General features: G+C 70.6%; 49 protein-coding genes (2 of these 49 cut by a window edge). 27 read left to right on the forward strand and 22 right to left on the reverse strand.

Annotated features, from left to right (window positions below; all coding sequences use genetic code 11):
* Positions 1-485, reverse strand: partial view of a Vms1/Ankzf1 family peptidyl-tRNA hydrolase gene (locus tag ACIBJB_RS25005; protein ID WP_398933330.1) — the beginning only. Its footprint begins 619 nt before the window's first position; only the first 485 of its 1,104 coding nucleotides appear in the window; it begins with the start codon at positions 483-485; its stop codon lies off the left edge, out of view.
* Between the two features lie 66 nt (positions 486-551).
* On the opposite strand from ACIBJB_RS25005, the gene ACIBJB_RS25010 reads away from it, so the two are divergent.
* Positions 552-833 carry a DUF6158 family protein gene (locus tag ACIBJB_RS25010; protein WP_398933331.1) on the forward strand — a complete coding sequence of 94 codons (282 nt, stop codon included), beginning with the start codon at positions 552-554 and terminating at the stop codon, positions 831-833.
* A gap of 101 nt (positions 834-934) precedes the next feature.
* Here ACIBJB_RS25010 and ACIBJB_RS25015 read toward each other — a convergent pair whose 3' ends face one another.
* The 6 genes from ACIBJB_RS25015 to ACIBJB_RS25040 all read right to left on the reverse strand — a co-directional run bounded on the left by ACIBJB_RS25015 (position 935) and on the right by ACIBJB_RS25040 (position 7,076).
* Entirely contained in the window at positions 935-3,034 is a 2,100-nt protein-coding gene (locus ACIBJB_RS25015; protein ID WP_398933332.1) for a catalase, read from the reverse strand.
* Entirely contained in the window at positions 3,034-3,573 is a 540-nt protein-coding gene (locus ACIBJB_RS25020; RefSeq protein ID WP_398933333.1) for a type 1 glutamine amidotransferase domain-containing protein, read from the reverse strand. The genes ACIBJB_RS25015 and ACIBJB_RS25020 overlap by 1 nt, the downstream gene beginning before the upstream one ends.
* Before the next feature lie 6 nt (positions 3,574-3,579).
* Positions 3,580-4,209 (reverse strand): diguanylate cyclase, encoded by a 630-nt coding sequence (locus ACIBJB_RS25025; protein WP_398933334.1) that lies wholly within the window; start codon positions 4,207-4,209, stop codon positions 3,580-3,582.
* Entirely contained in the window at positions 4,206-4,640 is a 435-nt protein-coding gene (locus ACIBJB_RS25030) for a CBS domain-containing protein (protein WP_398933335.1), read from the reverse strand. The genes ACIBJB_RS25025 and ACIBJB_RS25030 overlap by 4 nt, the downstream gene beginning before the upstream one ends.
* Complete coding sequence (locus ACIBJB_RS25035) at positions 4,637-5,023, reverse strand: DUF2795 domain-containing protein (RefSeq protein ID WP_398933337.1); 387 nt, start codon at positions 5,021-5,023, stop codon at positions 4,637-4,639. The genes ACIBJB_RS25030 and ACIBJB_RS25035 overlap by 4 nt, the downstream gene beginning before the upstream one ends.
* Before the next feature lie 256 nt (positions 5,024-5,279).
* A complete protein-coding gene (locus tag ACIBJB_RS25040) occupies positions 5,280-7,076 on the reverse strand; it encodes a thiamine pyrophosphate-requiring protein (protein WP_398933339.1) in 1,797 nt (598 codons plus the stop codon).
* Between the two features lie 237 nt (positions 7,077-7,313).
* On the opposite strand from ACIBJB_RS25040, the gene ACIBJB_RS25045 reads away from it, so the two are divergent.
* The 4 genes from ACIBJB_RS25045 (at position 7,314) to ACIBJB_RS25060 (ending at position 11,535) form a co-directional block, all read left to right on the forward strand.
* Entirely contained in the window at positions 7,314-8,111 is a 798-nt protein-coding gene (locus ACIBJB_RS25045; protein ID WP_398933340.1) for an RNA polymerase sigma factor SigF, read from the forward strand.
* Positions 8,112-8,344: 233 nt separating this feature from the next.
* Positions 8,345-9,082 carry a hypothetical protein gene (locus ACIBJB_RS25050; RefSeq protein ID WP_398933341.1) on the forward strand — a complete coding sequence of 246 codons (738 nt, stop codon included), beginning with the start codon at positions 8,345-8,347 and terminating at the stop codon, positions 9,080-9,082.
* 156 nt (positions 9,083-9,238) lie between these two features.
* The gene (locus ACIBJB_RS25055) at positions 9,239-10,483 is read left to right on the forward strand and encodes an aminotransferase class I/II-fold pyridoxal phosphate-dependent enzyme (protein ID WP_398933342.1); all 1,245 of its coding nucleotides are present in this window, start codon (positions 9,239-9,241) and stop codon (positions 10,481-10,483) included.
* Positions 10,480-11,535 (forward strand): MBL fold metallo-hydrolase, encoded by a 1,056-nt coding sequence (locus ACIBJB_RS25060; protein WP_398933343.1) that lies wholly within the window; start codon positions 10,480-10,482, stop codon positions 11,533-11,535. The genes ACIBJB_RS25055 and ACIBJB_RS25060 overlap by 4 nt, the downstream gene beginning before the upstream one ends.
* A gap of 18 nt (positions 11,536-11,553) precedes the next feature.
* Here the strand turns inward: ACIBJB_RS25060 and ACIBJB_RS25065 are convergent, their stop codons facing one another.
* Positions 11,554-12,168: a DedA family protein gene (locus tag ACIBJB_RS25065; RefSeq protein WP_398933344.1), complete on the reverse strand. Its 615-nt coding sequence runs from the start codon at positions 12,166-12,168 to the stop codon at positions 11,554-11,556.
* Positions 12,165-12,938, reverse strand: a complete 774-nt coding sequence (locus tag ACIBJB_RS25070) for an MBL fold metallo-hydrolase (protein ID WP_398933345.1) — start codon at positions 12,936-12,938, stop codon at positions 12,165-12,167. The genes ACIBJB_RS25065 and ACIBJB_RS25070 overlap by 4 nt, the downstream gene beginning before the upstream one ends.
* An 83-nt stretch (positions 12,939-13,021) precedes the next feature.
* Here ACIBJB_RS25070 and ACIBJB_RS25075 point away from each other — a divergent pair, with 83 nt between their 5' ends.
* From ACIBJB_RS25075 to dnaK, 8 genes are all read left to right on the forward strand, one after another.
* Positions 13,022-13,423 carry a hypothetical protein gene (locus tag ACIBJB_RS25075; protein ID WP_031045739.1) on the forward strand — a complete coding sequence of 134 codons (402 nt, stop codon included), beginning with the start codon at positions 13,022-13,024 and terminating at the stop codon, positions 13,421-13,423.
* A gap of 73 nt (positions 13,424-13,496) precedes the next feature.
* On the forward strand, positions 13,497-15,572 hold the full coding sequence (locus ACIBJB_RS25080) for a phage holin family protein (RefSeq protein WP_398933346.1): 2,076 nt from the start codon (positions 13,497-13,499) through the stop codon (positions 15,570-15,572).
* A gap of 178 nt (positions 15,573-15,750) precedes the next feature.
* Positions 15,751-16,812, forward strand: coding sequence for an ATP-binding protein (locus tag ACIBJB_RS25085; RefSeq protein ID WP_398933347.1), 1,062 nt, complete (start codon positions 15,751-15,753; stop codon positions 16,810-16,812).
* A gap of 59 nt (positions 16,813-16,871) precedes the next feature.
* Entirely contained in the window at positions 16,872-18,602 is a 1,731-nt protein-coding gene (locus ACIBJB_RS25090) for a hypothetical protein (RefSeq protein ID WP_398933421.1), read from the forward strand.
* 61 nt (positions 18,603-18,663) lie between these two features.
* Complete coding sequence (locus tag ACIBJB_RS25095; protein ID WP_398933348.1) at positions 18,664-19,092, forward strand: OsmC family peroxiredoxin; 429 nt, start codon at positions 18,664-18,666, stop codon at positions 19,090-19,092.
* A 93-nt stretch (positions 19,093-19,185) separates the two neighbouring features.
* Entirely contained in the window at positions 19,186-20,544 is a 1,359-nt protein-coding gene (locus tag ACIBJB_RS25100; protein WP_398933349.1) for a hypothetical protein, read from the forward strand.
* A 7-nt stretch (positions 20,545-20,551) separates the two neighbouring features.
* The gene (locus ACIBJB_RS25105) at positions 20,552-21,310 is read left to right on the forward strand and encodes a glycerophosphodiester phosphodiesterase family protein (RefSeq protein WP_398933350.1); all 759 of its coding nucleotides are present in this window, start codon (positions 20,552-20,554) and stop codon (positions 21,308-21,310) included.
* A gap of 109 nt (positions 21,311-21,419) precedes the next feature.
* Positions 21,420-23,276 (forward strand): molecular chaperone DnaK, encoded by a 1,857-nt coding sequence (gene dnaK / locus ACIBJB_RS25110; protein WP_398933351.1) that lies wholly within the window; start codon positions 21,420-21,422, stop codon positions 23,274-23,276.
* Positions 23,277-23,283: 7 nt separating this feature from the next.
* Here the strand turns inward: dnaK and narJ are convergent, their stop codons facing one another.
* The 4 genes from narJ to ACIBJB_RS25130 all read right to left on the reverse strand — a co-directional run bounded on the left by narJ (position 23,284) and on the right by ACIBJB_RS25130 (position 26,557).
* Positions 23,284-23,748: a nitrate reductase molybdenum cofactor assembly chaperone gene (gene narJ / locus ACIBJB_RS25115; protein ID WP_398933352.1), complete on the reverse strand. Its 465-nt coding sequence runs from the start codon at positions 23,746-23,748 to the stop codon at positions 23,284-23,286.
* Between the two features lie 138 nt (positions 23,749-23,886).
* Positions 23,887-24,681, reverse strand: coding sequence for an SAM-dependent methyltransferase (locus ACIBJB_RS25120; protein ID WP_398933353.1), 795 nt, complete (start codon positions 24,679-24,681; stop codon positions 23,887-23,889).
* 61 nt (positions 24,682-24,742) lie between these two features.
* Positions 24,743-25,606, reverse strand: a complete 864-nt coding sequence (locus ACIBJB_RS25125; RefSeq protein WP_398933354.1) for a helix-turn-helix domain-containing protein — start codon at positions 25,604-25,606, stop codon at positions 24,743-24,745.
* 126 nt (positions 25,607-25,732) lie between these two features.
* Positions 25,733-26,557: a helix-turn-helix domain-containing protein gene (locus tag ACIBJB_RS25130; RefSeq protein ID WP_398933355.1), complete on the reverse strand. Its 825-nt coding sequence runs from the start codon at positions 26,555-26,557 to the stop codon at positions 25,733-25,735.
* Positions 26,558-26,916: 359 nt separating this feature from the next.
* On the opposite strand from ACIBJB_RS25130, the gene ACIBJB_RS25135 reads away from it, so the two are divergent.
* Together ACIBJB_RS25135 and ACIBJB_RS25140 are read left to right on the forward strand one after the other, a co-directional pair.
* Positions 26,917-27,222 carry a 4a-hydroxytetrahydrobiopterin dehydratase gene (locus ACIBJB_RS25135; RefSeq protein WP_398933356.1) on the forward strand — a complete coding sequence of 102 codons (306 nt, stop codon included), beginning with the start codon at positions 26,917-26,919 and terminating at the stop codon, positions 27,220-27,222.
* 4 nt (positions 27,223-27,226) lie between these two features.
* Positions 27,227-27,970 carry a class I SAM-dependent methyltransferase gene (locus tag ACIBJB_RS25140; protein WP_398933357.1) on the forward strand — a complete coding sequence of 248 codons (744 nt, stop codon included), beginning with the start codon at positions 27,227-27,229 and terminating at the stop codon, positions 27,968-27,970.
* On the opposite strand, the gene ACIBJB_RS25145 is transcribed toward ACIBJB_RS25140, so the two are convergent.
* Together ACIBJB_RS25145 and ACIBJB_RS25150 are read right to left on the reverse strand one after the other, a co-directional pair.
* Positions 27,939-28,415 (reverse strand): hypothetical protein, encoded by a 477-nt coding sequence (locus ACIBJB_RS25145; protein ID WP_398933358.1) that lies wholly within the window; start codon positions 28,413-28,415, stop codon positions 27,939-27,941. The two genes, ACIBJB_RS25140 and ACIBJB_RS25145, sit on opposite strands and share 32 nt — an antisense overlap.
* Positions 28,412-28,891: a hypothetical protein gene (locus ACIBJB_RS25150; RefSeq protein WP_398933360.1), complete on the reverse strand. Its 480-nt coding sequence runs from the start codon at positions 28,889-28,891 to the stop codon at positions 28,412-28,414. Before ACIBJB_RS25150 ends, ACIBJB_RS25145 begins: the two co-directional genes overlap by 4 nt.
* Positions 28,892-28,931: 40 nt before the next feature.
* Between ACIBJB_RS25150 and ACIBJB_RS25155 the strand changes: the two genes are divergently transcribed.
* The 3 genes from ACIBJB_RS25155 (at position 28,932) to ACIBJB_RS25165 (ending at position 32,128) form a co-directional block, all read left to right on the forward strand.
* Complete coding sequence (locus ACIBJB_RS25155) at positions 28,932-29,882, forward strand: helix-turn-helix transcriptional regulator (protein WP_398933361.1); 951 nt, start codon at positions 28,932-28,934, stop codon at positions 29,880-29,882.
* Positions 29,883-29,925: 43 nt separating this feature from the next.
* Positions 29,926-31,821, forward strand: coding sequence for a rhamnogalacturonan lyase (locus ACIBJB_RS25160; protein ID WP_398933362.1), 1,896 nt, complete (start codon positions 29,926-29,928; stop codon positions 31,819-31,821).
* A gap of 79 nt (positions 31,822-31,900) precedes the next feature.
* Positions 31,901-32,128 carry a hypothetical protein gene (locus tag ACIBJB_RS25165; protein ID WP_398933363.1) on the forward strand — a complete coding sequence of 76 codons (228 nt, stop codon included), beginning with the start codon at positions 31,901-31,903 and terminating at the stop codon, positions 32,126-32,128.
* 94 nt (positions 32,129-32,222) lie between these two features.
* On the opposite strand, the gene ACIBJB_RS25170 is transcribed toward ACIBJB_RS25165, so the two are convergent.
* From ACIBJB_RS25170 to ACIBJB_RS25185, 4 genes are all read right to left on the reverse strand, one after another.
* Positions 32,223-32,462 carry a hypothetical protein gene (locus ACIBJB_RS25170; protein ID WP_398933364.1) on the reverse strand — a complete coding sequence of 80 codons (240 nt, stop codon included), beginning with the start codon at positions 32,460-32,462 and terminating at the stop codon, positions 32,223-32,225.
* 149 nt (positions 32,463-32,611) lie between these two features.
* Positions 32,612-33,109 carry a hypothetical protein gene (locus ACIBJB_RS25175; protein WP_398933365.1) on the reverse strand — a complete coding sequence of 166 codons (498 nt, stop codon included), beginning with the start codon at positions 33,107-33,109 and terminating at the stop codon, positions 32,612-32,614.
* Between the two features lie 287 nt (positions 33,110-33,396).
* Complete coding sequence (locus tag ACIBJB_RS25180; protein ID WP_398933366.1) at positions 33,397-36,063, reverse strand: cellulose binding domain-containing protein; 2,667 nt, start codon at positions 36,061-36,063, stop codon at positions 33,397-33,399.
* A gap of 271 nt (positions 36,064-36,334) precedes the next feature.
* The gene (locus ACIBJB_RS25185; RefSeq protein ID WP_398933367.1) at positions 36,335-39,250 is read right to left on the reverse strand and encodes a glycoside hydrolase family 48 protein; all 2,916 of its coding nucleotides are present in this window, start codon (positions 39,248-39,250) and stop codon (positions 36,335-36,337) included.
* 251 nt (positions 39,251-39,501) lie between these two features.
* Between ACIBJB_RS25185 and ACIBJB_RS25190 the strand changes: the two genes are divergently transcribed.
* Both ACIBJB_RS25190 and ACIBJB_RS25195 read left to right on the forward strand, forming a co-directional pair.
* Complete coding sequence (locus ACIBJB_RS25190) at positions 39,502-40,974, forward strand: cellulase family glycosylhydrolase (protein ID WP_398933368.1); 1,473 nt, start codon at positions 39,502-39,504, stop codon at positions 40,972-40,974.
* A gap of 48 nt (positions 40,975-41,022) precedes the next feature.
* The gene (locus ACIBJB_RS25195; protein WP_398933369.1) at positions 41,023-42,738 is read left to right on the forward strand and encodes a glycoside hydrolase family 6 protein; all 1,716 of its coding nucleotides are present in this window, start codon (positions 41,023-41,025) and stop codon (positions 42,736-42,738) included.
* 121 nt (positions 42,739-42,859) lie between these two features.
* Here the strand turns inward: ACIBJB_RS25195 and ACIBJB_RS25200 are convergent, their stop codons facing one another.
* The gene (locus ACIBJB_RS25200) at positions 42,860-43,660 is read right to left on the reverse strand and encodes a phytanoyl-CoA dioxygenase family protein (protein ID WP_398933370.1); all 801 of its coding nucleotides are present in this window, start codon (positions 43,658-43,660) and stop codon (positions 42,860-42,862) included.
* Positions 43,661-43,772: 112 nt separating this feature from the next.
* Between ACIBJB_RS25200 and ACIBJB_RS25205 the strand changes: the two genes are divergently transcribed.
* The gene (locus ACIBJB_RS25205; RefSeq protein ID WP_398933371.1) at positions 43,773-44,660 is read left to right on the forward strand and encodes a class I SAM-dependent methyltransferase; all 888 of its coding nucleotides are present in this window, start codon (positions 43,773-43,775) and stop codon (positions 44,658-44,660) included.
* Here the strand turns inward: ACIBJB_RS25205 and ACIBJB_RS25210 are convergent.
* Positions 44,549-46,156, reverse strand: a complete 1,608-nt coding sequence (locus ACIBJB_RS25210) for a glycosyltransferase family 39 protein (RefSeq protein ID WP_398933372.1) — start codon at positions 46,154-46,156, stop codon at positions 44,549-44,551. The genes ACIBJB_RS25205 and ACIBJB_RS25210 overlap by 112 nt on opposite strands.
* Positions 46,157-46,365: 209 nt before the next feature.
* Here ACIBJB_RS25210 and ACIBJB_RS25215 point away from each other — a divergent pair, with 209 nt between their 5' ends.
* Positions 46,366-49,815 carry a hypothetical protein gene (locus tag ACIBJB_RS25215; protein ID WP_398933373.1) on the forward strand — a complete coding sequence of 1,150 codons (3,450 nt, stop codon included), beginning with the start codon at positions 46,366-46,368 and terminating at the stop codon, positions 49,813-49,815.
* Positions 49,816-49,884: 69 nt separating this feature from the next.
* On the forward strand, positions 49,885-50,589 hold the full coding sequence (locus tag ACIBJB_RS25220) for an SDR family oxidoreductase (protein WP_398933374.1): 705 nt from the start codon (positions 49,885-49,887) through the stop codon (positions 50,587-50,589).
* 94 nt (positions 50,590-50,683) lie between these two features.
* Here the strand turns inward: ACIBJB_RS25220 and ACIBJB_RS25225 are convergent, their stop codons facing one another.
* A complete protein-coding gene (locus tag ACIBJB_RS25225) occupies positions 50,684-51,520 on the reverse strand; it encodes an aldo/keto reductase (protein ID WP_398933375.1) in 837 nt (278 codons plus the stop codon).
* 320 nt (positions 51,521-51,840) lie between these two features.
* Here ACIBJB_RS25225 and ACIBJB_RS25230 point away from each other — a divergent pair, with 320 nt between their 5' ends.
* The 4 genes in view from ACIBJB_RS25230 to ACIBJB_RS25245 are tightly spaced (at most 12 nt apart) and all read left to right on the forward strand, a layout consistent with a single transcriptional unit that may run on beyond the window.
* Complete coding sequence (locus tag ACIBJB_RS25230; protein ID WP_398933376.1) at positions 51,841-53,019, forward strand: glycoside hydrolase family 105 protein; 1,179 nt, start codon at positions 51,841-51,843, stop codon at positions 53,017-53,019.
* A 4-nt stretch (positions 53,020-53,023) separates the two neighbouring features.
* Complete coding sequence (locus tag ACIBJB_RS25235; RefSeq protein ID WP_398933377.1) at positions 53,024-53,815, forward strand: Tat pathway signal sequence domain protein; 792 nt, start codon at positions 53,024-53,026, stop codon at positions 53,813-53,815.
* A 12-nt stretch (positions 53,816-53,827) separates the two neighbouring features.
* Complete coding sequence (locus ACIBJB_RS25240) at positions 53,828-57,061, forward strand: glycosyl hydrolase family 28 protein (RefSeq protein WP_398933378.1); 3,234 nt, start codon at positions 53,828-53,830, stop codon at positions 57,059-57,061.
* A protein-coding gene (locus ACIBJB_RS25245; RefSeq protein ID WP_398933379.1) for an alpha-galactosidase crosses the window boundary here: on the forward strand, positions 57,058-57,671 show its 5' portion. It continues 1,645 nt past the right edge of the window; only the first 614 of its 2,259 coding nucleotides appear in the window; its start codon is at positions 57,058-57,060; its stop codon lies off the right edge, out of view. Before ACIBJB_RS25240 ends, ACIBJB_RS25245 begins: the two co-directional genes overlap by 4 nt.

Here is a 57,671-nt window from a genome sequence, read left to right on the forward strand (position 1 = left end):
TCCGACCAGTCCGAGCTGCTCGTCCGGTGCACCGGCCACTGCTTGCCGGTGACCGAACCGGCGCCCTGCCGGCCGAGCGGCCCGCGCAGCTCGAAGTCGGCGCCCTTGCGGTCGACGTACGCCACCACGCACACCGGGTCCTCGCCGGCCAGCTCCAGCAGCGGCGCGGTGTGCGGCAGCGGGGCCCAGCGGACCAGGCTGCCCTCGGGGGACCTGGTCAGGACCGGGTCCAGGACGACCTCGCCGGCCCGCGCGAAGAGGGCCCGGCCGTGCGGCTCGGACGAATGCCGCAGTTCCTCGATCGCCTCCCGCACGGCCACGCAGGTCTCCTCGTCGGCCCCCTGAGTGGACAGCTCGCGGGCGACCGCGACCGCCGCGAGATGCCGTTCGTGGAGTGTGTCCTCCGTGGGGCGGGGGGCGTCGACGTACACGGAGGCCCAGGGGCCCGGATGTTCGTAGAGTGGATGCAGAAAGGCGAGATCCATGGGTTCCCTCCCGGATGCCGCTCGGGGGCAGTGCGGTAATGCTTGCCGGGCGGGTACCCGAAGCCCATGAACGAACACGACGAGCGGGACACCACCATGACCGGAGTCGACCCCAGCCAGTTGGACGACCAGCAGCTCATGAAAGAGCTGGAGACGATCCATCGCACCCGGCACGAAACGCTGCTCCACGGTTCGAACGACGCGCTCAGTACCCACAACGAGCGCATGGCCCGGCTCGAGGGCGAGTACCTGCGCCGCAACCCGCGCCGGACGGTGGCCGCGGGCCGCACGCGGGAGGGGGCGCGGGAGCGCGGGGCGGGGGAGTCGGCCACACCGGCGCTGGACTGACCGACTGACCGGGGGACCACTGACCGGCGGACCTGCGCGGACAGCCGACGGTGACCTGCCGATCTCCTGATCAGCAGGCCACCGATGACGTGCCCGGACCCTCAGTGACGCGTCGGCAGCCGGTCCCGGTGCCGGTGTGCCGCGATCGCGGCCACGAACGCGTCCAGGAACTCCTCGCCCGCCGGACCCGGGGACGTCTCCGTCACCACGCCCCGGTCGGCCTCCACGCGGTGGAACTCGGTGGACAGCCGCAGTCCCTCCGGCTCCAGCGACGACAGGATCCCGACGCCCGAGCCGAGCGCGCCGATCGGCTTGCCGTGCCGGTAGGCGTCCCGCACGAAACGCATGACGTCCTGGTCGGCGGCCGTCGCCGGGGTGCCCACGGGGCCGCCGGGCAGCAGGACGGCGTCGTACAGCACGGACGCGACGGTCGGCAGCGCGCGGTCGACGGTGTACAGCTCGCCGTCGGCGCCCCGCAGCTCGCCGTCCGTCGGTGCCAGCGCCTCCACGACGGCGCCCTCTGCGGCCAGTCGTTCCCGCACCGAGGTCACCTGCTCGGCGTCGATCCCGTCGGTGACCAGGACCGCGATCTGCCGGGTGCGGATGGAGCCGTCACCGCGCAGCGACTCCAGGCTGAGAGCGGGGGAGGAGAGCTTGTACGCCGTCTCGCCCGCGGTGGGTTCCGGTACGCCGATACCGCGTGCCACCCGCGTCGCCAGCTCGCCGTCCACCTTCGCGAGGTGCTCGACCGTCCGGGCCCGCACGGTCCGGGCGCCGACCTTGCCCAGCTCGAACCGGAACGCCTCGACGATGTGCTGCTTCTCCCAGTCGGCCATGCTGTTCCAGAACAGCGCGGGCTGGCTGTAGTGGTCCTGGAAACTCGGGCTGCGCCGCCGGATCTTGTGTCCGTCCACGCGTTCCGCGTAGTGAGTGAAGGCGTGTCCGTCGACGCCGGCGTGGGCCGGGCAGCCGCCGCCGAGCGAGTTCGGGAAGTAGTTCGTGCCCCGGTGGATCGCGCTCTGGTGGTAGCCGTCGCGCTGGTTGGTGCGCACCGGCGCCACCGGCCGGTTCACCGGCAGCTGCGAGAAGTTCGGCCCGCCCAGCCGGATCAACTGGGTGTCCAGGTAGGAGAAGTTGCGGGCCTGGAGCAGCGGGTCGTTGGTGAAGTCGATACCGGGCACGACGTTGGCGGTGTGGAAGGCGACCTGCTCGGTCTCGGCGAAGAAGTTCTCCGGGTTGCGGTCGAGCACCATCCGGCCGATCGGCCGCACCGGCACCTGCTCCTCCGGGATCAGCTTCGTCGCGTCGAGCAGATCGAAGTCGAACGCGAACTCGTCCTCCTCCGGCACCAGTTGCACGCCGAGCTCCCACTCCGGGTACTCGCCGGCCTCGATGGCGTCCCACAGGTCGCGCCGGTTGAAGTCCGGGTCACGGCCCTGGCACTCCTGCGCCTCGTCCCACACCAGTGAGTGCGCGCCCAGCCTCGGCTTCCAGTGGAACTTCACGAAGGTGCCCTTGCCCTCCGCGTTCACGAACCGGAAGGTGTGCACACCGAAGCCCTGCATCATGCGGTAGCTGCGCGGGATCGCCCGGTCCGACATCAGCCACATGATCGCGTGCAGGGTCTCCGGCTGGAGCGACACGAAGTCCCACAGGGTGTCGTGCGCCGAGGCACCGGTGGGGATGTCGTTGTGCGGCTCCGGCTTCACCGCGTGCACGAAGTCCGGGAACTTGATGCCGTCCTGGATGAAGAAGACCGGGAAGTTGTTCCCGACGAGGTCGTAATTGCCTTCCGACGTATAGAACTTGGTGGCGAAGCCCCGCACGTCCCGCACGGTGTCCGCGGAACCCTTGGGTCCCTGCACGGTCGAGAACCGCACGAAGACGGGGGTGCGGACCGCCGGGTCCTGGAGGAAGGCGGCACGGGTGAACTCCGCGCAGGACTCGTACGGTTCGAAGTAGCCGTACGCGCCCGCGCCCCGCGCGTGCACCACCCGCTCCGGGATCCGCTCGTGGTCGAAGTGGGTGAGCTTCTCCCGGAAGTGGAAATCCTCCATGAGGGTCGGACCGCGCTCACCGGCGGCGAGCGAGTCGTCGGTGTGGTCGACCTCGACGCCCTGGTCGGTGGTGAGCGGCCCGGCGGTCGGGTCGTCGGCGTGGAAGCCCTCGCGCTGGCGCTGCTTCCGGTCGGCGGGGTCCATCAGGCGGCCTCCTGGAACACGTCGAGGAACGTCTCGCAGAACGCCTTGAGGTCGTCCGGCTTGCGGCTGGTGACCAGCTTGTTGTTCCCGTGGTCGCAGACCTTCACCTGCTCGTCCACCCAGGTGGCGCCCGCGTTGCGGATGTCCGTCCGGAGACTCGGCCAGGAGGTGAGCACCCGGCCCCGTACGACGTCCGCCTCGACGAGCGTCCACGGTGCGTGGCAGATCGCGGCCACCGGGCGCCCCTGGGTGAAGAAGTCCCGGACGAACGCCACGGCCTTCTCGTCCATCCGCAGGAAGTCCGGGTTGGCCACCCCACCGGGCAGCACCAGTGCGCCGAAGGAGTCCGCGGATGTCTCGCCCACGACCTCCTGCACGGGGAAGGTGTCCGCCTTGTCGAGGTGGTTGAACGCCTGGATCTTGCCGGGCTGGGTCGACACGAGCACGGGCTCGTGTCCCGCGTTCACCGCCGCCTGCCACGGATCGGTGAGCTCGATCTGCTCGACGCCCTCGGGTGCGGTCAGAAACGCGATACGCATGATGGTTCAACGTCCTTTCCTGGAAAGCTTTTTCCTTGCTCGGGAAGCGCGCGCACAGCGCAGCAGCTCCTCGCCGTACGGCAGCAGCACACACGCGCCGATCGCGGCGCCGATGCCGGCGAGATAACCGGGGGACAGCGGCCGCTGCCGTGGCACCAGCCGCCAGGCGTCCTGGTGGCCTCGTCCGCCGCGCGCCAGTGCCCTGACCTGGTCGGCATGCAGACACATGAGGGCGGCCAGCGCCGCGAACGGCAGCGACTCCAGGAAGCTGTGGATGTGCTGCTCGACCGGTTTGACCTCGCGGTCGCTGTCGACGGCCGTCTTCACGTCCCACAGGGCGGTCGCCTCGTGCACGGCCGCCCCGCCCAGCTGCACGCTCAGCAGCAGGGGATTGACCTGGTAGCGCAGAGTGAGCGCGATGGGGATGCCCACCTCGGCCATCATCAGCGAGTGGATCAGGGACTCCTTCGTCCCCGCGGTGTCCTCGATGCGGGTGCGCCGGTGCATCACCCAGTCGGCGAGTCCCGGCACGAACCAGCCGGGTAACAGCCCGTAGAGGAGATACCGGGTGGTCACGTCCCCGACGTCGACCGTGGCACCGGTGGCACTGATCTCCGCGGCCCGGCGCCGGTTCATACGGAGCCCCCGTCGTCCGGATCAGCACGGCTGATGTCGGCGAGCGCCGACCCCGGGTCCCGGCCCTCGGCGATGTCCCCGAGACTGACCATGCCGACGGGCAGGCCGTCCTCGACGACCGGCAGCCGCCGCACGGCGTGCGCGCGCATCAGGGCGACCGCCTGCGTCACCGGGTCGCCGGGGGCGACGGTCAGCGGATCCGGTGTGCACACCGACCGGGCACTCACCGTCAGCGGGTCGGTGCCGTCGGCGACGGCCCGGACGGTGATGTCCCGGTCGGTGAGCAGCCCCACCACATGCTGACCGTCGGCCACCACGACATCGCCGATGTCCTGCGCGCGCATCAGCCGTGCCGCCTCGACCAGCGAGGCGTCCGGGCGGACGGCCACCACACCGGGCGTCATCACGTCCCTCACGAGCTCCGCCGTCACGGGGTGCCCTCCGTCCGGGTGAGGGCCCGGGCGAGCTCCTGGACGTTGGTGTAGTTCTCCTTGCGTGGCAGTCCCTCCACAGCCTCCACTAGGGCGTCGGGGGCGTTCTTGCGGCGCAGCACCCGCCCCAGGTCCACGGAGGTGGCGGGGAACGAGCTGCGGCCCAGGAGCCGGGCCAGCTCCAGTCGGACGGTCTCCAGCGATGCCCCGCCGCTGCCCGGTGCCACGGGTCCGCCCCAGACCTGCGGATCGTCGTCGGCGGTCGGCTCGGGGTCGTTCCACTCCTCACTCCGGGTGGGATGCCCGGAGCGGAGCAGACCCTGGAGTTCGTGCTTCATCTCGTCGTCACGGTGGCGACTCAGCCGGTCGCTGCCTCGCTGCATGTCTCCCTCCAGATCTTCGGGGTCCGCACCGCGTACCCGTGCACCGGAGGCCGACACAGGGTTTGCCGGACCGAAGCCGGGAGACCCGGCCCGCACCCCCCGCGCACCTCCCCCGGGAAGGACAGGGCGATGATGGTCCTCGCCGCGCTCATACCGATCCTCATGCTCGGCGTCGTGCTCGCGCTCGGCCGGTACGAGGAGCTGATGCTGTCGGAGCAGGAGGACGACCGGCGCGAACCGGCCGCCCTCCCGGTGGCTACTTCTTCTCCCGCCCCGGCAGGAACTCCTGCACCTTCGCCTTGAAGCCCTGCTTCACCACGGAGGCCCGGTCGGCGTCACCCTTGAGGATCGACGCGGCCGTGGCCTCCATCTGCTCCCAGGTCGCGTGCGGCGGGATCGGCGGTACGGCCGGGTCGGTGAGGAACTCCAGGACCGCGGGCCCGTCCGCCTCGAGACCGGCCCGCCAGGCCGCCTCCACGTCCTGCGGCTTCTCCACCCGGATCCCGGTCAGACCGAGGGAGCGGGCGAACGCGGCGTACTGCACGTCCGGGAGCTGCTGCGAGGGCAGGAAGGACGGGGCGCCCTCCATGGCCCGCATCTCCCAGGTGACCTGGTTGAGGTCGTGGTTGTTCCAGATGGCGACGATCAGCCGCGGGTCCTCCCACAGGTCCCGGTACTTGGCGGCGGTGATCAGCTCGGCCATGCCGTTCATCTGCATCGCCCCGTCCCCGACCAGCGCGATCGCCGGCCGGTCCGGGTGCGCGAACTTCGCACCGATCGCGTACGGCACCCCGGGGCCCATCGTCGCCAGCGTGCCGGACAGCGACGCGCGCATGCCGGGACGCATGGTCAGGTGCCGGGCGTACCAGTTGGCGGTGGACCCGGAGTCCGAGGTGACGATCGCGTTGTCGGGCAGCAGCGGGTCGAGGGCGTGGGCCACGTACTCCGGGTTGATCGGGTCGGCCGACTGCTGCGCCCGCCGCTCCATCACCTCGCGCCAGCGTGAGACGTTGTCGCACACCGTGTCGTGCCACTCGCGCCCGCCGCGCTCCACGTCCAGCATCGGGATCAGCCGCTGCAGCGTCGCCTTCGCGTCGCCGACGAGATTCACCTCGTACGGATAACGCATGCCGACCATGTGCGGGTCGATGTCGATCTGCACGCCGCGCGCCTTGCCGAACTCCGGCAGGAACTGTGTGTAGGGGAACGACGAGCCGATGGTCAGCAGGGTGTCGCAGTCCCGCATGAGTTCGTACGACGGTCGCGTGCCCAGCAGGCCGATCGAGCCGGTGACGTACGGGAGTTCGTCGCTCAGCGCGTCCTTGCCGAGCAGCGCCTTGGCGACACCCGCGCCGAGCAGTTCGGCGATCCGCTCCACCTCGGCCCGCGCTCCGGCCGCGCCCTGACCGATCAGGATCGCGGGCTTGTCACCGGAGTTGAGGATCTCCGCGGCCCGCTCCAGCGACTCCTGGGACGGAACCGCCGTCCAGTCGCTGCGGTCCAGGCTGGACGGCACCATCTTGAACTCGTGGGTGGGCGCCGAGTAGTCGAGCTCCTGCACGTCCCCGGGGATGATGATCGCCGTGGGACAACGGCGGGCGTAGGCGGTGCGGATCGCCCGGTCCAGGACGTTCGGCAGCTGCTCGGGGACCGTCACCGTCTCCACGAACTCCGAGGCGACGTCCTTGAACAGGGTGTGCAGGTCCACCTCCTGCTGGTACGAACCGCCCATCGCGGTGCGGTGCGTCTGGCCGACGATCGCCAGCACCGGCACATGGTCCAGCTTGGCGTCGTACAGACCGTTGAGCAGGTGGATGGCGCCGGGCCCCGAGGTCGCCGCGCACACTCCGACACGACCGCTGAACTTGGCGTAACCGACCGCCTCGAACGCGGACATCTCCTCGTGCCGCGACTGCACGAACCGTGGCTGGTTGTCGGCCCGGCCCCAGGCCGCGAGCAGGCCGTTGATGCCGTCGCCCGGATAGCCGAAGACATGGTCCACACCCCACTCACGGAGCCGCTCGAGGATGTGATCGGACACCTTGGTGCTCATGGGCTGACCTCCCGATCGGATGGCACAGGCAGCAGCCTTACGAGTCACCCTGCGCGGCGCCGGAAAACCTGCCCTGGTTTGCCGCCGGGGGCCGGGGGCAGGCGCGTCACAGTGCTTCGGACCGGAGGCACGTGTGTGGGAGCGGCACCCGGCCGCGCCGGCCGCACCTGTCCGAACGCGGACGCGCTCCCCGCCGATCGTCCAACCCAGAGCATTATCTAGGGAGTTGCGACGCACATGCCCACTTCAGTGAGCGCGAAGCACCACCCGCACGACGACGCACCCGACACGGCCGACTCCTTCCGCAGGCTCGCCGAACTCCCCGCGGGACCCGAGCGCGATACCCTGCGCGGACAGATCGTCGAGGCATGGCTGCCCATGGCCGACCGGCTCGCCGGCCGCTTCCGCAGCCGCGGCGAGAGCTTCGAGGACCTGCGCCAGGTCGCGGCCCTCGGCCTGGTCAAGGCCGTCGACCGCTACGACCCCGCGCGCGGCAACGCCTTCGAGAGCTACGCCGTCCCCACCATCACCGGCGAGATCAAGCGGCACTTCCGCGACCACATGTGGACCCTGCACGTGCCGCGCCGGGTCCAGGACCTGCGCAACCGCGTCCGCTTCGCCGCCCAGGACCTCGCCCAGACCATTCCGGGGCGCAGGCCCACCGTCGCGGAGATCGCCGAGCACGCGAACATGAGCGAGGAGGACGTCCTGGTGGGCATCGAGGCCCTGGAGAGCTTCACCGCCCTCTCCCTCGACGCCGAACTGCCCGGCAGCGAGGACGGCTACTCGCTCGCCGACGCCCTCGGCTCGTCCGACCCCGCACTGGACACGGTCGTCGACCGCGAGTCCGTCAAGCCCCGGCTGGCCGCGCTGCCCGAGCGGGAGCGCGCCATCCTCTACATGCGTTTCTTCGGCGACATGACCCAGAGCCGGATCGCCGAGCAGCTGGGCATCTCACAGATGCACGTGTCCCGCCTGATCAGCCGCTGCTGCGGACGGCTGCGTGAGCAGATCATGCGGGACGCCGCCGCGTGACGGGACCGCTCCTCTGAGGGAGCACCCCCCCGGGCGTTCAGGCGCCCCGACGTCACCCACTCGGCCCTCCCCGTCCCGCCAATGGCCTCCGGCCGCGCGCGGGACGGGGAGGGCCCGGCTGTGATGGCTGTGGGTGCGACCGTCGCGCCCTCGGCCCAGTCGTCGCCACCTCCGGTCGTCGCCCCGACGCCCGACGACGGGCCCCGCAGCCGTCGGCCGAAGGAGTCCGCCCCATGCGCCGCACCGCCCGTCTCCGGGCCCTGTCCGTCGTCCTGCCCGCGCTCGGGATCACCCTGGGTGTCGCCCCGCCGAACGCCTTCGCGGAACCGGCCGCGGAGGTCAGCCCGAGCAGTGTCCAGCCGGGCGGCAGCGTCACGGTGTCCGTCTCCTGCGATCCCGGTACCGGGACACCGCCCGCCACCGTCGACGCCACCTCGGAGGCCTTCGAGACGGGGACCGTCCGGCTGCAGCTGGTACCCGGCAACGACGACAAGGCCTCCGGCCCCGCCTACAGCGGCACCGCGCGCGTCTCCGCCGACCAGGAACTCCAGGAAGGTGCCGGCGGCGTCGGCCCGGACTCCGCGTGGACCGTCGACGGCACCTGCCCGACCGCGGACCGCGCAGCGGGCCAGGCCTGGAGCGCCACCTTCACCGTCACCCGCGGCCCCGCCACCGGCGGCAGCCACCGCCCGTGCACCGAGCCCCGCACCGAGCCGCACACCGAGACCCGCACTGAGCCCCGCACTGAGCCGCACACCGAGCAGAGCGCCGAGCCTCGCACCGAGCAGAGCGCCGAGCCTCGCACCGAGAACTGCGACACCGCGGTCATCCAGAGCCCGGTCCACGCCGGTCAGGGCGGCAGCTTCACCGACTCCGTGCCCGCACTGGCCGCCGGCGCCCTGCTGATCGCGGGCGCCGCCGCGGGCGCCGTCTACCGGCTGCGCCGCAAGTCCCCCGCGGCGGACGCCTGAGACGAGACGTCAGGTCCGTGTGACGGGCGCAACCCGCACGGGTGCCCATGGCCGGGCGGCACCGTGGGTACTCAGAGCGCGAGGAGCGCGCCAGGCGCGACAACACGAGACGGCGGACCGGACGAGCCACCGGACAGCGCCTTACGGAGGTGACCGATGCGGACCGACCCGGAGGGCCACGGCCCCGTCCGCTACGGCCCTCCGCTGCCCGACGACGGGCTGCCCGTACTGCCCGAACTCACCGCCGTCCTCGCCGCCGCGGCGGCCCGCCCCCGCGCCGAACCGGTCGGCGGCGGCACCGCGCTCCTGGAGGCCGCCTGCGACTACGCGGCCCGGCGCGGTCTGCCCGCCGAACCCGACCACGTGGCCGCCGCCCCCGGCGCCCCCTCCCTCCTGCTCGCCCTGACCGCCGCGCTCGGCGGCGACGTCCTGGTGCCGCGCCCCTGCGCCGCCTGGTGGGCGCCGTACGCACGCCTGTTGGGAAGGCCCGTCTTCCACGTGGCGACACCGGCCGAGTGCGGCGGGGTCCCGGATTCGTACGCCCTTCTGGAGACCGTGCGCCGCGTGCGTGCCGAGGGCGGTGACCCCCGGCTCCTGGTGCTGTCCGTCGCCGACGACCCCACCGCCACCGTCGCCCCGCCCGAGGTGCTGCACGAGACCGTCGAGGCCGCCGCGGGCGAGGGCCTGCACCTGGTCAGCGACGAGACCTGGCGCGACACCGTGCACGCCCCGCAGGAGACGGTCTGGCTCAGCCCCGCCGAGATGCTGCCCGAGCGGGTCACCGTCGTCACCGACCTGGCCGGCAGCCTGCTCCCGACCGGCTGGCCGGCCGCCTTCGCCCGCTTCCCGGCGAACGGCGACGGCGACGGCCTCCACGCGCGCGTGCTCGACGTCCTGACCGCCCTCGGCGCCCGCATCGCCGCCCCCGTCGCCGCGGCCGCCGCCCACGCCCTCACCGAGCCCGAACCGGTCACCGCCCACCGCGCCGCCGTAGGACACCTCCACGCGCGTGTGGCCGCCGCGGCGCACGCCGCCGTCGTCCGCGCGGGCGCCCTCTCGCGGCCCCCGCGGGCCGGCCGCCACCTCTACGTCGACCTGAGCCCGCTGCGCCCCGCGCTCACCGCGCAGGGTGTCGGAGACGCCCAGGACCTGGAGGACTTCCTCACGGCCCGGCTCGGCATGCCCGCACCCGGCGGCCACCGCTTCGGCGACGACCTCGGCGCGCTGCGCGTCCGGCTGTCCACCGGCCCCCTGCTCGGCGGTTCCGACGAGGAACGCGCGGAATGCCTCACGTCACCCACACCGTTGGAACTGCCACACGTGCAACGCGCGTTGATCACTCTGGAGTCGGTCTTCGACGACCTCCGCGACGACGCTCAGCGATGGGAGCCTCCTCGATGACGCAGCAGTCCGAGTCGACCACCAGCACGCGAGTGGCCGACGAGCCCCCGGCCCCCTCCTCGTTCGCGCCCCCGTCGCCGCCGCTCGCCGAACCCCGCCCGCTGGGGGAGCGGCGAGTGTGGCCGCGGTCCTTCCACGACCGTCTGACCGCCCCGCTGCCCGGCCTGAAGGCCATGGCCCGCTTCGCCCGCGAGGGTGCCGTACGCCCCGGACCCGAGGGCCTCGCCGACATCCCGAAACTGCCCTACGCGCCCGCCCCGGTCCCCGCCGTCGACGCCCGCACGGTCGCCGTCTCCTGGGCGGGGCACGCCAGTTGGGTGGTACGGATCGGCGGCCTGACCGTCCTCACCGACCCGGTCTGGTCGCGCCGCATCCTCGGCACCCCGGCCCGCATCACCCCCGTCGGCATCGACTGGGACGCCCTGCCGCCCGTCGACGCGGTCGTCATCAGCCACAACCACTACGACCACCTGGACGCCCCGACCCTGCGCCGCCTCCCGCGCGACACCCCGGTCTTCGTCCCGGCCGGCCTGGCCCGCTGGTTCCACCGCCGCCGCTTCACCGCGGTGACCGAACTGGACTGGTGGGAGGCGGCCGAACTGAACGGCGTCCGCTTCGACTTCGTGCCCGCCCACCACTGGTCCAAGCGCTCCCTCACCGACACCTGTCGCACCCTCTGGGGCGGCTGGGTCCTCACCGCCCAGGACGGGCAGCGCGTCTACTTCGCGGGCGACACGGGTTACGGCCACTGGTTCTCCCGCATCGGACACCGCTATCCCGGCATCGACCTCGCCCTCCTGCCCATCGGCGCCTACGACCCCCGCTGGTGGCTCAGCGACGTGCACTGCGACCCGGAGGAGGCGGTGCGGGCGGCTCAGGACCTCGGCGCCCGCCGCATGGCCCCCATGCACTGGGCGACGTTCGTGCTGTCGGCGGAACCGGTGCTGGAACCGCTGACGAGGGTCAGGCAGGCGTGGGAGAGGGCGGGCCTGGCACGCGAGGACCTGTGGGACCTCCCGATCGGAGGCTCACGGGTGCTGGACCACCACTAGCAGCCCCTGGGAGCGCTCCTAGGAACGGACCCGCTTCCACACCGTCGGCGCCGCGCTGATCGCCACGGTCAGCGCGACCGCCGCCACCACACCCTGCCAGGGCTCCGGGAACAGCGACCCGCCCAGAATCCCGATCAGCTGATACGTCACGGCCCAGGCCAGACAAGCCGGCAGATTCCCCCGGACGAACCGCCGCAACGGCCACTCGGCCATGAGGCAGGCCAGCATCACCGGTATCCGCCCCGCCGGCACCAGCCGGGAAAGGACGAGGACGGCCACCCCGTGGTCGGCCAGCTTGCCCTGAGCCTGGGAGAGCCGCTCCTCCGGCGCCCGGGACCGGAGCGCCTCCAGCCACCGCGACCCGTTCTTCGACGTCATCCCCCGCCGCCCCAGCCAGTACAGGGCGATGTCCCCGAGAAACGCGGCGGTGGAGGCCGTGACGAACACGAACAGCAGGGCGAGGGGCGCCTCCTGATGAAACGCCACGACGGCAGCCGAACTCACCAGCGCCCCCGTGGGCACCACCGGTACCAACGCCCCCAGAAACACCAGCAGGAACAACGTCGGGTACCCGATCGCCTGTCCGGCAGCCCCCGGCGTCGCCCCCGTGGTGGCGGCCGCGAGCCACGTCACCGCGCAACCTCCAGCCGCACGCTCTCCCCGTGCTCCAACCGGTGCACCTCCACGCCGGGCGCGAACTCCGCCGCCAGCCGCACGAACTCCGCACCCGGCGCATGGAATTCATGCGGCCGCACCGCGTCCATCCCGATCGGCCAGTACGTTCCGTAGTGCACCGGCACCGCACTGCGCGGCTCCAGCCGGGCCAACGCCTGGGCCGCGCGCCCCGCGTCGAGGTGCCCCTCCCCGAGATACGGCCCCCACCCGCCGACCGGCAGCAACGCCACGTCGACCGGCCCGACCTCCTTGGCCATGTCGTCGAACAGCCCGGTGTCCCCGGCGAAGTACGTCCGCGCCGAGCCCTCGACGACGTAACCGAGCGCGGGGGAGCGGTGCGGCCCGACCGGCAGCCGGCGCCCGTCGTGCCAGGCCGGGACCACGCGTATCAGGAGGTCGCCGACGCGTCGCTCGTCGCCGGGCGCCACCTCGTCCACCCGCAGGTGGGTGAGCCGGCGCAGCCCCGGCACCTGGCGTGGTGCGCCCCGGGGCACGAGCAGGCGCGTGCCCGGATCCAGCCGCGCCAGCGAGGGAACGTGCAGGTGGTCGGCGTGCAGATGGGAGACGAGGACCACGTCCGCACGCCGGGCCTCGGGCGGCGGTACCGCACCGCGGCGCCGGCGCAGATGGGCGAGACGGCGGGCGAACAGAGGGTCGGTGAGCACACGTACGTCCGAATCCGTCACCGTGCAGGTGGCGTGGCCCCACCAGGTGATCTCCACCGGCACCTCTTTGCCTCCTTCGCGCGACTCCCCGAAGCCTACGGGCTGGAGTAGGGTCGGCGGCGAAACCCGGAGGTGAGGGGGACACCATGGGAGCGGTGCATGTCACGGCGATCGCGAGTCTGACGCCGCTGGAGGAGCTGGACGCCGACCCCTTCCTGGTGGACTCCCGCAGCCAGCACGCGATGTGCGCGCGCTGGGCCGCGGAGCGGGGGTACACCGTGCGGCGGGAGCTGCTGGTGCGGGGGCTCAGGGCCGACCACTGCGTGCTGTGGGACGGGGTGCGGGCGGGACGGGACCTCTTCGTGGCCCCGAGCCGCAGGGTCCTGGAGAGCGCCCTGTCCTCCGTGGAGGAGTTCACCGCCGAGTGCGCCCGCCGCGGGGTACGGGTCGAGACGGTGGGCTTCGCGGAGCCCCTCTACGACGCCCAGATGAAGGCCAGGGTGCATCGCAGGCTGTCGATGCCGACGGCGGGATACGACGGACGCTGACTGTCCGACCCGTATGACACGCTGGTCCCAGCGCCCGCACCGACGACGGGCCGGGACGTGAGGTGTACGGGGCGTGGGTGCGGGGCGTTGGCGGCGGGTCGCCAGTCAGGCCGGGCGGAGCATCACGGTGTGGGTCGTCTCGACCCTGACCATGCTGGTGCTGGCCGGCATCCTGCCGGACTTCCGGCTCCAGTCCCCGACCGGTGACAGCGCGACCCGGATCGCGGTCACGGCGGCGTTCGGCGCCGGTGCCTTCGGTGTGCTGTCGGCCGTCGTGTGGCCCCTGCTGGTACGGCTGTTCCTGCTCGTGCCGACCCTGGTGCTCGGGCTTCTCGTCTTCTTCCTCAACGGGGCGCTGCTGCTGCTCGCCCTGCGCCTGAACCCCGCCGAGCGCGGCGACGCCGCCCCGGAGACCGCGGTCGTGGTGGCCGCCGTGATGTCCGCGGTCGCCTCCGCCACCGGCGGTGCCCTCGCGGTGCGCGACGACGACGCCTACCGGCGCCGCCTGTACCGTCTCGCCGACCGCCGCCGCAGAGGCGGCCCCGTGGGTCCGGCCACCCACGGCACGGTCTTCCTCCAGCTCGACGGGGTGGGCCACGACGTCCTGCTGGCCGCGGTCGGCGACGGACTGATGCCGACGATCGCCCGATGGCTGGGCCACGGTGACCATCCCGGCCGCGGGGCACGCCCCACCCACCGGCTCACCTCCTGGCGCACCGACTGGTCCAGCCAGACCGGTGCCAGCCAGCTCGGCATCCTGCACGGCAGCAACCACGACGTCCCCGCCTTCCGCTGGTACGAGAAGGACCGCGGCGAGGTGATGGTCTGCAACCGCCCGACCAGCGCCGTCGAACTCCAGCACCGTGCCGTGGCACAGGCAGGACACGGCGGACTGCTCACCGTCGACGGCGCGAGCCGCGGCAACCTCTTCTCCGGCGGCGCCGAGGAACAGGCCCTCGTGCTGTCCATCGCCACCCGTCGCCGCAGCCGCGAGACCCGCTCCCGGGCCGGCTACTTCGCCTACTTCTCCGACCCCGCCAACGCCGTCCGCACCGCCATGTCGTTCGTCGCCGAGGTCGGCCGCGAGATCGGTCAGTCGACCCGCGCCCGGATACGCAAGGAGCGTCCCCGGGTGGGCCGCGGGGGCCTGTACCCGCTCGTCCGCGCGTTCGCGACCGTCGTGGAACGCGATGTCGTGGTCGCCGCCGTCATGGGCGACATGCTCGCCGGGCGTACGGCCGTCTACGCCGACCTCGTCGCCTACGACGAGGTCGCCCACCACTCCGGGCCGACCAGCCGCGATGCCGCGAAGGTCCTTCAGCGCCTGGACCGCTCGCTCGCGCTGATCGAGAACGTCGCCGAGCACGCCCCGCGCCCGTACCGGATCGTCGTCCTCTCCGACCACGGCCAGAGCCCCGGCGAGACCTTCCGCACCCGCTACGGGCTCACCCTCGGCGACCTCGTCCGGGCCGGCTGCGGGCTGCCCGTGTCACGCAAGGCCGAGCGCACCCACAGCGGGGCCGAGGCCCGCGCCGCCGTCCGTGCCGCGCTGCGCCGGCCGGGCAAGGAGGGGCGTGAGCAGTACCGGCCCGCACGCGACTCCGAGCCGATCGTGCTGGCCTCCGGCAACCTTGGCCTTGTCTCCTTCCCGGACGTCCACCACCGGATGACCAAGGAGGAGGTGGACGCGAGGCACCCGGCCCTGCTGACCACCCTCGCCAACCATCCTGGTGTCGGCTTCCTTCTGGTGCGCAGCGAGGAGCACGGCGGGGTGGTGCTGGGGCCGTTCGGTACGGAGATCCCGCTGGAGCAACTGGACGAGAATCCGGGGCCGCTGGCCGACTTCGGGCCTGGCGCGGTCGAGGCGGTCCGGCGTACGCACTCCTTTCCGCACACCGCCGACATCATGGTCAACTCCTGGTACGACCCGGCGGAGGGGGAGGTGCTCGCGTTCGAGGAGCAGATCGGGTCGCACGGTGGGCTGGGGGGTGCGCAGGCCAAGCCGTTCCTGTTGTCGCCGCTTGCCTTGTCCGCGCCGCCCGAGGGGCTTGCGGGGGCGGAGCGGGTTCACGATGTGCTGCGGGGGTGGCTCGACGAGGCCGGGGGTCCTCAGGTGCCGTTGGAGAAGGCCGAGGAGAAGGCCGCGTAGTCGTTCGTCTGCGGGGCGGTGGGGGCTGTTCGCGCCCACGCGGCGGAGCCGCATATCGATACAGCCCCGCGCCCCTGGGGGATCCAGTCGGCCTGAGAAAAATCGGCTGCGTCTCTTCGGCCCGGCGCAGACACTGTTCGAGTTGCCCCTTTCTCGAACTCTCCCTGGAGCCACCGCTTTGCAGGCTGCCGTTACCGTGTCGCCCTCCCGTATCCCCGAGCTTCTCCTCGGCCTCGCCACCGTGCGGCCCGTCTTCGTCTGGGGCGCCCCCGGCATCGGCAAGTCGTCCCTCGTCAGGGAGTTCGCCGCCTCGCTGGGGCTTGAGTGCGTGAGCCTGATCGGTACGCAGCTCGCTCCCGAGGACCTCATCGGGGTGCCCCAGATCCGGGACGGGCGGTCGGTGTTCTGCCCGCCGGAGTCCATCGCGCGCGACGAGCCGTACTGTCTGTTCCTGGACGAGCTGAACGCGGCCACCCCGGACGTGCAGAAGGCGTTCTACTCGCTGATCCTGGACCGCCGTATCGGCGACTACGAACTCCCCAAGGGCTCCATCGTCATCGGTGCCGGAAACCGGGCCACCGACAACGCCCTCGCCCGGCCCATCGCGTCCGCCCTCGTCAACCGTCTCACGCACGTCCACCTGGAAGCGTCCGCGAAGGACTGGCTGGTCTGGGCCGCAGAGAACGGCATCCACCCCTGGATCCTCGACCACCTCACCGACCGGCCCGACCACCTGTGGTCCAAGCCGCCGAAGACCGAGGAGCCCTTCTCCACGCCCCGCTCCTGGCACATGCTCTCCGACGCGCTGCACTCCTTCGGCCGGGACCTCGACGAGGAGACCCTGAAGGTCCTCGCGCACGGCACGCTGACGCCCAGGCACGCGACCGCGTTCTGCGGCTACGTCAAGATCGTGCGCAGCCAGTTCGGGATCGAGGCGATCATCAAGGGCGACGCACGCTGGCCGAACCGCCTGGAGGACCGCGACCTGCTCTACTACCTCGCCGAATCCTTCCGCGGCCGTCTGATCAAGGAACTCCCGGTCAGCAAGGAGCACATGTCGGCGAACGGCCGCCAGACCGCGTACCGCGCCAAGTCGCTGCTCGTCCAGCTCGCCGAGATCTCCGTCGAGGTCGCCCAGACCGTCATCGCCTCCGATGCCGACGGCAACCCCGTACTGCCCTCCTGGTTCCTCGTCGAGGCGGCCCGTGACATGCCCCGGCTGGTGGAGGCGCGGCGGTGAGCCGAAGCCCCGGAAAGAAGAAGAAACGGGACCTCGCGGGCGAGGCGTTCGCCGAGGGAATGAAGCTGATGCGGGCCAACCCCGCCCTCGCGGCCGTCGAGTTCGACGTCTGCCGCCGGGAGGACTGCCGGTTCGCGCCCCGGCACGGGCTCGTGGTCGTCGACTCCGACGGCGATCTCCACGCCCACCCCGACCGGCTCGCCGAGCCCGCCGCCTGGGCCTGGGCGCTCGCCCACGCCGTCCTGCACCTCGGCTTCGGACACGTCCCGGCGGTGAAGGACGAACGCACCCAGCCCGACCGCTTCGACCTCGCCGCCCGCTGCCTCGTCGTCAACCGCTTCCTGCTCGGCTTCCCCGTCGGCCGGGCCCCCGAGCACCTGCCCGCCTCCTACCCGGACGGCGACGAGGAGCAACTCGCCGCGCGCTGGCGGCGCGACGGCATCCCGGTCGTCTACGAACACTGCGGTACGGCCGGCCCCGACCCCGACCAGCTGCTGCTGAGGTGGGCGGGCTGGTCCCAGCCGCCCGACTGGCAGCTGGCGTTCGCCACCGCTCTGACCCGGACCGTCTCCGCGGCCATGGACATGGCGGGCGGCCGCCGCGACTCCCTCAGCGGGGAAGTGACCCCGCAACGCCCCTGGCAGCGGGCCCTGAGCTGGTTCATCTCCTCCTACCCGCTGCTCGGCGGCATCGCGGCCGGCATCAAGCTGGTCGCCGACGCCGAACTCGCCCGCGCCCACGGCATCGCGATCGCCGCCGTCAACGCCGAGGCCGCCGAGATCTACATCAACCCGCTGCGCCGCTTCGACGACGAGGAATGGCGGTTCATCCTCGCCCACGAGATGCTGCACGCCGCCCTGCGCCACGGCGACCGCTGCGGCACCCGCGACCCCTACCTCTTCAACATCGCCTGCGACTACGTCATCAACGGCTGGCTCAACGAGATGCGCATCGGCACCATGCCCGAGGGCCTGCTGTACGACCCCGAGCTCGCCGGCCTCTCCTCCGAGGAGGTCTACGACCGCATCGCCGGCGATCTGCGCCGCATGCGCCGCCTGGCCACCCTCCGCGGCAAGGGCGCCGGCGACATCCTCGGCGGCCCGCTCGGCTCGCCCCGCGACTACGTCGACCTCGACGAGTTCTACCGCCGTGGCCTCGCCCGGGGCCTCGACCTGCACCAGCGGCAGGAGCGCGGGTTCCTGCCCGGCGGCCTGGTCGAGGAGATCCGCGCGCTCAGCCACCCGCCGCTGCCGTGGGACGCGCAACTGGCCCGCTGGTTCGACGAGTTCGTGCCCAGCCCACAGCCCGTGCGGTCCTACGCCCGTCCCTCGCGCCGTCAGTCCTCCACCCCTGACATCCCTCGCGCGGGCCGCTGGTTCCCGCCCGAGGAGATCGCCCGCTGCACCTTCGGCGTTGTTCTGGACACCTCCGGCTCGATGAGCCGCACCCTGCTCGGCAAGGCACTCGGCGCGATCGCCTCGTACGCCGAGGCCCGGGACGTACCCGCCGCCCGGGTCGTGTTCTGCGACGCGGCCCCGCACGACGCCGGCTATCTGCCCGTGACCGAGATCGCCGAGCGGGTCCGGGTGCACGGCCGCGGCGGCACCGTCCTGCAACCCGGCATCGACCTGCTGCACCGCGCCGACGACTTCCCCGCGAGCGCGCCCGTGCTGGTGATCACCGACGGCTGGTGCGATGTCCTGCGGGTGCGGCGCGAGCACGCCTATCTGATCCCGCAGGGGGCCAGGCTGCCGTTCACCGCACGCGGGCCGGTCTTCCGCGTGAGCTGAGCGTAGTGTGATCGGATGGTTCCCGTACCCCCGTCAACGGGACCACACGAAAGGACTGACCGTGGCTACCACGCGCTCCGCACACACCGTCTGGGAAGGCAACCTCCTCGAGGGCAACGGTGTCGTCAACTTCGACTCCTCCGGTGCCATCGAGGCACAGCCGGTCACGTGGGCCTCGCGCTCCCAGGACGCCAACGGCAAGACCAGCCCGGAAGAGCTGATCGCCGCCGCGCACTCCAGCTGCTTCTCCATGGCGCTGTCGCACGCCCTGGCCGGCGCGGGCACCCCGCCCACCAAGCTCACCACCTCGGCCGACGTCTCCTTCCAGCCGGGCGAGGGCATCACGGGCATCCACCTCACCGTCGAGGGCACCGTGCCGGGCCTCGACGAGGAGGGCTTCGCCGCCGCCGCGGACGACGCCAAGGCCAACTGCCCCGTCAGCCAGGCCCTGAAGTCGGTCCCGATCACCCTGGACGCCAAGCTCGCCTGAACCGAAGGCGCCGGGTCGCGCGGGCCGCTCGTCCGGGGCGGTCCGCGCGACGCGTGGTTCGGGGGCCGGTCCGGTGGTGCGAAAGGGAACGTGATGACTGTGGGAACGGCCGGCGGTACGGCGGCACTCGACTCCGGCACCCGTGAACTCACCCGTGTCGTCGTCCTGTTCAGCCTCACCGGCCGGCTGGACCCGGGGCGGCCCTCGCTGGGCAGCCTCGTCGACACCTTCGACTTCGGCCGCTTCGCCCTGCATCTGACGTCCAGCGAGGCGGTGCTGCCCGTGCCGGTGCTCGTCGAGGACGTGGCACCCGAGGAGCTGCGGCTGCCGCACGGTGGCCACGGACTCGACCTCGCGGCCGTCGAGATCGCCGTCCTCGCCACCCCGCGCGGGGACATCACCCTGGCCCTGGACTGCGGATTCGCCGGGCAGACGGCTCCTGCCGCCCTCGCGGCGTGGCTCGCGGACACCTGCTTCGACCGGGACCGGATCACGCTCGGCACCAGCGCCCTGCTCGACGTGCTGGGCGGCCGGCTCGCCCCGCGGGAGCCGCTCGCCTTCGGCCAGAACGTCCACCAACTGGTCTTTCCCGGCGGTGACTTGGAGAACGACCTGCTGGGCCCCGACGAGACCCGCCTGCCCACCCTGCTGAACGAGATCGTGTACCGCGGCCGGCTGTCCACGTCCGAGCCGCCCCACCTCCACAGGAACGGCCGCACGCTCTCCGCGCACGGCCGCGGGGTCTCCGTCCACGCCGGCTGGGCCGAGCACGTGGAGAACGGCCTGATCCTGGTCGCCGTCGGCATCATCTCCGCCCTCGCCGTCCTCCAGCGCACCCGGCTGGCCGCCTTCGAGACCATGCGCGCCAACGAACAGGCCGCGGCCGAGTCGCCGTACGAGATCCGCAGGCTGATCTCCCGGCTCTCCGACGGGGTGAACGAACTCCAGCTGGACCTGGCCTTCGGCGTCGAGGCGTACGTCGACAGCCTGCTGATCCCCGAGATGGTCATGGAGGCCTTCCAGTCCTCGCTGCGCGACGCCCTCGGCATCCCCGACAGTCTGGACAACTCCGCCAGGATGGTCGAGCGGCTGACCTCGGTGATAAGCGCCCGCTCGGCTGCCCTGCAGGCCCAGCTCGCCGAGCGCGACGACCGCAGGGACCGTACGGTGTCGGCGCTCGTCGCGGTGGCCACCGGCATCGCCCTGCCGCCGACGCTGCTGCTGGCGTTCTTCGGGGCCAACGCCTCCAACGTGGACAATCGGCGGTCCATCTTCGACGCCCACTACCTCCCGGCCTACCTGCTGGCCTGGCTTCCCTTCATCGCCCTTGCCGTGATCGGATACCTCCTGCTCAGACGGGTCAGCAGACGCTCCGGCGCGCTGCTGGCGACCCCGACGGCCGCGCCGGTGCCCGCCCCGCGGTCGCCGTCCCCGCCACCCTCCGGAAGCTGAGAGCCGTATGCCACGACGTCCCGCCGTCTCCGCCCACCGGGGAGGATCCGAGCGTGCCGGCGCCGCGACCTGGGAGGCCTACGAGGACGCGATCCGGTCCGGGGCGGAGTACGTCGAGTTCGACATCCGGCGGACGGCGGACGGGGTCTTCGTCGTCCACCACGACCCCCGGGTGGGGCACACCGGTCCACTGCTCAGCGAGATCACCCACGCCGAGCTCAGCGAACGGTCCGGTCGTCGCGTGCCGGTCGTCGACGAGGTGATGTCCCTGATCGCGGGCAAGCTGGTCGGGCATCTGGACCTGAAGGAGAGCGGCTACGAGCGCGAGCTGATCGACCGGGCGGTCGCCCTGCTCGGCGCGGACGGCTTCGTCGCCACGACTCTGGAGGACCGTTCCGTCGCGGCCATCGCACGAGCCTTCCCACGCGTGCGCACCGCGCTGTCGCTGGGGCGCGACGGCAGGGAGATCGCCCGGGCCCGCCTGGCCGGCACCCGGCTCAGCGAGCTGCTGCCGATGCGCCGGGTGCGCGCCTGCGGCGCGAGCGGGGTGGCCGTGCACCACCGGCTGGCCCGCGCCAACGTGCTGCGCGCGGCGGCCCGGCACGACCTGTTCACCATGGTCTGGACGGTCAACGACGACACCCTGATGCGGGCGTTTCTCGGCCATCCACGCGTCGACGTCCTGATCACCGACCGGCCGCGACGGGCCGTCGCGCTGCGCGGGGAGCCGCACGAGGAGCGTCCGCCGGGGTACTCGTCCCACTGAGCAGGGCCACCCGCACCATTGACAAGAGCGCACTCAAGTTTTGTGCTGGAGTGCGGGACGGGTCCCTGATGGACATCCTGGTGGGAATCCCTGGCGGAAGGGGTCAGCGATGGGACGTGCGGTCGGGATCGATCTCGGGACCACGAACTCGGTGGTCGCCGTGCTGGAGGGCGGTGAACCCACGGTCGTCGCCAACGCGGAGGGGGCCAGGACCACACCGTCGGTCGTGGCCTTCGCGAAGAACGGCGAGGTGCTGGTGGGCGAGGTCGCCAAACGGCAGGCCGTGACCAACGTCGAGCGCACCGCGCGCTCCGTGAAACGGCACATGGGCGACGGGAGCTGGCGCTTCCCGGACCAGGGCTCCGTCGACGGCACCCGGTACCGGGCGCAGGAGCTGTCGGCGCGGGTGCTGCAGAAGCTGAAGCGGGACGCCGAGTCCTATCTCGGCGAGGACGTCACCGACGCCGTGATCACGGTGCCCGCCTACTTCGACGACTCCCAGCGACAGGCCACCAAGGAGGCCGGGGAGATCGCTGGGCTGAAGGTCCTGAGGATCATCAACGAACCCACGGCGGCCGCGCTGGCGTACGGCCTGGACCGGGGCGAGGAGCAGACGGTCCTGGTCTTCGACCTGGGCGGCGGCACCTTCGACGTGTCACTGCTGGAGATCGGCGACGGGGTCATCGAGGTCAAGGCGACCAACGGCGACACGCACCTGGGCGGCGACGACTGGGACCAGCGGGTCGTCGAGCACCTCGTGAAGAAGTTCCAGGGGCAGTACGGCGTCGACCTCGGCAAGGACAAGATGGCGCTGCAGCGGCTGCGCGAGGGGGCCGAGAAGGCCAAGATCGAGCTGTCGTCGTCGTCCGAGACCACGATCAACCTGCCCTACATCACCGCCTCCGCCGAGGGGCCCCTGCACCTCGACGAGAAGCTGACCCGCGCCCAGTTCCAGGAGCTCACCGCCGATCTGCTCGACCGCTGCAAGACCCCCTTCCACCAGGCGGTCAAGGACGCCGGCATCAAGCTCGCCGCGATCGACCACGTGATCCTCGTCGGCGGCTCCACGCGGATGCCCGCGGTCACGGACCTGGTCAAGGAGCTCACGGGCAAGGACCCGCACAAGGGGGTCAACCCGGACGAGGTCGTGGCGGTCGGCGCGGCGCTCCAGGCGGGCGTCATCCGCGGCGACGTCAAGGACGTACTCCTCCTCGACGTCACCCCGCTGTCCCTGGGGATCGAGACCAAGGGCGGCATCATGACGAAGCTCATCGAGCGCAACACCACGATCCCCACCCGCCGTTCGGAGATCTTCACCACCGCGACCGACAACCAGCCCTCGGTCGGCATCCAGGTCTACCAGGGCGAACGCGAGATCGCCGCGTACAACAAGAAGCTCGGCGTCTTCGACCTGACCGGCCTGCCGCCCGCCCCGCGGGGCGTCCCCCAGATCGAGGTCGCGTTCGACATCGACGCGAACGGGATCATGCACGTCTCGGCGAAGGACCTGGCGACCGGGCGCGAACAGAAGATGACGGTCACGGGCGGATCGGCGCTGCCCAAGGACGACATCGACCGCATGATGCGCGAGGCCGAGCAGTACGCCGAGGAGGACCGCAACCGCCGCGAGGCCGCCGAGACCCGCAACCAGGCCGAGCAACTCGTGTACCAGACCGAGAAGTTCGTCCGGGAGAACGGCGACAAGGTCCCCGTCGACACGAAGGCGGAGGTCGAGTCGGCGGTCGCGGAACTGAAGCGGCTCCTGGAGGAGAACGCCGACACCACCACCCTGCGGGGCGGTGTCGAGCACCTCGCCTCCGTCAGCCAGAAGATGGGCCAGGCGATGTACGCCCAGGCCCAGCAACAGCCCCCGCAAGGCGAATCGGACGCACCGCAACAGGAGGAGGGCGTGGTCGACGCGGAGATCGTGGACGACGAGAAGGACCAGAAGGGCGGGGCCGCCTGAGGTCCCGTCAGATCGCCGTCCCCGCGGTCGGCAGGGTGGCGCACACGGCGTCGAGGACCGTCGCGTACGGCGTGCCGAAGTCGGTGAGCCGGGAGCGGAGTTGCTCCAGAGCGTGGCGGTGTTCGGTGAGCAGGCCGAGGTCCCCGGTGCGGGCCGCGAACTCCAGCACCGAGGGCAGGAAGTCCGGCAGTTCCTCACCCGTGAACTCCAGCCCGGCCGCCCGGTAGACGTCCCTGAACCGGGTGTCCCCGTCCAGCCACGAGCTCAGATACAGACTGTGCCGGTTCCCGAAGTCGAAGACCTGGACGTAGTGCGCCGCCAGGTCCCGCGCGGGCGTCACCGCCGCGTGGTCGACGAACGCCCGCAGTTGCGGGGCCGCCTCCCGCAGCAGCGGCAGCCGCGCGCGGAAGTCGTCGCCGGGATACGTCAGGCAGAGCGCCGCCGCCTGGTAGAGCACTGCGTCCGAGGGCATCCGACCTCCTCAGCGTCGTCCGTGTTCTCCGGGCGGGCGCCCCGGATGTCGGTCGGGTGCGCTCCCTTGCCTTGCCCGCGGCTGCTTCGAACCTAGGGCGGGGTGCGGGAGCGCACCCGTTCACGGCACCCGTACGGGTCAGACCTTGCGTGCGACCCCCGCGTACACCGGCACGATGCCCTCCGCCTGGGCCGCCACGTCCTCCGGACCCGGACGCCAGCCCGACACCGGGATCACCCCGGGGCCGAGCAGCTCCAGGCCGTCGAAGAAGCGGGAGAACTCGGCGAGCGAACGGGGGAAGAAGGGGGTGCCGTTGCGGCGGAACTGCTCGGCGGCCTGCTCGATGGCCTCGGGGCTCAGATCGGGCGTGACCTGCGAGAGGATCACGAAACTGCCCGGGGCGAGCTCGGCGACGTACCGCTTGAGCAGCCCGTACGCGTCGTCGTTCAGGTAGTGGGTGAGCGCCACGAGGGACAGCGCGACCGGCTCCGCGAAGTCCAGGGTCTCGGCGGCCGACCGCAGGATGGTGTCCGGGTCGCGGACGTCCGCGTGCACATAGTTCGTGGCGCCCTCGGGGGTGCTGTGCAGCAGGGCCTGCGCGTGCCTCAGGACGATCGGGTCGTTGTCCGCGTACACGACCTTCGACTCCGGGGCGACCTCCTGAGCCACCTGGTGCAGATTGGGCTCGGTGGGGATGCCGGTGCCGATGTCGAGGAACTGGCGGACACCGGCCTCCGCGGCCGTCCGCACCGCCCGGTGCATGAAGCGGCGGTTGGCACGCGCCCCGCGCACCACGGTGGGGTCCACCTCGAGGATCTTGCGGGCCAGTGCCTCGTCCACCGGGTAGTTGTCCTTGCCGCCCAGCCACCAGTCGTACACCCGCGCCGGGTGCGGGCGGCTCGTGTCGATTCTGGGTGCGTCGGATCCGGTCATGCGGTGTCTTCTCCCCTGTGGTGTTCTCGTGGTGCGCCTGGTGTGTGGTCGTGCTGCCCGCTCAGAAGTCCTCGCGGCGCTCCCGCAGCAGCTTCTTCGTGCGCTCGGCCGACGCGGCCCGCGCCGACATGTGGTCCAGGACCTCCAGGTGCGTGGCGACCTCCTGGCGGGAGTCGAGATACAGCGCACCGGTCAGGTACTCGGTGAAGACCAGGTCGGGCAGCTCCGGCTCGGCGAAACGGAACAGTGAGAAGGGCGCGTACGTGCCCGGATGCGGGCCGTCCTCGAACTCGCACACCTGAAGCGTGACCCGGTCGCGCTCCGCGAACTCCAGGAGCTTGTCCAACTGCTCGCGCATCACCTCGGAGCGGATGCTCACCGGGCGGCGCAGCACCGTCTCGTCCATGATCACCCACAGATGGGGCGCGTTCGGGCGCTCCAGCAGTTGCTGCCGGGCCATGCGCAGCGACACATGCCGCTCCAGCGCCTCGGAACCCGTCTGCCCGATGGTCCCCGCCTCCATGACGGCCCGCGCGTAGTCCTCCGTCTGGAGCAGTCCGGGCACGAAGTGCGGCTCGTAGGACCGGATGATCCCGGCCGCGCCCTCCAGGCTCACATACAGGCTGAACCACTCGGGCAGCACGTCGTGGAACCGCTGCCACCAGCCCGGTTTGTTGGCCTCCTCGGCCAGCTGGACGAAGGCCTCGACCTGTTCCTCGGGGACGCCGTATGTCTCCAGGAGCACCTGGACATACGGGATCTTCAGGGCGACCTCGGCCATTTCTATGCGCCGCACGGTCGCGGGGGCCACCCGCAGTACCTGCGCGGCCTCCTCGCGCTTGAGGCCGGCCGCCTCCCGCAGTTCCTGAAGCCGCCTGCCGAGCACCACCTGGCCCACGGTCGGCGCAGGTCGCCGCTCACTCACGCCACGCCTCCCCTACGCGTCGAAGCTTGCGTGCAGTGTGCCATGTTCCGGTGCCGGGCTCACCGGTCACGACCGCTTCCTTCATCACCTCCCGCGTAATCGACCGGCACACGGTTCGCGGAGGTGTCAGGGCAGCAGTGAGTGAAGGTACTTGACGGTCGCCGGGTCGGCCGGGAGGAACGTCTCGACGGCCAGCTCGGCGACCGTGACGTCCATGGGCGTGTTGAACGTGGACGTGGACGAGATGAACGACAGCGTCCGGCCCTCGTGCTCGATCCGCATCGGCAACGCGAAGTACGGGACGGGATCCGCCTGTTCGGGGCTGTCGTCGGTCTCGGGGACCGGCACCGGGTACGCCGCCACCTCCTCGTACAGCTCCCGCAGCGACTCGGAGCGGCGCAGGGCGATCTGCCGTCGCATCTGTTCCAGCAGATGGCCGCGCCACTCCCGCAGGTTGCGGATGCGCGGGGCGAGACCCTCCGGGTGCAGGGTGAGCCGCATGGTGTTGAGAGGGGGCCTGAGCAGGGACTCCGGGATGCCGTCGAGGAGCATCATGATGCCCCGGTTCGCGGCCACGACGTGGTACCCGGCGTCGAACACCAGAGCAGGGTAGGGCTCATAGCCCTGGATCAGCCGCTCGATCCCCTCGCGCAGGGCGTCCAGGGACGGATCGTCCAGCGGGGTCTCCGGGAAGCGCGGGGCGTATCCCGCCGCGAGGAGCAGCGCGTTGCGCTCCCGTACCGGCACGTCCAGATGCTCGGCGAGCCGCAGCACCATCTCCTCGCTCGGGCGGGAGCGTCCCGTCTCGACGAAGCTGATGTGCCGGGCACTGGAGTCCGCTCGCAGTGCCAACTCCAGCTGACTGACCCGCCGTTGCTCCCGCCAGGCGCGCAGAAGCGGACCGACGCCCTGAACGGAGCGGGCGGCTGTACCGGAAGGGACGGTGGTCATAGGTACGACCGTAACCGAGGAGCGGGCGCACGGGCGGACCGCGGGCGACGGTGACGGCGGCGGTGCGGCGGACGGGGCTGTCCGCCTGCGGCGCGCGTTCCTCGAGTTCGGCCAGAAGCGCGGGTTCGTCGCCGTGGACGACGCGGGCAGCGGCGGTGGTGCGCATCGCCCCGGAGTGCGGCGAGAGTGGTGTCGAGCCGGCTGCGGCTGATCAGGACCGTCGGCGCCGGCTGCCGCAGCGAGTCTGACGAGCCCGCGGTGGGTGGCTCACGGACGGGTCGCGGTGCCGCTCGGCAGGGCCGCGGAGGCACAGCTGTGGCACGCTGAAGACACCCAGATCCTCAGGAAGGAGCGAGGTCATGCCCGTCGAACCCCTGTCGCAGAAGGAGATCGAGGACCGGCTCGCGGAACTGCCGGGCTGGTCCGTCGACGACGGCCGCCTCACCCGCTCGTACCGCCTCGGCACGCACTTCGCCGCGACCGCGATGGTCGTCCACATCGCCCAGGTCCAGGAGGAGCTCGACCATCACTCCGACCTCACCCTCGGCTACAACACGGTCGCACTGTCCGTGCACACGCACAGCGCGGGCGGCGCCGTCACCGACAAGGACTTCGAGCTCGCACAGCGGGTGGAGGCGCTCGCCCAGGGTCACGGAGCCCAGTGAGCCCGTGCTCGACTACGACAAGGAGGCCGACGCCTACGACGTCACCCGCGGCGGCGAACCCCGGGCCGCCGCGGCCGCGGACGCCGTGCTCGGTCTGATCCCCGCGCAGACCCGGCGGCTCCTCGACGTGGGCTGCGGCACCGGGATCGTCACCCGCAGGCTCGCCGCCGCCCGGCCCGCGACCCGGGTGTGGGGCGCCGACCTGACGTACGGCATGGCCCGCATGGCCGCCGTACGGCTGCCCGGCGCGGTCGTGCTCGCCGACAGCCGTGCGCTGCCGTTCCCGGACGGGGCGTTCGACGCCGTCACCAGCGTGTGGCTGCTGCACCTCCTCGACCGGCCCGAGGACGTCCGGGCCGTGGTCGCCGAGTGCGCCCGGGTCCTGAGACCCGGCGGGGTGTACGTGACCACCGTCGACAAGGCCGCCGCACACGACGTGGGCAGTGACATCGACGCCGTCCTCGCCCCGCGCCCGCGCCGCCCCGCACCGGACGCGGCGCCGCTCGTCGAGTCGTACGCCGCCGCCCACCGTCTGCACCCGGCCGGGCAGGCCCGTTTCCCGGGCCGGGGGCAGGGCCGCAGCCCCCGGCGTACCGCCGCCGACCTGCGGCGCGGCTGGTTCACCCTGCTGCCGCCCGGCGACCCGCTCACGGAACGGTTCGCCGCCCGCCTGGCGGCGCTGCCCGACCAGGAACTCCCGCGCCCCGACCCGGTGTTCAGCGTGCGGGCGTTCCGGAAGGCCGACTGAAGTCCATGGTCCAGTTGGTCACCCAGGTCTCCCCGCCGTCGAGGGAGAACGCCTGCTCCCAGTGGGCTCCGACCGCTGACACATCCGCCCACACGAACCGCACCCGCACGGCCTTTCCGTCGTAGGCGTCGTCGCCGTAGAACTCGCCGCGGCCGCCCTCGAACCGTCCGGTCACCGGCGGATACAGCTTCCCGCTGCGGCTCGCGGCCCAGTTCAGCGACCACTGCCCGGTCTCCCGGTCGAAGAGCCGCAGCGTGGCCCCCTTCGATCCGAGGTGCGGCATGTCGATCTCGTCGACGTTCGCGGCCCCGTCGAACAGCGGCCGGCACCGACTGGTCGCGGGGAACTCCTCCCACCCGCTGTCCGGATCCAGGAAGTCGGTGCGGCGACGGTTCACGACCTCCCAGTCGCCGTGGAGGAAGTCGAAGTCGTGCGGGCTGCTCATGCGCGGTCTCCCGTGGTTCCTTCGGGCAGGGAATCGGCCAAGTAGGCGGCCAGGTCTGGGACTTCGGGTGCGAGCAGGTGCCGTACCCAGGCGTCCCGTTCGTGCAGGATCGGCGGGAGTTCGAAGACGCAGCCGATCCAGGGCAGGTCCGGCGTGACGAAGTGCGTGGGGTCGACGTCCGGGCACCGGAGCGCCGGCTGCCCGGCGGCGGCGCCCCGGAAGTGCAGCACGTTGTCCCACACCCAGCTGTAGACATTGAGGTAGGCGCCGGTGTCCGCGCCCCGGTGCAGGACGGCGAAGGCCGCGGGCGGGGTGCCGTCCGGCTCCGGCAGCAGCTCCGGGAGGATCTCGTACGCCGCCTTCTCGACGTCGGGCGCGATGCCGTCCGGATCGGCGGTGACGTGGTAGCGCTTGATGTGCCGCCCGGCGACCTCGATCGGTGGTCGCACGGTGAGCAGCTTCTCGGTGAAGGCCATGCGCAGGACGCTAGGCCCACTTCACTGACACCATATGTCAGTGAAGGCCGGCCGACTCGTCTCGATCCTCCTCCTGCTCCAGACCCGGGGCCGGATGACCGCCGCCCAGCTCGCCGAGGAGCTGGAGGTGTCCGTGCGCACGGTCTACCGGGACGTCGAGGCGCTGAGCGCGGCGGGAGTCCCGCTGTACGGCGACGCGGGGCACGCCGGTGGCTACCGCCTCCTCGACGGCTACCGCACCCGGCTGACCGGCCTCACCCCGGAGGAGGCCGAGGCCCTCTTCCTCGCCGGAGCGCCCGGTCCCGCCGCCGAGCTGGGCCTGGGCTCGGTCCTCGCCGCCGCCCAGCTCAAGGTGCGGGCCGCACTGCCGGAGGAACTGCGGGCCCACGCGGACCGGATCAGCGGGCGCTTCCATCTCGATACGCCCGGATGGTACGCGGAGGCCGAACAGGCGCCGTTCCTCCCGGCGGTGGCGGAAGCGGTGTGGAGCAGCCGGGTGCTCCATGTCCGCTACCGCCGCTGGGCGGAACCGACCGATGTGGAGCGGCGGTTGGAACCGTACGGACTGGTGTCGAAGGCGGGCCGCTGGTACGTCGTCGCGGGACCGGGACCGCGCACCTTCCGCGTGGACCAGATCCTCGAACTGGCCTCCTCGGAAGAGCAGTTCACCCGCCCCGAGGACTTCGACCTGGCTGCCTGGTGGACGGCGTACCAGCGGGACTTCCACGACCGGCTGTACCGGGGCGAGGCACTCGTACGGCTGGCGCCGGGCGTGCGGCTGCCGAGGGCGGCCCATGTCCGTACGGACCACGAGGGTTGGACCCTCGCCCGGGTCCCCATCGAGTCCGTCGAGCACGCCCATGGCGCGTTCCTGCGCCTCGGCACGGACATCGAGGTGCTGGAACCCTCCGAGCTGCGCGAACGGATGGCCCGGACGATCGCCGAACTGGCCGAAAGGTACGGCAACTCGGCTTCCCCGTGCGGCGACTGAGGGGTGGAACCCGTCCGTCCCCACAGCTTCGGAGGTTCACCCCGTGCAGCACCCGCACCCGCACCCCCACCGGCATCCTCACCCGCACCGCAGACGCCGAGTCCTCCTCTCGGCGACGACCGCCGCCGTGGCCCTCATGGCCGCCGGTCTGATCGCGCTGTCGCCCGGTACGGCCGAGGCCGCCACCGCCCGCCAGGTCGAGAAACTCGACCGGGGAGTCGTCAGCGTCCACACCAGCAGCGGCAACCTGGTCAGCTGGCGCTGGCTCGGCACCGACCCGAACGACGTCTCCTTCAACGTCTACCGCGCCGGCACCAAGGTCAACTCGACCCCGGTCACCGGTTCCACCAACTACTTCCACTCCGGTGCGCCCGCCGAGGCCGACTACACCGTCCGGGCGGTCGTCGGTGGTGTCGAGCAGCCGGACTCGGTCCACGCCGTCCAACTCCGCGGAGGCTACAAGGACGTTCCGATCAGCCCGCCGGCCGGCGGCACGACCCCCGACGGTGTCGCGTACACCTACGAGGCCAACGACGCGTCCGTGGCCGACCTCGACGGTGACGGGGCACTGGACTTCGTCCTCAAGTGGCAGCCGACCAACGCCAAGGACAACTCCCAGTCCGGCTACACCGGCAACACCATCCTGGACGGCGTCAAGCTGGACGGCACCCGGCTGTGGCGGATCGATCTGGGCCGCAACATCCGTTCCGGCGCGCACTACACGCAGTTCCAGGCGTACGACTACGACGGCGACGGCAAGGCCGAGGTCGCCATGAAGACGGCGGACGGCACGGTCGACGGCACCGGCGCGGTGATCGGCAGCGCGTCGGCCGACCACCGCAACTCCAGCGGCTATGTCCTGTCCGGCCCCGAGTACCTGACGATGTTCAACGGGCAGACCGGCAAGGCGATGCAGAGCGTCGACTACGTCCCGGCCCGGGGCACGGTGTCGTCGTGGGGCGACTCGTACGCCAACCGGGTCGACCGTTTCCTCGCGGGGACGGCGTACCTGGACGGCGCCCGCCCGTCGCTGGTCATGGCCCGCGGCTACTACACCCGTACGGTGATCGCGGCCTGGGACTGGCGAGGCGGCACCTTCACCCGCCGCTGGACCTTCGACACCAACTCCTCGACCAACAGCGGCAAGGGCTACGACGGTCAGGGCTCGCACAGTCTGTCCGTCGGGGACGTCGACAACGACGGCAAGGACGAGATCGTCTACGGGGCCATGGCGGTCGACGACAACGGCAACGGGCTGTGGACCACCAAGACGGGCCACGGCGACGCCCAGCACCTCGGCGACCTCGACCCCTCCCACGCGGGTCTCGAGTACTTCAAGGTCTCGGAGTCGACCTCCCAGCCGGCGGAGCTGTACATCAACCCGGCGAACGGCACGGTGAACTGGAAACTGGCCGCGTGCTGCGACAACGGGCGGGGTGTCGCCGGCGACATCTGGGCCGGCAACGACGGTGCGGAGGTCTGGTCGGCCTCCGACACCTCGATCCGCGACGAGGCGGGCGCCACGAAGGGCCGCGAGCCGTCCTCGGTGAACTTCCTGTCCTGGTGGGACGGCGACACGGTCCGCGAACTCCTCGACGGCACCCACATCGACAAGTACGGCACCTCGTCGGACACCCGCCTCCTGACCGGGGCGTCGGTCCACTCCAACAACAGCACCAAGGCGACCCCGTCCCTGTCCGGCGACATCCTGGGCGACTGGCGCGAGGAGGTCGTCTGGCCGACGTCGGACAACAAGGCGCTCCGCGTCTATTCCACGCCGTACGAGACGACGACGAAGATCACGACCCTCCTCCACGACACGATGTACCGCACGGCCCTGGCCTGGCAGAACACCGCCTACAACCAGCCCCCGCACCCGAGCTTCTTCATCGGCAACGGGATGGCGACGGCACCTAGGCCGGCGGTGTACACGCCGTAGGGCTGTGACCTGCTGAAACGGCTCCTCGCTCACACCGAGGAGACGCAGGCCGGCAATGAGATCCCGCACTCTCGTCGTTGTGGCAATGCTCGCCCTCTCGCCGCTTCTCGCTGCCTGCGGTTCTGACGACAACCTGGACGACGCTCCCTACGATGCGGTGGCTGCCGGGGATACGCCGGAGCCTGAGCCGCGGCCGGAGGAGACGCAGGAGCGGTGGGAGGAGGCCCATCCGTGGATGCACTTCCCGCCGTTCCAGCAGCCGCGTTGCCGCTCGGCTTCCCGCTTCTCCTCGTCCGCGATCCACTGACTCCGACACGATCAAGTCGGGTTTGCTGTACCCCGGCCAAGCGTGGAACCCCGGCTGGGGTGCGTTGCTCCAGGCGGGGAGACGGCCGTGACCGTCAGCGGTTGTCGTAGCCGTTTTCTGCGAGGTATGCCACTGCCCTCGTGTTCTCAGTGAGCCACGCTTCGCACACCCGGTAGGGCTGGACGGCGTCCTTCGTCTGCAGCTCGGCGACGGCGACGATGTCACGGGTGCAGGAGTCGCGACCATGAGGGGTGCAGATCCAACCGTCATGCTGCGGCGTCGGCTCGTCGAGCCGGATCAGGCTGATGATCGGTGACTTCATGGGGCGGGTCATGTGCTGAGGCTACCCAGCCAATTCCGGCTCCGCGTGCCGCACCGCCCACGCCTGTAAGGGGATGGCCACGGCACCGAGGACGGCGGTGTGCACGGAGTGAACACCGGTGGGTGCGTGCGCCTTTGCGGAGCACGCACCCACCCGGGCGGTCAGCTGAAGCCGCCGCTGAAATCGCTGTTGAGCTGTGCGGAGCAGATGTTGTACCCGCCCTGGGCCCGGCCCTTCTTCGTCTCGCCGTCGATGGTGATCGAGCACTGGACGTCCCCGCCGCCCATGAGCTGAGCGGTCACCTGGTAGAAGAGGGCGTCCTCGTCGACGCTCAGGGTCTTCTCCATCGGCAGTCCCTTGCCCTGGAGGTTGGTGCCGTCGTTGCCGTAGGTGATGTCGACCCCCGCGGGCGCCGAGCCCCACACCTTGAACACCGCCTTGCCGCTGGGGGCATCGGCGCTGTCGGACGTGTCCGCCTGCGCCTTCGCCTTCGCTGCGGCCGTCTTCGTGACGGTCACCGTCGGAGCGGGCTCTGCCTCGGCGTCGACCTGCGCCGGCGCGGTGACCGTGACGGTGGGGGCCGGCTCGGCGGCGGCCTTCTTGCCGCCGTCGCCATTCCCCGCGGCCCCGATGCCCACACCGAGGAGCAGGATGCCCACGGCGACGGGGATGAGCACCCGCTTGCGGGCCCAGCCGGGCCGGGGCGTGGGCGGAACGGGCGGTGGCCCGAAACCCGGAGGCGGAGGCGGAGAGAAAGAAGGCGGAGGCGGAGGCGGCTGGGTGTACGACATGGTCCCCCCTGAGGTTTTTCGCGGGGGATGAGCGTAACGGGAGATGTGAAGAAGAAGTGAGAGTTGTGCTGAAGAGGTGATTCAGTTGTGATCTGAACATTCGCTGCGCAGAGGTGAGGGCGCGTACCGGTGCGGTACGCGCCCTCGACGGTTCGTCAGGCGACGGTGCAGTTCTGGTCGCCCAGCTTGAACGCGGTCGGTTTCCCGTTCGTCCCCGACCAGTTCCCCGTGAAGCCGAAGCTCACGGACGAGCCCGCCGCCACGTTGGCGTTCCAGCCGACGTTCTTCGCGGTGACCGTCGAGCCCGACTGGGTGGACTCGGCGTTCCAGGTCTGGGAGATCGTCTGGGCGTTGGGGAAGGTCCAGCCGAGTGACCAGCCGGTCCAGGCGCTCGAGCCCGTGTTGCTGAGTTGGACGTCCGCCTGGAAACCGCCCGACCACTGGTTGGTGATCTTGTACGTCACCGCGCAGGCGCCCGTGGGGGCCGGATCCGTCGGGTCCGTCGGATCGGTGCCGCCTCCGCCGCCGGGGTCGGAGGTGTCGCCGTAGATCACGCCCCGTCCGTTGGTCGAGACGTACACCCGGCCGTACACCCGCGGGTCACCGGTGATGGCCCCGCCGGTCCAACCCCACTGGTGGGCGTCGTCGTTGATGCGGGTCCAACTCGCGCCCTTGTCGGTCGAGCGGAAGATGCCACGGACGCCACCGATCTTCGCACTGGTGTAGAGCGTCTGGTACGACGCCCCCGTCGCCGCCTTCCCGAAGCCGATCGCGTCGGCCTGGTCGACGTTCGAGAGCTTCGTCCAGCTCGCGCCGCCGTCGGTGGAGTGCCACAGGCCGTACGCCCCGTCGGTGGCCCCGCCCGCGAGCCAGACGTCACCCTTCACGCCGGGCAGCGCCTTGAAGCGCACGCTGTCACCGCTCGGCAGTCCGGTCGCCCCGGACGCCGTGAACGTCGCCCCGCCGTCCGTACTCACGTAGAACTTCCCGGACTTGAAGCCGTAGAAGGTCCGAGGGTCGACCCGGTCGGACTCGACGATCGCGCCCGCCGGAATCCCGCTAGACGCCGACCAGGACGAGCCGAAGCCCGTCGTGTACTGCACTCCCGTGCCGTCGGGGCTCCACACGAACCGGCTGCCGTCCGACGCGGCGGCCACCGTCCCGCCCCCGCTGACGCCCGAAGGGTCGGTTCCCGCGAACCAGTTGGCCCCGTTGTCCGTCGAGAACGCGATGTGCGGGCCCGAGTCCAGATTGCCGACCCGCACGACCGTGTTCGCGTTCGTCTCGGCGAAGTCCAGACTCGTGGTCGTGGTGAAGTTCGGGGACGTGAACATCATCGACGGGACCTTGGTGAGGTCCGTGTGCCGGAAGCCGCCGACGTCTCCGAGTGCGCTCAGCAGCGGGGCGCCCGAGGGCGGCGACGCCAGGTCGAGGACCGCCGTCTCCTCCAGGCCCTGCACCATCGGCTTGATGGTGAACTGGCCGCCGGAGTCCCAGTTCGTGAGGTTCTCCGTCCCGTAGAGCGTCGCCCCGGTCCCGTACATCATGCGGTTCGAGTTGAACGGGTCGATCTCCAGCGACTCGGTCATCCACCCGAGTTTCGGGCTCTGTTCGGGCGGTGACGGGTTCGCGCCCCAGGTCAGCCAGGGAGAGGACGAGACGTCCATCGTGTAGCGGTTCGCACGGTTGGGGTACGACGAGTAGTCCCACGCCTTCGTCCAGGTCGCCCCGTTGTCGGTGGACCGGAAGATCTGGGTGTCGGGCCACCACGAGCTGTACGCCGTCGCCATCACCGTGCCGGGCTTCTGCCGGTCCACCGTCAGTCCGCTGAAGCCGTAGTAGGTGTCGGCCTCCGCGACCGGGCTGATGTTCGTCCAGGTGCCGGTCGCCGTCGCGTACCGCCACACCTGGCCCTTGCCGCCGTCGTACGGCCCGCCCTTGTCGCTGTAGGAGAGATACAGATAGCCGCCCGCCGCGTCCAGGACACCCTTATGGGCGAGGTAACCCGTCGGCTGGCCGGCGAGCCGCGTCCAGGTCGCGCCCGCGTCCGTCGACCGGTACACCGAGTTCTGCAGGTCCGCGACGCCGACGTAGATCGCCCGGGTGGCGTTCCCGGACGTGCCCGTCGACTCGTCGAAGGTCACCCAGACGACGCCCTGGTTGTCGCTCGCGTAGCCGCTGGTGTCGCTCGGGTCCTGCTGGTAGTTGCCGACGTTGGGGAAGTTAGCCACCTGCGACCAGCTCACCCCCGAGTCGGTCGACCGCCACAGCCCCTTGCCGCTCGGCGCCCCGAGATACAGCACGCTGTTCTTGTTCGGGTCGACCGCCAGCCGCTCGCCCATGCCCCGCCCCGGCATGTTGCCGCCGAGCTTGAAGGGCAGGTCGGTCTTCTGCCAGCTCGCGCCCCGGTTCGAGGAGCGCATGACCGCGCCGTTCTTCGGGTCCCAGCTGTTGGTGTACGTCCCGACGGCCGCGTACACCTTGTTCGGATCCACGGAGTCGGACGCCAGGCCGACCACACCGGTGTGCCCCCAGTCGTCCCACCCGACCGAGTCGAGCAGCGGTGTCCAGGTCTTGGACGACTCCTGCCAGCGGTAGGCCCCGCCGATGTCGGTGCGGGCGTACGCCAGGTTCTTCTCGGAGCGGTTGAAGACGATCCCGGGGACGAAACCGCCCCCGTCGATCCGGGCGTTCTTCCAGGTGTACGTGTCGGCGGCGAGCGAGACCTTCGCGGTGCCGTCGGCCGCCAGTGCGGGCGGGGTGCCGGCGAGCAGCCCGGCCGCGAGCGCGAGCACGGCCGTGAGGATGCGGGTTCTTCGCACGGGGGGTCCTTTCCGGGAAAGGGTGAGTGGGGGGAGTAAGCGCTTTCCTTGGAGTGCGAGAGTTGCCGGGCGACCCCCAGTGCGGGAGGGGGCCGCCCGGCTGTTCGGCCCCGCCGTCCGGTGGCGAGGCCTCGTACGTGGAGCCTTCAAGCGGTTCCGTCGGAACGGGCGGTACGTGGTGCGCCCCGTCAGGGGCGCGGGGAACTGCGCGACCAGCCACATCGGACCCGCAGCCGAACGACCACCCAACCCGCGGAGCGCTTGGCGGGGGTTATTCGAGAAGCTCCGCGTACGACCCCATGGCCAGGGCGATGTCCGCCTGGGCCCAGAACCGGTGATAGGTGAACGACGGCACCGCGCCGCCCGCCAGATACGCCTCGATCTTCGACCAGGCCGGGTCGTCCTCGTAGAACGACCGGATGGACTCGAAGGTCGACGACGCGTTGATCGCGTCACCGTTCGGCATGGTCCCGGTCCAGCCGCTCGGGACGTACACCGAGTCGTCGAACCGGTTGTAGTCCGCCCGGTTCTCCGACACCGCGATGCCCAGGCTGTCCTGGTAGTTGCTCCACATGCCGTCCAGCAGCGCCTTGGCGGTGGAGGCGGCCTGGGTGTCACCACTGCGGTCCGCGTAGTACGTCAGGGTCTTGGCGTACGCGGCGGCCACGCCGACGTCGTTGGTGTAGTCGGCGACGGTGACGTGAAGTCCGCTGTTGGCACCGGGACTTGACGCGTTCCAGGTGTCGGGCTGGCCCGACCACTGAAGCGTCGAGGGGATCTGGTAGGTGCCGTCCGGGTTGATCGTGGTCTTGGACAGCGCCCACTTGACCCACTTGTCGAGGACCGCCTTGGCCTGCGCGTTCCCCGTCTGCTGGTAGTACTCGGCGACCCGCTCCATCGACCACGCCTGGAAGCCGAACCACTGGTTGGACGGCGGGTCGTGGTAGACGGGCTGCTGGTCGTAGTACATGCCGTAGAACGTCGACTTGCCGGCCGGGGGAGTCGCGTAACGGCCCGCCCAGCTGTTCGTCGCGCCGCCCGCGATGGCACCCTCGTCGGACTGCAGCCAGCGGTAGAACTCCAGCTGCCGGCCCAGCGAGGTGTTCCAGTCCGCCGCGCCCGTCGCCGACTTGGGCTTGAGGTCGGCGTAGGAGCTCAGCGCGTACGCGGCCATCGGGTTCTGGTAGCCGCCGTGCGCGTGACTGGAGCCGATGCGCCAGGCCCAGCCCGCCGAGGTGTCGGTGGCGCCGCCCCAGGCGTAGTACCAGGACAGCAGGTACATCGAGGCGTCCTTGCCGGTACCGGCCGCGCAGGTGGACGGTCCGACACAGTTGCCGATCTTCTTGAAGTACTTGTCGTACATGGCGTAGCGCAGATAGTCGCCCATCTTCGCGGCCTTGCCCACGGTCGCGGAGACGTCGGAGCCCTTGCCCTGCTCCTTCGCCCACTTGTCGGCCCAGTACGCGGCCTGCACCGCACGCGCGTCGGCGTCCGGGGCGTTGGTGAACTTCCACTGCTTGGCGTAGGAGGCGTCACCGGTGAACAGGTCCAAGTAGCCGTTCTTGCCGCCGTACTTGAACTGGTCACAGGTCGGCTGCGGCACCGTCTCCCACACCGACTCCTGCGCACCGCGCTGGAAGGTGTTGATGTACGACGGTCCGGTGTCCGTCGGCCCCGCCTCGCACTTGCCGGGCGAGTTGCCGTAGCCGTAGACGTTGTCGACGTCCTGCAGCCAGTGCATACCGTAGACGTCGTCGGTGCCGTATGCGGTCTTCAGTTCACCGGCGATCGGGTCCGAACCCACCGACACCCCGGTGTCCAGCTTCGCCGGGTACTCGTTCGGGGTGTCCAGCTCGGGCGCGTAGGTCGCCGGCTTGGAGGCGTTGTAGAAGGAGTTGGTCGGCTGGTCGGCGTGCGTGGGGATCATGTACTTCTCCATGATGTCCCAGGCACCGTTGAACTTGGACCAGTCGCCCGTCACCTTGCCGTACATGGCCTGCAGCCACAGGAGGTAGCTGTACGCCTCCGAGGTGGTCTCGTGGCCGTGGTCCGGCGCCTCGACGATCAGCGTCTCGACCGAGTGGTAAGGGATGCCCTCGGGGGAGAAGTAGCCGTTCGCCGGGTTGGTGATCTTGCCGTACAGATCCAGGAACCGGGCGTTGTAGGTGCCCGTCGCCGCGATCTGGGTGACCGTCACCGCGGCCTTGGCGTGGCCCGTCGCCGTCGACTCGAAGGTCGCCGCGCCGGTGCCGGAGGCGTTGCCGGTGATGGTCACCGTCTGCGCGGTGTTCCAGTTCGACGGGGTGAAGGTGAGCGAGGCCCCGCCGGTCACCGTAAGACCCGCGTTGCCGCCGGTGCGGGCGGTCGTGACGGTCACGTTGGCCGAGGGCTGCGTCGACAGCTTCACGGTGTACGTGCCCGTCTTGCCCTGCTGGACGGCGAGTTGGGTCGCCGAGGCGACGACCGCGGGACCCGAGGCGACCGTGATGCCGACCGGCGTCGACTCCCCGGACGCGCCCAGGCTGTCGTACGCCTTCGCGAGCAGCGAATGACTGCCCACGGTCAAACTTGAGACCGAGAGCGAGTACGGCGACGTCGTGTCCGTGCCCAGCAGCGTGGTGTTGTCGTAGAACTCCACCTTGCTGATGGTCGCGTTGTCCGCGGCGGCGGCCGTCGCGGCGAGCGGGACCGCGTTGCCCTGGGTGTAGACCGCGCCCGCGGCCGGGCTGGTCAGCACGGTGATCGGCGGCTGGTGGGCGCCGGTGCACGAGGTGCCGTTGACCGCGAAGTTCGTCGGTGCCGCGTTGGCGCCGCTGTAGGTGAACTGTGCGCCGGTGGTGACGGCGGAGCCTGCGGCGATGTTCGCGTTGTACGAGGCGCTGTTGACCGTGACCGTCTGGCCGGTCTGGGACCAGGTCCCGTTCCAGCCGTTGCTCAGCTTCTGGTTGCCCGCGTAGCTGTACGTCAGGGCCCAGCCGTTGATGGCGTCCGTGCCGCGGTTGGTGATCGTCAGATCCGCGGTGAAACCGGAGCCCCAGTCATTGGTCTTGTAGTCGACGCTGCACTGAACTGCGGCTGCCTGTGCGGGAGTTGAAGCCGCACTCAGCATCGCGAACGGCAGTGCCATGGCCGCCACGACAGCGGTCCACAATCGCCGGACGGCCCGGCGTCTCCTGGTGGGGGGCATTGCTGGTTCCTCCTTGTGCGGCTCGGAGAAGTCAAGGCTTGAACCAGTGGGAGCGCTCCCATAGTGGAGACGGGCATTCAAGGGGTCAAGGCTCGTGAAGAGTCGAAAAGATTCGACGAACGTGACTGAGGAAAAGTCAAGTGACCCCCTGTTCTTTGCCGTCACTTGGCGCTACCTTCCTTGACACCAGTGGGAGCGATTCCATCAGTCGACGCGTCCGTAACGGCGCGCTGATCTGCAAGGAGTCGCTCATGCGACACCCCCCGCGTTCAGTACTTGCAGCCGTTGCCGGCGCGGTCTCCCTTGTCGGATCCGTGACGGTGCCGGTGGTCACGGCGTCCGGCGCCGCCCCTGCCTGCTCGGTGGAGTACTCCGTCACCAGCCAGTGGGACAGCGGCTTCCAGGGCACCGTGAAAATCACCAACAATGCGGCCGCCGTGAGTAGTTGGAGCCTCGCCTTCGACTTCGCCGGCGGCCAGAAGCTCACCCAGGGCTGGAACGCGACATGGTCCCAGTCCGGTACGACGGTCACCGCGGCCAGTGAGAGGTACAACGGCTCCCTGGCCACCGGAGCGAGCGTCAGCGCCGGATTCATCGCGTCCTGGTCGGGGAGCAACGCCGTTCCGACCTCGTTCAAGCTCAACGGCACCAGCTGCAACACGGCCGTCGAGCCCTCGCCCCCACCGGAGCCGACGGATCCCGCGGACGACGGGCCCCCCGTCCTTCGCGCGTCGGGCAACAAACTCGTGGACGCCGACGGCGCGACCCGCCGTCTGCTCGGCGTGAACCGGTCCGGCGGCGAGTTCATGTGCGTCCAGGGCCGCGGCATCTTCGACGGCCCGGTCGACGACGCCTCGGTGAAGGCGATCGCCGACTGGAAGGCGAACACGGTCCGCATCCCTCTCAACGAGGAGTGCTGGCTGGGCCTGTCCACCATCGACCCGGCCTACGCCGGGGCGAACTACATCAACGCCGTCAAGGACCTGGTCGCCAAGGTCAAGGCCCACGGCATGACACCCGTGGTCGAACTGCACTGGACCTACGGGCAGTACACCGGCAACTCCGCGGGCTGCTCCGACGTGCACGCCAGCTGCCAGAAACCGATGCCCGACATGCAGTACACGCCCTCCTTCTGGGCCTCGGTGGCCAACACCTTCAAGAACGACCGCACCGTCGTCTTCGACCTGTTCAACGAGCCCTACCCGGACCGCGCCACCTCCACGACCACCCAGGCGTGGCAGTGCTGGCGGGACGGCGGCAGCTGCCCGGGCATCGGGTACGAGGTCGCCGGTATGCAGGATCTCGTCGACAGCGTCCGGGGCACCGGCGCGACCAACCTGATCCTGGCCGGGGGGATCGCCTACTCCAACGACCTCAGCCAGTGGCTGACGTACAGACCGGCCGACCCGGCGGGAAATCTCGCCGCCGCCTGGCACGTGTACAACTTCAACGCCTGCGCCAACGAGAGCTGCTGGAACTCCACGCTCGCCCCGGTGGCCGCCCAAGTCCCCCTCGTGGCGGGGGAGATCGGCGAGAACACCTGCGCGCACGGATTCATCGACCAGGTCATGAAGTGGTTCGACGACCGCGGTCTGTCGTACCTCGGCTGGACCTGGAACACCTGGGACTGCTCCTCCGGACCGTCCCTGATCAGCAGCTACGACGGCACACCCACAGCGTTCGGCACCGGGCTGCGTGACCATCTGCGCGCCCTGAACGGATAGCACCCGCCCAACGGACACCATCCGCGAACGAGAAGGAAACCCGCACTCATGAGTCGTACGAGAACAGCGCTCCTCGCTGCCCTGGCGCTCGTCGCCGGGGCCTCCGGGACCGCGCTAGCCGTGACCCCCGGGGACGCAGGCATCGCCGCCGTCCCCTGCACCGTGGACTACAAGGTGCAGAACCAGTGGGACACCGGCTTCACCGCCGCCGTCACCGTCACCAACAACACCACGGCCAAGTCGAGTTGGTCGCTGAAGTGGGCGTACGCCGGAAACCAGAAGGTGACCAGCGGCTGGAACGCCAAGATCAGTCAGAGCGGTACGGCCGTCACCGCGGCGAACGAGTCCTACAACGGCACGCTCGCCACCGGCGGTTCGGCCAGCTTCGGCTTCCAGGGCACCTACAGCGGCACCAACGCCGTCCCGGCCACCTTCACCCTCGACGGGGTGACCTGCAACGTCGACGGAGGCGGCCCCACCGACCCCGGGCCGACCGACCCCGGTACCCCCGGCACCAAGGTCGACAACCCGTACGCCGGCGCCAAGGTGTACGTGAACCCCGAGTGGTCGGCGAAGGCCGCCGCGGAACCGGGCGGCAGCCGGATCTCCAACCAGCCCACCGCCGTGTGGCTCGACCGGATCGCCGCGATCAACGGAGTCAACGGAGGGATGGGACTGCGCGCCCACCTCGACAAGGCCCTGGAGCAGAAGGGCAGCGGCGAGCTCGTCGTCCAGCTGGTCATCTACGACCTGCCCGGCCGTGACTGTGCGGCGCTCGCCTCCAACGGCGAACTCGGCCCGACGGAGATCGACAAGTACAAGACGCAGTACATCGACCCGATCGCCGCGATCCTCGCCGACCCCAAGTACGCCTCGCTGCGGATCGTCAACACGATCGAGATCGACTCGCTGCCCAACCTCGTCACCAACGTCTCGCCGCGGGCCACGGCCACCGCCAACTGCGACACGATGAAGGCCAACGGCAACTACGTCAAGGGCGTCGGCTACGCGCTCAACAAGCTCGGTGACGCCCCCAACGTCTACAACTACGTGGACGCCGGGCACCACGGCTGGCTCGGCTGGGACGACAACTTCTCCGCGAGCGTCCAGACCATCAAGCAGGCGGCCACCGCCGAGGGCGCCACGGTCAACGACGTGCAGGGTTTCATCACCAACACCGCCAACTACAGCGCCCTGAAGGAGCAGTACTTCACCATCAACGACTCCGTGGGCGGCAAGTCCGTGCGCGAGTCCAAGTGGGTCGACTGGAACCGGTACACCGACGAGCTCTCCTACGCCCAGGCCTTCCGCCAGGAGGCGGTGAACCAGGGCTTCGCCTCGGGCGTCGGCATGCTGATCGACACCTCCCGCAACGGCTGGGGCGGCACCGCCCGGCCGACCGGTCCCGGTGCCACCACGGACGTGGACACCTACGTCAACGGCGGCCGCATCGACCGGCGTATCCATGTCGGCAACTGGTGCAACCAGTCAGGGGCCGGTCTCGGTGAGCGTCCGCAGGCCAGTCCGGCTGCCGGGATCGACGCCTACGTGTGGATCAAGCCGCCGGGTGAGTCCGACGGGTCCAGCTCCGCGATCGCGAACGACGAGGGCAAGGGCTTCGACCGGATGTGCGACCCGACGTACACCGGCAACCCGCGGAACAACAACAACATGTCCGGTGCGCTGCCGAACGCTCCGCTGTCGGGGCACTGGTTCTCGGCGCAGTTCCAGGAGCTCATGAAGAACGCGTACCCGGCGCTCTAGCTGGGGCGGGTGCGGTCCGATGTGAGCTGCGGGTCCGTTGTGGCTGGTCGCGCCCGCGCGGCGGAGCCGCATATCGACACAGACCCGCGCCCCTAGAAGAATCACGCCGCCCGGGGTCTGGTCAGTGCTCTTCGGCCAGGCCCCGGCGGATCGCGAACTCGACCGCCGAATAGTCGCCGTCGGGGCGGTCCAACTCGTACGGCACCGCCGGGAGCAGAGGCGGCTGGGCCATGAAGCGGGGGCTCGTGCCGTGGTGGGGCTGGGCCGCGTGGACCAGGAAGGGGTGGCAGAGGTAGACGTCCCCGGGGCTGCCGGTGGCGTGGGCGAGCGGGCGGTGTGCCGAGGCCTTGCCCACCTTGGGGCCCAACTCCAGGAAGGAGGCGCCCTGTTCGCCGTACGGCTCCAGGATCGGCGGCACGTCGAGATGGGAGCCGATTCTGATGCGTGTCGGGGCGTCGGTCTCGGTGACCTCGCTGAACAGGAACAGCATCAGCAGGGCACGGTCCCTGGAGCGCAGGTTGGTGTGGTACATGCCCGCGGGTGCGTAACTTCCCTCGATGTGCCAGCCCGCGTCGTCCGGTTCCTCCGCGTGCGGAAACCGCAAGGGGAAACTGCCCAGTGAGTAGCGGGGCTGCCAGCGGTTCTCACCCACCAGCAGGTCGAACGCCTCGTGCAGTACCGGAGAGTTGGCGGCCGCCGCGAACGGGCCCTGTGCCATGTCGGCCACCCAGACCACCGGATCCTTCCAGGAGGCCGGGTCCTCGGGGTCGTAGCCCGTCTCCCGCCACAGCAGCGACGCGCAGTGCTGGGCGACGCGTGGCGGGAAGGCGCCCTCCATCTTCACGAATCCGTCTTCGAGGAAGCGCTCCACCAGTTCGTCGTCCATGGGGTCATCGTGGGGGACCAGCCGGGGTGTGCGCATCCCCTTTTCTTTGCGTCCGCTTTGCCGTGTTTTTTGCTGCAGTGGCAACATCGCTGGCCTCTTCGCGGTGCGTCGGAGCACGCTGGCAGCATCCCGAGGAGAGGCTGGCACCATGGCGCACGATCACGACACCCACGCTCACCAGCACCACGATCACACCGACATCGACTGGTCGCGGATGGCCGAGTACCTGGAGACCCAGGCGGAACTGTTCACACCCCTGTACGAGCGGGCCCTGGCCTGGCTCGGGCACAAGCAGACCGAGCCGGGGCTGGTCGTCGACGCGGGCAGTGGGCCCGGGGTGCTGTCCTGTCTGCTCGCCGAGGCGTTTCCGGGGGCCCGGGTGGTCGCCGTCGACGGGGCCGAACCGCTCCTCGAGCGGGCCCGGGCCCGGGCCGCGCGGCTCGGTGTCGCCGACCGCTTCGGGACCCTCACCGGTGAACTGCCCGGAATTCTCCACGACTTGGACTACCCCGTCGACCTCCTCTGGGCCAGTCGGAGCCTGCACCATCTCGGGGACCAGCGGGCCGGGATCGCCGCGTTCGCGGCACGCCTGGCGCGGGGTGGCACGTTGGCGCTGATGGAGGGCGGGCTGCCCGCACGCTTCCTGCCCCGGGACATCGGGATCGGGCGGCCGGGGCTCCAGGCGCGGCTCGACGCGCTGGAGGAGGAGTGGTTCGCGCAGATGCGGGCGGGGTTGGCCGACTCCGTCGCCGAGGTCGAGGACTGGCCCGCGCTGATGGCCTCCGCGGGGCTGCGGCACACCGGTACGCGCAGCTTCATGCTGGATCTTCCGGCGCCGACGACCGATCGGGCCCGTGCGTACATCGCCGCGTCGCTCGGGCGGCTGCGGGAGGGTTTTGCCGAGCAGCTGAATGCGGACGACCGTCACACGCTTGACCGGCTGCTCGATCCCGAGGACGCGGCCAGTGTGCATCGGCGGGCGGATGTGTTCGTGTTGGCGGTGCACACCGTGCACACGGCTGTGCGGACCGGTTGAGGTCGGTTCCGCCGCTGGATGTGCCACCGTGTGTCGTCGGGCGGCTGCGGGCCGTCGGTGGCTTGTCGCGCCCGCGCGGCGAAGCCGCTCATTGATACAGCCCCGCGCCCCTGAACGGCGCGGGTGTACTCGGCGATCAGTGCGCCCTGTACGTGTCGGACACGGGTGGGCACGAAGTGCTCGGCCAGTACCTGGCGCTTGACGTCCTCCTGTGGTGTCCGGTCCAGAGGCTGCCCTGGCGGATCCCCCACGGCGACGATCCGTTCCGTCGCAAGCATGCGGGCGCGGATCACCGGGACCGGGACTTCTGTGCCGTACAGGGTGCCCGACGCCGCCGGGCCGCGGTCCAGGGCCAGGTCGCGCAGCCGCCGTACCGAGTCCGGGTCCACCAGTGACCACACGCGGCGGCGGGAGGGCAGGTAGACGACACCCTCGGCGTGCGTGGTGCTCAGCGCCCGGGCGATCGCCGAGGCGTCGTCGGTGCGGCTCTGCGGGGTGCGCAACTGGAGGGTGACCGGTAGCAACGCGAGCACGGCCGCGGCCATGGCGAGGGCCCGGGTCCGGCCCAGCCGGTCGAGGGCCGCGCCGATCAGGAGGGCCGTGCCCGCGTGGCCGTAGAGGACATAGCGGTCGACGTAGAGCGGTTTCAGCGGGGTCAGGAGGATCAGCGTCAGCGCGGGCAGGAGGGCCAGCGGGACGGCCAGCCGGGGCACGGGCTCGCGTCGGAGCGGGACGGCGCAGGCCAGGGCCAGTGCGCTCACCGCAGCGAAGCCGACCAGCGCGCCTGCCCCCGGGCCGCCGATCCACGACACCTGGTCCGACTGGCGCGCGCTCAGCGCGGCCAGGGGAGCCAGGGCGGCGCAGACCACGAGCGCCACCCGTAGGGCGGGGCGGCGGACCGGGCGCGGGAGGGCCGCCAGATGCGCCGGCACGGCCAGGACCGCGAACTCGTGCAGCAGACACGCGGCGAGCAGGACCGTGCCGTACGCCGCCCAGGCTCCGGGGGTACGGCGGTCCGCCGCCCGCACCAGCAGATACGTCGCCCACACGATCAGCGCGCAGACGACGGCGTAGGAGCGGCCCTCCTGCGCGTACCGCTGGACCGGCGGCAGCATCGAGAAGGCGAGACCGGCCAGCAGCCCCGCGCGCGGTCCGGCGAGGCGCCGGCCCAGTAGCGCCAGGATTCCGGCCGCCGCCGCGGTCGCCAGAACCGAGGGCAGGCGCAGCACGAGCAGGGGGTCCATGTCGCCGCACAGACGGAACAGGGCGTGCATGAGCAGGTAGTACAGGCCGTGCACCGCGTCGGCGTGGCCCAGCGCCGTCCACAGGTCGGGCAGGGAGCGCCTCGCCATGTCGTACGTCACCACCTCGTCCCGCCACATGCTGCCGCCGCGCCGGATGCCCCACAGGCCGAGGGCGAGGGAGAGGGCGGCGGGGACGAGCGCGTGCCCCGGACGCCTGGCGGAGGGTGTGGTCCTGGACGTCGCGGACGGCAACCGAACCGGCCGTAGCAGGGGTCCTGGTGAGTGTGTGGTGGCGATGACTGACTCCGGTGCGTGGCGGGAGCGCGGGGCCCGGTGAGTGGGCGTGCACCGACGAGTTCAGGGGCCGGAGGATTGTTGGGCAGCCCCGAATCGGCGGGCCGATCAATTCGCGGGGCGGTCGCCGACGTGGCGGGACGGCTGTGAGCGAGGGGGAGACGCACATGGGGCGCCGGGAGAAGCCGCTCGATCCTGGAGCGGGGGCCGTGCAGCGGTTCGCGTTCGCGATGCGCAAGCTGCGCGACGAGGCGGGCACCCCGACCTACCGCGCCATGGCGGCCCGCGTCGGTTATTCGGCACCCACCCTCTCCGCCGCCGCGGCCGGTGAACGGCTGCCGACCCTGCCGGTGCTCCTCGCCTATGTCGCCGCGTGCGACGGTGACCCGGGGGAGTGGGAGCGACGGTGGCGGGAGGCGGCCGCCGAGTCGGCCGACGCGCGTGCGGTCGAGGACGCCGAGGAGGACGACAGCCCCTATCCGGGACTCGCCCGTTTCGAGACGGGGGACGGGGAGCACTTCCACGGCCGCGACGACCTGATCGCCGAACTCGTCGGGCTCACCGCCGTCAACAGGTTCGCGGCGGTGGTCGGGGCGAGCGGCAGCGGCAAGTCCTCACTGCTGCGGGCGGGGTTGATACCGGCGCTGCGGGATCCCTCGGCCGGGCGGAGCACGGACCTCGCCGCCATCCGCCTGCTCACCCCCGGCGCCCGTCCCCTCCGCACCCACCAGGCCCTCTTCACCCCGCACGACGGCCCCGGCGACACCCTCCTCGTCGTCGACCAGTTCGAGGAGGTCTTCACCCTCGGTGCCGACGCCGAGGAACGCACCAGGTTCCTCGGGGAGTTGCTCGCGGCCGTCGACCCGGCGTCACGGCTGCGCGTGGTGATCGCCGTACGGGCCGACTTCTACGGCCGGTGCGCCGAACACGGGCCGCTCGCCGAGGCGTTGCGGGACTCCACGCTGCTCGTCGGACCGATGCCGCCGGCGGCCCTGCGCGAGGCCGTGGTGCGCCCCGCCGCCGCTCAACGGCTTGTCGTGGAACGGGTGTTGACCGCGCGGATCGTCGCGGACGTGGCCGGTGAACCGGGCGGACTGCCGCTGATGGCCCACGCGGTGCGCGAGGTCTGGCGCCGGCGCACCGGCAAGACGCTCACCCTCGCCGCCTACGAGGCCGTCGGCGGCGTCCGCGGTGCCGTCGCGCACACCGCGGAGGCCGTGCACGCCCGGTGCGCCCCCGCCGAGGCCGCCGCGCTGCGTCGCCTGCTGCTGCGGCTGGTGAACCCCGGCGACGGCACCGAGGACACCCGACGGCCCGTGGACCGTGCGGAACTCGACGCCGACGGGACGACGGCCCGTGTCCTGGAACTACTGGTGCGCAGCCGGCTCCTGACGGTCGACGGCAGCACCGTCGACCTCGCCCACGAGGCCGTCCTCGGCGCCTGGCCACGGCTGCGAGGCTGGCTGGACGAGGACCGCGAACGGCTGCGCCTGCACCGCGCGCTCACCCAAGCCGCCCTCACCTGGGACGTGTTGGGACGCGACCCGGGCGCGCTGTACCGGGGGACGCGGCTGACGCAGGCCCGCGAGACCTTCAAGGACGCAGGATGCAGAGATGATGGCGAAGGTGATGAAGGGCGCAAAGACGATGGCGAAGGCGGGGAACTGAACCGGCTCGAGCGCGACTTCCTGGCCGCGAGCGTCGAGACGTACGAACGAGGCCGCCGTGCCACGACCCGCGCCGCCCGCCGGCTGCGCGCCCTGACCGGCGCGCTCGCCGTACTGCTGATCCTGGCCGTGGTCGCGGGCGCGGCCGCCTGGCGGCAGAGCGGGGTCAGCGCGCGGCAGCGCGACGAGGCGGAGGCCCGCAGGGCCGCGGCCCTGGTGGCGACCCTGCGCGAGGGCGACCCGCGCGCCGCGATGCGCCTGGCCCTGGCCGCCTGGCGGACCGCCGACCTGCCCGAGACCCGCGAGGCGCTGCGCACGGCCGCCGCACAGAGCGAGCGGGACGTGTTCACCGAGCCCGAGGAGGGGGACGCGCGGGCCATGGACGCACCCTCCTGGCTCAGCCGCGACGGGCGGATCCTGTCGACGGTGGTGCGCGACAAGGTCGTCCAGTGGGACGTGCCCACGCACCACCGGCTCCGGTCCGTGCGACTCCCGGGCCTGTCCGAGGGGGTGACCGACCTCAGCGAGGACGGGCGCTTCGTCGCCTACACGGCCTTCGACGGCACCGGCCTGCTGGTCGCCGGGCTCGCGGACGGCAGGACGTACCGGCTGCCGATCGGCTCCTGGCAGGACGTCGACGTGCGGTTCGCTCCGGACGGGCGCACCCTGCTCGTACGGCGCCTCGTCCACGGCGCGACCGACTCGCGGGCCACGCTGGAGGTGTGGGACGTGGCGCGGCAGCGGGTGCGGTTCCGGTACGAACGGGGCAGCGGCGACGGCGCGTTGCCCGCCCGGAGCCCCGACGGCCGCTACCTCGCCTGGTGCACGGACCAGGGCGGGCTGCTGCGCATCCTCGACACCGGCGAGCCGCATCCCGTCGCCACCACGGTGCCCGCGGCGACCGGGCGGGCCGTGTGCCGGGGCGACGAGCTCACCTTCACCGCCGACAGCCGGGCCGTGGCGAGCGTCACCACCGGCGGTGTCGTCACGTGGGACGTCCGCGCCGGACGGGAAAGGCCTCGGCTGCCCCTGGCCGGTGCCGGATACCGCGTGGAGTTCGCGGGTGACTACGCCCTGACCTGGACCCTGGGTTCCCTCGCCCTGTGGCGCCCCGGCCTGCCGGGTCCCGCGGACGACAGCGAGCGCGAGCCGCTGCTCACCTTCCCTCTCGACTCGTCGGCGGTGGGCGACCTGCGACTGGACCTCGACGCGGGCGTGCTGCGCTACCGGGAACAGGGCCGGACCAGTTCGGTGCACACCCTCTCGCTGCAGGCACTGACCGGCACCGCCTGGCGGGACCGGGCGGCGGGGACCGCCGCCTTCGACAGCCGGGGCCGGCCGGTGCGGGCGACGAAGGCCCCGGTGGTCGACCGGCGGAACACCGTCACCGCGGACCCGACCGGCCGCACCGCGCTCACCTCGGAGGGCACGCTCGTCAGTGTCTCGACGGGCAAGCGGCTGAAGGGAGTCAGGGGAGTGGAGGGCGAGGACTACCTCAGCGAAGGAGCCTTCAGTCCCGACGGCCGGTACCTCGCCGCGGCGGACGTCCGCGGCCGTCTCACCTTGTGGGACGCGCACAGCTGGCGCAGGCTGGCCGTCCTGAGGAGCGGTGGCTCCAACCGTCACGATCCGGCGCTCGGCTTCTCCGCCGACGGCGCCCTGGTCGCCGCGAGCGCCCCCGACGGAGTGGTGAACGTCTGGGAGACGGCCACGCCCGCTCTGCCCGCCGCCTCCCTGCCCGCGGGGGACTCCCCGGTGCTCGCCCTCGGATTCACCCCGGACGGTGGCGAGTTGCACATCGCCACTCCCCATCTGGCCGACCGGGCCCTCCCGTCGGCCCCGGAGCGGGCCGCGCGGAGTGTGTGCGCCCGGGTGTCGACAGGCCTCACCGAGGCGGAGTGGCGGCGGTACTTCCCGTCGGCCGACTACCGCCGAACCTGCGGCTCTTGACTTCGAGAACGCTTCAACTGATGTACTCCCTTCCATCCACGAGTTCGCAGGGGAAAACAGGGGGAAACCATGTCCGACGCTTCACCGGTCGCGCTCATCACCGGCGGCGGCAGCGGTATCGGCGCCGCGGTCGCACGGCAACTGCTCGACGCGGGACACCGGGTGGCCGTCACCGGGCGGGGCGAACCGCGCCTGCGCGCCTTCGCCGACGAACTCGGCAACCCGGACGGCCTGTTGACGTTCGTCGGCAACGCCGCGGAGTACGGCGACATCAGCGCCGCGGTCGACGGCACGCTCAAGGAGTTCGGCCGACTGGACACGGTCGTCGCCAACGCGGGGTTCGCCACCCATGACACCGTCGCCGGGGGCGACCCCGCCGGCTGGACCGAGATGGTGCTGACCAACGTGCTCGGCCCCGCCCTCCTCATCCGCGCCTCCATCGACGCGCTCAAGGAGACCCGCGGTCGGATCGTGCTGATCGGCAGCGTCGCCGGGTTCATCCACGGGCCCGGCAACATCTACGGGGCGACGAAGTGGGCGGTGACCGGGCTCGCCGAGAACGCCCGCCGTGAGGTCACCGAGTTCGGCGTCGGCGTCACCCTGGTGGCCCCGGGCCGGGTGGAGACGCCGTTCTGGGACGGCTACGGCAGCCTCCCGCCCGGCCACCTGCTCACCGCCGACCAGATCGCCGACTCGGTGGTGTGGGCCGTACGGCAGCCGGAGGGCGTCGACATCAACACCGTCGTCGTACGGCCGATCGGACAGCCCGTCTGACGCGCGGAGCGGACCGGCGGAGGCCCGGACACACGACGGCCGGCGGTGGGGCCCCTACGACAGGGACCGCACCGCCGGCCGAACCGCTGCGCCGTCAGGCGGCGTTGAACGTCGACGGGTCCGGGCCGAGGCGCCGGTCCTCGTTGAGCGCGCTGATCGCCGCCAGGTCCTCGGTGTCCAGACTGAAGTCGAAGACCTCGATGTTCTCCTTGATCCGGGACGGGGTCACGGACTTCGGGATCACGATGTTGCCGAGCTGGAGGTGCCAGCGCAGCACGACCTGGGCCGGAGTGCGGTCGTGCTTCTGGGCGATGGCCACGATGGCCGGGACCTCCAGGAGACCCTTGCCGGAGCCGAGCGGCGACCACGCCTCGGTGGCGATGCCCTGCTCCGCGTGGTACTCACGGGCCGCGTGCTGCTGAAGGTGCGGGTGCAGCTCGATCTGGTCGACGGCCGGGATGACGGACGTCTCGGCGATCAGCCGCTCCAGGTGGTCGGGTTCGAAGTTGGAGACGCCGATGGCCCGGATCCGGCCGTCGGCGTGCAGCTTCTCGAACGCCTTGTAGCTGTCGACGTACAGGTCGCGGGAGGGCGTGGGCCAGTGGATCAGGTACAGGTCCACGTAGTCCAGGCCGAGCTTCTCCAGCGAGGTGTCGAACGCGCGCAGGGTCGAGTCGTAGCCCTGGTCGCCGTTCCAGAGCTTGGTGGTGACGAAGATGTCCTCGCGGGCCACTCCGGAAGCGGCGATGGCCTTTCCGGTGCCCACTTCATTGCCGTAGATCGCCGCTGTGTCGATGCTGCGGTACCCGGCCTCGAGCGCCGTGGCGACCGCGCGCTCGGCCTCGTCGTCCGGCACCTGCCAGACTCCGAAACCCAGCTTGGGCATCTCGACGCCGTTGTTGAGGATGATCGGGGGGACCTTGCTGCTCACGAGCTCTTGATCCTTACGGTTGTCGTCAGATGGCACTCCCATCGTCAACGATCACGAGCCGTGATGCATTCCTGACCGGAGAATCCGTCCGAACTGACCCGCGAGTCAGTGGGCGATGGCGAGGCGATGGCGGGGCGATGGCTGAAATTGGCCGGAAATGCATCCGATCTCTTCGGTACAGACCATTGACCACCGACGGCCCTGCCGCGACTCTGGATCGCGCCAACGGGCGGAATCCTGAACTCAGTTCACACATGTGAATCAGCTCTGGCTTTCATCCGATGTTTCCCGTGTCTCCTGGCTCACGGAGAGGGAGGAACATGAGACGCCGTCGTCTCCGCACGGCTCTGACGACCCTTGCGCTCGCCGCCGCCACCCTGGTCACCCTGCCGGCCGCCGCACCCCCGCCCACCAGCTCCCCGAACGGCCCGTCCCCGGACCGGGACTGGTCCGTGGCCATGGTCGAGTCGACCATGGCCCGCTACACACCGAGCAGCATCGGTGGCTGGTCCTACCCGGTCGGCCTCTACCTCTACGGCCAGTACCTCGCGTACGAGCGCACCCATGACACCCGCTACCTGACCTACATCAAGGACTACGTCGACCGCTTCGTGAAGAGCGACGGCTCGATCGGCCAGTCCTTCAACAGCCTGGACAGCATGCAGGCCGGCCGGCTCCTGGTGATCCTGCACCACGAGACGGGCCAGGACCGCTACCGCAAGGCGGCGAAGAAGATCGTCGACCGCCTGGCCACCTATCCCCGTACGGGCGACGGTGGCTTCTGGCACGCCGACACCGCGAGCCGCGCCCACCAGCTCTGGGCGGACGGCGTCTACATGGTGAACCCGTTCCTCGTCGAGTACGGAGAGGAGTTCGGCGACAGCTCGTACACCGACGACGAGGCCGCGAAACAGCTCGCCGTCTACGGAAGCCATCTCCAGGTCGCGAACGGACTGCTCGAGCACGCCTACGACGAGTCGAAGAGCGCCGGCTGGGCCGACCCGGGCACCGGGCTCGCCCCCGAGCACTGGTGCCGTGCGGTCGGCTGGTACTCCATGGCGATCGTCGGCGTGCTGGACGGCATTCCGCAGCACCACCCGCGCCGGGCCCAACTGCTCGGCGTCTTCCGCAAGCTGGCGGCCGGCCTGGAGAAGTACCAGGACCCGGCGACCGGCCGCTGGTTCCAGGTGATCGACAAGGGCGCCCGCGGCGACAACTGGACCGAGACGTCCTGCTCCAGCATGTTCACCTACGCCCTCTCGCGCGGCGCCCAACAGGGATATCTGGACGGGCATTTCAAGGCCGTCGCACACCGCGGCTACCAGGGCGTGCTCGCCAAGCTCTCGGTGGGTTCCGACGGGCGCACGAACCTCGCCGACATCTCCATCGGTACAAACGTGGGCGACTACGCGTACTACATCGCTCGCGACCGGGCCACCAACGACTTCCACGGCCTGGGCGCCTTCCTGATCATGAACGAACAACTGCGAGGTGATTAGTGTCATGAACACATCCAGAAGGTCGTTGCTGGGCGCCGCGCTCGGCGGTGCCACGGCGGCCGCGGTCGGTCTGCCGACGGCGACCACCGCCCACGCCGCCTCCTGGCAGCAGAAGTGGGCCCCCTCCGCGAGCAGTGACGGCCTCGGCGCCTTCGAGACGATCGAGGACGACCGCGCCGACTCGCACTCCGCCGGACAGCCGCACATCTACGCCACCGGCAACAACTGGCGCTTCGACATGCACACCGTCGACCGCGACACCTCGACCGACCGCCAGCGCCAGGAGGTCACAGGGCTGCGCAACGGCAGTGGAAGCAACTATCTGAAGTGGACGAAGGGCCAGACCTGGCGGGTCACCTACTCGATGTACATCCCGAGCTCCCTGAAGGCGACCACCACCTTCACCCACATCATGCAGATGAAGCAGCCCGGCAGCGGCACCTCGCCGATCGTCGTGCAGTCCCTGCGCCGGGTGAACGGCAAGCAGACCATCGAGCTGAAACTCGCCATCGACGACATCCTCGTCGGCCGCACCGACCTGGACCCGCTGCACGACAAGTGGACCGACGTCGACTTCCAGATCAAGGTCGGCGACGGCTCGGCGGGTTCGGTCCGCTGGATCCTCAAGTCCGGCGGCTCGACCGTCATCGACGCGTCGAAGACCGGCGTCGACACCTTCCTGGCCGACCGGGTCCGCCCGAAGTGGGGCATCTACCGCTCCCTCGGCGACACCTCCGGCTCCCTCCAGAACACCTACCTGCTGCTCAGCAACCTCCGCGGCTACCAACTGGTCTGAGGAGCCGTCATCTTGAGACCCCCCACTGTCCCACGCTCCCGAGCGGCGGCGATCGTCCTCTTCGTCGTCGCCGTCGTCCTCGGACTCAGCCACCCGGCGGCCCCGGCCACCCCGCAGGAGCCACCCCGAGCCGCCCCCGTCTTCGACGTACGCGACTACGGCGCCAAGGGAGACGGCTCCGCCAACGACAGCCCGGCCATCGACAAGGCGATCACGGCGGCCAACGCGGCCGGAGGCGGCACCGTCCGCTTCCCCTCCGGCAGCTACAAGTCCAAGAACACCCTCCACATGAAGAGCCATGTGACGCTCCGGCTCGACAAGGGAGCCACCCTCCAGGGCTCCAGCGCCGACACCTACGACAAGGCCGAGTCCAATCCCTACGACGACTATCAGGACTACGGCCACAGCCACTTCCGTGACGCGATGATCTACGGCGACAAGCTGACCGACATCGGCTTCGTCGGCCAGGGAGTCATCGACGGCATGAGCAACCTGATCACCGGCAACCCGAAGTCCGGCGAGGCCGACAAGATCATCTCCCTGACCCGGTGCGACGGACTCACGATCGGCGACGGCCTCACCCTCCGCCGCGGCGGCCACTTCGCGGCGCTCATCAACGGCTGCAGGAACGTCACGTCGGACCACCTGACCATCGACACCGCGAGCGACCGCGACGGCTGGAACATCATCTCCACGACGAACGTCACGGTGACGAACGCGAACATCAGGGCCAACGACGACGCCCTGGTCTTCAAGAGCGACTACGCCCTAGGCGCGAAGCTCCCCAACGGCCACGTCCGCGTCAACGACAGCTTCCTGTCCGCCCGTTGCTGCAACGCCCTCATGTTCGGCTCGGAGACCTGTGGCGACTTCTCGGACTACCGGTTCGAGAACATCCGTATCGACGGCGCCGACAAGTCCGGCCTCGGCATGGTCTCGATGGACGGCTCGAAGATCTCCGACGTCCACTACCGCGACATCACGATGACGAACGTCCACTCGCCGATCATGCAGAAGATCGGCACCCGAAAGCGGTGCGGCAACAGCCCCGGTGTCGGATCGATCAGCGACATCACCTACGACAACATCACGGCGACCGGCAACAGCCCCTCCTTCAGCCCGACCCTGTGGGGCGAGTCCGGTCATCGCATCAACGGGGTGTCGTTCACCAACGTCGACATCACGGTCCCCGGCGGCAACGGCACCGTGTCCACGGGCGTGCCGAGCAATGACCCGAACGACTACAACCCCAAGACCATCGGCACCCGGCCCGCCTACGGCTGGTACCTGCACAACGCCGACAACGTCCAGTTCACCGACAGCTCGGTGAAGTTCGCCTCGAACGACGGCCGGCCCGCGTTCATCGCCAACGCGGCCGACGGCGTCCGGCTCACCCGGTTCACCGCCCAGAAGGGCAGCAACTCCCCGTTCGACGTGGGCTTACAGGACGTCACCGGCGGCTGCCTGACGGACAGCCACAACACGTCCGGAGGCGCCCTGCGGGTCTCGGGAAGCCAGGACTGCGGTACGGCGGTCAAGCCCCTCGACCTGGACAACCCCCGCCAGGACTTCCTCCGCGCCTCCGTCGGCGGCCTCTTCCTGCACTGGGGCCTGCGCACCGCGCCCGCCCACAACGACTGCACCGCCTGGGAGAACGACGTCACGAACGGCGGCTGGAACGCCGACTACTGGGTGAAGGAGGCCCAGAAACTGCACACGCAGTACCTCGTCCTCGCCTCGTTCCACAGCCGCCTCGGCTACGCCCGCGCCTGGCCGTCGAAGATCCCCGGCTCCTGCTCCACCCAGCGCGACTTCCTGGGTGAACTGGTCACCGCCGCGAAGGCCAAGGGACTGAAGGTCATCCTCTACATGACCAACGACCCCCAGTGGCACGACGAGGGCGGCCACGAGTGGCTCGACTCGGCCGCCTACTCCGCCTACAAGGGCAAGAACGTCGACCTGACCACCAACGACGGCTTCGGACAGTTCAGTTACGACAACTTCTTCGAGGTCATGAACCGCTATCCCGACCTCGGCGGCTTCTGGATCGACAACGACAACGCCTACTGGGAGAGCCACGACCTCTACCGGCAGATCTACGAGAAGCGCCCGAACTACACGCTCAGCAACAACAACGAAGACACGCCGATCATGGACATGATCAGCAATGAGCAGAAGACGGGGATGACGCCGGCGTACGACTACCCGCAGGCGGTCTACACGGCCCAACCCCGCCTCACCGAAGCCGACTTCAAGCTGCCCTCCACCGGCGCCTGGTGGTACGGCGGCACCGACCCGTCGGTCGACAAGATGCTCACCCTCGGCCGCCTCGTCACCAACACCGGCTCGTCCGTGAAGGCGCTGATGGCCGAGACCGCCCAGGTCAACGGCAAGTTCCCGTCGAAGCAGGCCGACTTCAACAACTTCGCGAACTCCTACCTCGGCCCCATCTGGGAGTCCCTGCACGGCACCGAGGGCGGTGGCTATATGTACGGCGGCCTCAAACCCGGCTTCTGGAACGACGGCGCCCACGGCGTGACCACGATCAGCAAGACCGACCCCGACCGCCAGTACATCCACGTCCTGACCCCGCCCAGCACCAGCACCCTGCGCATCCGCGACAACGGCTACCGCATCGCGTCGGTCACCAACCTCCGTACCGGAGCGGCCGTTTCGTGGTCGCAGTCGGGCGGCGTGCTCACCCTCAACGGCCTCGGGAACTGGGACCCGTACGACACGGTGTTCAAGGTCACCACGGCCGGCCGCCAGGGCATCCTCACCGGCGTCAAGGTGAGCGCGAGCGCCTCGGCGAGCGGTCACGCGGGCCCGGCCGCCGGTGACGGTGACTACCGCACCTACTGGGACAACGACAAAACCCTCCCGGTGAGCCTCACCTTCGACCTCGGCAGCTCGAAGAAGGTCCAGTACCTCGGGCTCAACCAGCGCGAGGACTCCGTCGCCTACGCCCGCTCGGACACCGAGCAGTCGGCGCGGATCAAGGACTACAAGGTGTACCTGAGCGCCGACGGCTCCACCTGGGGCAGCCCGGTGAAGACCGGCCAACTGCCAAGCCGCCGCGGCATCCAGGGCATCGATCTGACCGCGGCCAACGCACGCTACGTCCGCCTCGAGGTCGATTCCACCTGGGCCGCCTCCACCGACACGACCCGCTACCAGCGCCTGCGGATCGACGAGGCATGGATCGCGACCTCGTACGCGACTCCCGCGAAGAGGGGACAGTCATGACAGGCATCACCCGTGTCAGATCACTGATCGTGGCCCTGGTCGGGCTGCTGATCGCCTCGGCCGTACCGCTGCTGGCCGCCGCCCATCCAGCGGCCGCGTCCGACAACGGCCAGTCCGTCCGGCCCGCGATGGGCTGGAGCAGCTGGAGCTTCGTCCGCCGCTCGCCGACCGAGGCGAAGCTCAAGGCCCAGGCCGACGCGCTCGTGTCGAGCGGCCTCAAGAACCACGGCTTCGTCTACATCAACCTCGACGACTTCTGGCAGAAGTGCGACGACAACGGCTTCGTCGTCGACTCCTACGGCCGCTGGGCCGTCGACACCGCCAAGTTCCCGTCCGGCATCAAGGCGCTGGCCGACTACATCCACTCCAAGGGCCTGAAGTTCGGCTTCTACGTGACGCCCGGCATCGCCAAGAACGCCGTCACCAAGAACACGCCGATCGAGGGGACCTCGTACCACGCGAAAGACATCGCGGACACCTCGAAGACGGAGAAGAACTACAACTGCAAGAACATGTATTACATCGACTACGGGAAGCCTGGTGCGCAGGAGTTCGTGAACTCGTGGGCGCGGCAGTTCGCCTCCTGGGGAGTCGACTACCTGAAGATCGA

The organism is Streptomyces sp. NPDC050759 (genome assembly GCF_044456945.1).
Lineage (GTDB): Bacteria > Actinomycetota > Actinomycetes > Streptomycetales > Streptomycetaceae > Streptomyces.

Coding starts and splice junctions, on each gene's coding strand:
- ACIBJB_RS25010 (WP_398933331.1), top strand. CDS start 552: ATGAACGAACACGACGAGCGGGACACCACCATGACCGGAGTCGACCCC.
- ACIBJB_RS25015 (WP_398933332.1), bottom strand. CDS start 3,034: ATGGACCCCGCCGACCGGAAGCAGCGCCAGCGCGAGGGCTTCCACGCC.
- ACIBJB_RS25020 (WP_398933333.1), bottom strand. CDS start 3,573: ATGCGTATCGCGTTTCTGACCGCACCCGAGGGCGTCGAGCAGATCGAG.
- ACIBJB_RS25025 (WP_398933334.1), bottom strand. CDS start 4,209: ATGAACCGGCGCCGGGCCGCGGAGATCAGTGCCACCGGTGCCACGGTC.
- ACIBJB_RS25035 (WP_398933337.1), bottom strand. CDS start 5,023: ATGCAGCGAGGCAGCGACCGGCTGAGTCGCCACCGTGACGACGAGATG.
- ACIBJB_RS25040 (WP_398933339.1), bottom strand. CDS start 7,076: ATGAGCACCAAGGTGTCCGATCACATCCTCGAGCGGCTCCGTGAGTGG.
- ACIBJB_RS25045 (WP_398933340.1), top strand. CDS start 7,314: ATGCCCACTTCAGTGAGCGCGAAGCACCACCCGCACGACGACGCACCC.
- ACIBJB_RS25050 (WP_398933341.1), top strand. CDS start 8,345: ATGCGCCGCACCGCCCGTCTCCGGGCCCTGTCCGTCGTCCTGCCCGCG.
- ACIBJB_RS25055 (WP_398933342.1), top strand. CDS start 9,239: ATGCGGACCGACCCGGAGGGCCACGGCCCCGTCCGCTACGGCCCTCCG.
- ACIBJB_RS25060 (WP_398933343.1), top strand. CDS start 10,480: ATGACGCAGCAGTCCGAGTCGACCACCAGCACGCGAGTGGCCGACGAG.
- ACIBJB_RS25075 (WP_031045739.1), top strand. CDS start 13,022: ATGGGAGCGGTGCATGTCACGGCGATCGCGAGTCTGACGCCGCTGGAG.
- ACIBJB_RS25090 (WP_398933421.1), top strand. CDS start 16,872: ATGAAGCTGATGCGGGCCAACCCCGCCCTCGCGGCCGTCGAGTTCGAC.
- ACIBJB_RS25100 (WP_398933349.1), top strand. CDS start 19,186: ATGACTGTGGGAACGGCCGGCGGTACGGCGGCACTCGACTCCGGCACC.
- ACIBJB_RS25105 (WP_398933350.1), top strand. CDS start 20,552: ATGCCACGACGTCCCGCCGTCTCCGCCCACCGGGGAGGATCCGAGCGT.
- dnaK (WP_398933351.1), top strand. CDS start 21,420: ATGGGACGTGCGGTCGGGATCGATCTCGGGACCACGAACTCGGTGGTC.
- narJ (WP_398933352.1), bottom strand. CDS start 23,748: ATGCCCTCGGACGCAGTGCTCTACCAGGCGGCGGCGCTCTGCCTGACG.
- ACIBJB_RS25120 (WP_398933353.1), bottom strand. CDS start 24,681: ATGACCGGATCCGACGCACCCAGAATCGACACGAGCCGCCCGCACCCG.
- ACIBJB_RS25130 (WP_398933355.1), bottom strand. CDS start 26,557: ATGACCACCGTCCCTTCCGGTACAGCCGCCCGCTCCGTTCAGGGCGTC.
- ACIBJB_RS25135 (WP_398933356.1), top strand. CDS start 26,917: ATGCCCGTCGAACCCCTGTCGCAGAAGGAGATCGAGGACCGGCTCGCG.
- ACIBJB_RS25145 (WP_398933358.1), bottom strand. CDS start 28,415: ATGAGCAGCCCGCACGACTTCGACTTCCTCCACGGCGACTGGGAGGTC.
- ACIBJB_RS25150 (WP_398933360.1), bottom strand. CDS start 28,891: ATGGCCTTCACCGAGAAGCTGCTCACCGTGCGACCACCGATCGAGGTC.
- ACIBJB_RS25170 (WP_398933364.1), bottom strand. CDS start 32,462: ATGACCCGCCCCATGAAGTCACCGATCATCAGCCTGATCCGGCTCGAC.
- ACIBJB_RS25185 (WP_398933367.1), bottom strand. CDS start 39,250: ATGCCCCCCACCAGGAGACGCCGGGCCGTCCGGCGATTGTGGACCGCT.
- ACIBJB_RS25190 (WP_398933368.1), top strand. CDS start 39,502: ATGCGACACCCCCCGCGTTCAGTACTTGCAGCCGTTGCCGGCGCGGTC.
- ACIBJB_RS25195 (WP_398933369.1), top strand. CDS start 41,023: ATGAGTCGTACGAGAACAGCGCTCCTCGCTGCCCTGGCGCTCGTCGCC.
- ACIBJB_RS25200 (WP_398933370.1), bottom strand. CDS start 43,660: ATGCGCACACCCCGGCTGGTCCCCCACGATGACCCCATGGACGACGAA.
- ACIBJB_RS25205 (WP_398933371.1), top strand. CDS start 43,773: ATGGCGCACGATCACGACACCCACGCTCACCAGCACCACGATCACACC.
- ACIBJB_RS25215 (WP_398933373.1), top strand. CDS start 46,366: ATGGGGCGCCGGGAGAAGCCGCTCGATCCTGGAGCGGGGGCCGTGCAG.
- ACIBJB_RS25220 (WP_398933374.1), top strand. CDS start 49,885: ATGTCCGACGCTTCACCGGTCGCGCTCATCACCGGCGGCGGCAGCGGT.
- ACIBJB_RS25230 (WP_398933376.1), top strand. CDS start 51,841: ATGAGACGCCGTCGTCTCCGCACGGCTCTGACGACCCTTGCGCTCGCC.
- ACIBJB_RS25235 (WP_398933377.1), top strand. CDS start 53,024: ATGAACACATCCAGAAGGTCGTTGCTGGGCGCCGCGCTCGGCGGTGCC.